This is a genomic window from Butyrivibrio sp. INlla16 (assembly GCF_900104155.1).
Lineage (GTDB): Bacteria > Bacillota > Clostridia > Lachnospirales > Lachnospiraceae > Butyrivibrio.
Window position 1 is genome coordinate 1 of the sequence record NZ_FMYB01000029.1, and the last position, 51,971, is coordinate 51,971.

At 41.0% G+C, this 51,971-nt stretch carries 47 protein-coding genes and 1 pseudogene; 9 read left to right on the forward strand and 39 right to left on the reverse strand.

Going from position 1 to position 51,971, the window contains the following annotated elements; translation table 11 throughout:
- Window positions 1-208: pseudogene (locus tag BLR42_RS23310) on the forward strand (transposase); the annotation flags it as partial.
- 128 nt (window positions 209-336) lie between these two features.
- Here the strand turns inward: BLR42_RS23310 and BLR42_RS13595 are convergent.
- From BLR42_RS13595 to BLR42_RS13690, 20 genes are all read right to left on the reverse strand, one after another.
- On the reverse strand, window positions 337-888 hold the full coding sequence (locus tag BLR42_RS13595) for a Fe-S-containing hydro-lyase (protein ID WP_091870187.1): 552 nt from the start codon (window positions 886-888) through the stop codon (window positions 337-339).
- 74 nt (window positions 889-962) lie between these two features.
- The gene (locus tag BLR42_RS13600) at window positions 963-1,805 is read right to left on the reverse strand and encodes a fumarate hydratase (protein WP_091822041.1); all 843 of its coding nucleotides are present in this window, start codon (window positions 1,803-1,805) and stop codon (window positions 963-965) included.
- A gap of 46 nt (window positions 1,806-1,851) precedes the next feature.
- Window positions 1,852-2,262 (reverse strand): HIT family protein, encoded by a 411-nt coding sequence (locus tag BLR42_RS13605; protein ID WP_026498370.1) that lies wholly within the window; start codon window positions 2,260-2,262, stop codon window positions 1,852-1,854.
- A 23-nt stretch (window positions 2,263-2,285) separates the two neighbouring features.
- Window positions 2,286-3,287, reverse strand: coding sequence for an SCP2 sterol-binding domain-containing protein (locus BLR42_RS13610; protein WP_026498371.1), 1,002 nt, complete (start codon window positions 3,285-3,287; stop codon window positions 2,286-2,288).
- Window positions 3,288-3,367: 80 nt separating this feature from the next.
- Window positions 3,368-4,792, reverse strand: a complete 1,425-nt coding sequence (locus BLR42_RS13615) for a DUF6382 domain-containing protein (protein ID WP_170832777.1) — start codon at window positions 4,790-4,792, stop codon at window positions 3,368-3,370.
- The gene (locus BLR42_RS22815) at window positions 4,792-5,286 is read right to left on the reverse strand and encodes a TadE family protein (RefSeq protein WP_170832778.1); all 495 of its coding nucleotides are present in this window, start codon (window positions 5,284-5,286) and stop codon (window positions 4,792-4,794) included. The genes BLR42_RS13615 and BLR42_RS22815 overlap by 1 nt, the downstream gene beginning before the upstream one ends.
- A complete protein-coding gene (locus BLR42_RS13620) occupies window positions 5,273-5,746 on the reverse strand; it encodes a prepilin peptidase (protein WP_091870195.1) in 474 nt (157 codons plus the stop codon). The genes BLR42_RS22815 and BLR42_RS13620 overlap by 14 nt, the downstream gene beginning before the upstream one ends.
- Before the next feature lie 12 nt (window positions 5,747-5,758).
- A complete protein-coding gene (locus BLR42_RS13625; protein ID WP_139165165.1) occupies window positions 5,759-6,646 on the reverse strand; it encodes a hypothetical protein in 888 nt (295 codons plus the stop codon).
- Window positions 6,647-6,721: 75 nt separating this feature from the next.
- Complete coding sequence (locus tag BLR42_RS13635; RefSeq protein WP_139165166.1) at window positions 6,722-8,167, reverse strand: DUF5702 domain-containing protein; 1,446 nt, start codon at window positions 8,165-8,167, stop codon at window positions 6,722-6,724.
- The gene (locus tag BLR42_RS24230; RefSeq protein WP_022763018.1) at window positions 8,145-8,387 is read right to left on the reverse strand and encodes a Flp1 family type IVb pilin; all 243 of its coding nucleotides are present in this window, start codon (window positions 8,385-8,387) and stop codon (window positions 8,145-8,147) included. Before BLR42_RS24230 ends, BLR42_RS13635 begins: the two co-directional genes overlap by 23 nt.
- Window positions 8,388-8,445: 58 nt before the next feature.
- The gene (locus BLR42_RS13645) at window positions 8,446-9,930 is read right to left on the reverse strand and encodes an immunoglobulin-like domain-containing protein (RefSeq protein WP_091870205.1); all 1,485 of its coding nucleotides are present in this window, start codon (window positions 9,928-9,930) and stop codon (window positions 8,446-8,448) included.
- Window positions 9,931-9,942: 12 nt separating this feature from the next.
- Window positions 9,943-10,668 (reverse strand): type II secretion system F family protein, encoded by a 726-nt coding sequence (locus BLR42_RS13650; protein WP_022763016.1) that lies wholly within the window; start codon window positions 10,666-10,668, stop codon window positions 9,943-9,945.
- Complete coding sequence (locus BLR42_RS13655) at window positions 10,643-11,860, reverse strand: CpaF family protein (protein WP_091870280.1); 1,218 nt, start codon at window positions 11,858-11,860, stop codon at window positions 10,643-10,645. The genes BLR42_RS13650 and BLR42_RS13655 overlap by 26 nt, the downstream gene beginning before the upstream one ends.
- 13 nt (window positions 11,861-11,873) lie before the next feature.
- Window positions 11,874-12,833 (reverse strand): P-loop NTPase family protein, encoded by a 960-nt coding sequence (locus tag BLR42_RS13660; RefSeq protein WP_091870208.1) that lies wholly within the window; start codon window positions 12,831-12,833, stop codon window positions 11,874-11,876.
- 20 nt (window positions 12,834-12,853) lie between these two features.
- Entirely contained in the window at window positions 12,854-13,285 is a 432-nt protein-coding gene (locus tag BLR42_RS13665; protein ID WP_091870211.1) for a prepilin peptidase, read from the reverse strand.
- A 383-nt stretch (window positions 13,286-13,668) separates the two neighbouring features.
- The gene (locus BLR42_RS13670) at window positions 13,669-14,145 is read right to left on the reverse strand and encodes a flagellar export chaperone FliS (RefSeq protein WP_091870213.1); all 477 of its coding nucleotides are present in this window, start codon (window positions 14,143-14,145) and stop codon (window positions 13,669-13,671) included.
- 29 nt (window positions 14,146-14,174) lie between these two features.
- A complete protein-coding gene (locus BLR42_RS13675) occupies window positions 14,175-15,803 on the reverse strand; it encodes a flagellin N-terminal helical domain-containing protein (RefSeq protein ID WP_091870216.1) in 1,629 nt (542 codons plus the stop codon).
- Between the two features lie 24 nt (window positions 15,804-15,827).
- The gene (locus tag BLR42_RS13680; protein WP_091870220.1) at window positions 15,828-18,947 is read right to left on the reverse strand and encodes a DUF6240 domain-containing protein; all 3,120 of its coding nucleotides are present in this window, start codon (window positions 18,945-18,947) and stop codon (window positions 15,828-15,830) included.
- A gap of 91 nt (window positions 18,948-19,038) precedes the next feature.
- A complete protein-coding gene (gene glgB, locus BLR42_RS13685; protein WP_091870222.1) occupies window positions 19,039-21,060 on the reverse strand; it encodes a 1,4-alpha-glucan branching protein GlgB in 2,022 nt (673 codons plus the stop codon).
- A 56-nt stretch (window positions 21,061-21,116) separates the two neighbouring features.
- Window positions 21,117-24,344, reverse strand: coding sequence for a hypothetical protein (locus BLR42_RS13690; protein ID WP_091870225.1), 3,228 nt, complete (start codon window positions 24,342-24,344; stop codon window positions 21,117-21,119).
- 234 nt (window positions 24,345-24,578) lie between these two features.
- On the opposite strand from BLR42_RS13690, the gene rsmA reads away from it, so the two are divergent.
- On the forward strand, window positions 24,579-25,451 hold the full coding sequence (gene rsmA, locus BLR42_RS13695) for a 16S rRNA (adenine(1518)-N(6)/adenine(1519)-N(6))-dimethyltransferase RsmA (RefSeq protein ID WP_091870227.1): 873 nt from the start codon (window positions 24,579-24,581) through the stop codon (window positions 25,449-25,451).
- Window positions 25,441-26,205, forward strand: coding sequence for a TatD family hydrolase (locus BLR42_RS13700; RefSeq protein WP_091870230.1), 765 nt, complete (start codon window positions 25,441-25,443; stop codon window positions 26,203-26,205). Before rsmA ends, BLR42_RS13700 begins: the two co-directional genes overlap by 11 nt.
- 43 nt (window positions 26,206-26,248) lie before the next feature.
- On the opposite strand, the gene nrdG is transcribed toward BLR42_RS13700, so the two are convergent.
- The 3 genes from nrdG to murI form a co-directional block, all read right to left on the reverse strand.
- Window positions 26,249-26,788 (reverse strand): anaerobic ribonucleoside-triphosphate reductase activating protein, encoded by a 540-nt coding sequence (gene nrdG, locus BLR42_RS13705; RefSeq protein WP_091870232.1) that lies wholly within the window; start codon window positions 26,786-26,788, stop codon window positions 26,249-26,251.
- A gap of 82 nt (window positions 26,789-26,870) precedes the next feature.
- Window positions 26,871-29,087: an anaerobic ribonucleoside-triphosphate reductase gene (gene nrdD / locus BLR42_RS13710; protein ID WP_022763004.1), complete on the reverse strand. Its 2,217-nt coding sequence runs from the start codon at window positions 29,085-29,087 to the stop codon at window positions 26,871-26,873.
- Between the two features lie 141 nt (window positions 29,088-29,228).
- Window positions 29,229-30,059 carry a glutamate racemase gene (gene murI / locus BLR42_RS13715; RefSeq protein ID WP_091870235.1) on the reverse strand — a complete coding sequence of 277 codons (831 nt, stop codon included), beginning with the start codon at window positions 30,057-30,059 and terminating at the stop codon, window positions 29,229-29,231.
- Window positions 30,060-30,090: 31 nt separating this feature from the next.
- On the opposite strand from murI, the gene BLR42_RS13720 reads away from it, so the two are divergent.
- Window positions 30,091-30,543 carry a hypothetical protein gene (locus BLR42_RS13720; RefSeq protein ID WP_091870238.1) on the forward strand — a complete coding sequence of 151 codons (453 nt, stop codon included), beginning with the start codon at window positions 30,091-30,093 and terminating at the stop codon, window positions 30,541-30,543.
- On the opposite strand, the gene BLR42_RS13725 is transcribed toward BLR42_RS13720, so the two are convergent.
- The 3 genes from BLR42_RS13725 to trmB form a co-directional block, all read right to left on the reverse strand.
- Window positions 30,534-31,313: an SH3 domain-containing protein gene (locus BLR42_RS13725; protein WP_091870240.1), complete on the reverse strand. Its 780-nt coding sequence runs from the start codon at window positions 31,311-31,313 to the stop codon at window positions 30,534-30,536. The two genes, BLR42_RS13720 and BLR42_RS13725, sit on opposite strands and share 10 nt — an antisense overlap.
- Before the next feature lie 119 nt (window positions 31,314-31,432).
- The gene (gene trxA / locus BLR42_RS13730) at window positions 31,433-31,756 is read right to left on the reverse strand and encodes a thioredoxin (protein WP_022763000.1); all 324 of its coding nucleotides are present in this window, start codon (window positions 31,754-31,756) and stop codon (window positions 31,433-31,435) included.
- Between the two features lie 57 nt (window positions 31,757-31,813).
- Window positions 31,814-32,452 carry a tRNA (guanosine(46)-N7)-methyltransferase TrmB gene (trmB, locus tag BLR42_RS13735; protein WP_091870282.1) on the reverse strand — a complete coding sequence of 213 codons (639 nt, stop codon included), beginning with the start codon at window positions 32,450-32,452 and terminating at the stop codon, window positions 31,814-31,816.
- Between the two features lie 135 nt (window positions 32,453-32,587).
- Here trmB and BLR42_RS13740 point away from each other — a divergent pair, with 135 nt between their 5' ends.
- Complete coding sequence (locus BLR42_RS13740) at window positions 32,588-34,009, forward strand: D-alanyl-D-alanine carboxypeptidase family protein (RefSeq protein ID WP_091870243.1); 1,422 nt, start codon at window positions 32,588-32,590, stop codon at window positions 34,007-34,009.
- Here the strand turns inward: BLR42_RS13740 and BLR42_RS13745 are convergent.
- The 13 genes from BLR42_RS13745 to BLR42_RS13805 all read right to left on the reverse strand — a co-directional run bounded on the left by BLR42_RS13745 (window position 34,004) and on the right by BLR42_RS13805 (window position 47,322).
- A complete protein-coding gene (locus BLR42_RS13745; RefSeq protein WP_091870245.1) occupies window positions 34,004-34,957 on the reverse strand; it encodes a 3'-5' exonuclease in 954 nt (317 codons plus the stop codon). The two genes, BLR42_RS13740 and BLR42_RS13745, sit on opposite strands and share 6 nt — an antisense overlap.
- A gap of 24 nt (window positions 34,958-34,981) precedes the next feature.
- Complete coding sequence (locus tag BLR42_RS13750) at window positions 34,982-37,501, reverse strand: clostripain-related cysteine peptidase (RefSeq protein WP_091870285.1); 2,520 nt, start codon at window positions 37,499-37,501, stop codon at window positions 34,982-34,984.
- A gap of 24 nt (window positions 37,502-37,525) precedes the next feature.
- Window positions 37,526-38,620, reverse strand: coding sequence for an NHL domain-containing protein (locus BLR42_RS13755; protein ID WP_091870248.1), 1,095 nt, complete (start codon window positions 38,618-38,620; stop codon window positions 37,526-37,528).
- A gap of 58 nt (window positions 38,621-38,678) precedes the next feature.
- Window positions 38,679-40,094 (reverse strand): CapA family protein, encoded by a 1,416-nt coding sequence (locus tag BLR42_RS13760; RefSeq protein WP_170832779.1) that lies wholly within the window; start codon window positions 40,092-40,094, stop codon window positions 38,679-38,681.
- A gap of 8 nt (window positions 40,095-40,102) precedes the next feature.
- Window positions 40,103-42,439 carry a DUF3160 domain-containing protein gene (locus BLR42_RS13765; protein ID WP_091870253.1) on the reverse strand — a complete coding sequence of 779 codons (2,337 nt, stop codon included), beginning with the start codon at window positions 42,437-42,439 and terminating at the stop codon, window positions 40,103-40,105.
- A gap of 270 nt (window positions 42,440-42,709) precedes the next feature.
- Window positions 42,710-43,360 carry a CD3324 family protein gene (locus tag BLR42_RS23315; RefSeq protein WP_207648548.1) on the reverse strand — a complete coding sequence of 217 codons (651 nt, stop codon included), beginning with the start codon at window positions 43,358-43,360 and terminating at the stop codon, window positions 42,710-42,712.
- Complete coding sequence (locus tag BLR42_RS13775; protein WP_091870256.1) at window positions 43,357-44,067, reverse strand: hypothetical protein; 711 nt, start codon at window positions 44,065-44,067, stop codon at window positions 43,357-43,359. The genes BLR42_RS23315 and BLR42_RS13775 overlap by 4 nt, the downstream gene beginning before the upstream one ends.
- A gap of 134 nt (window positions 44,068-44,201) precedes the next feature.
- On the reverse strand, window positions 44,202-44,990 hold the full coding sequence (locus BLR42_RS13780; RefSeq protein WP_242879334.1) for a class I SAM-dependent methyltransferase: 789 nt from the start codon (window positions 44,988-44,990) through the stop codon (window positions 44,202-44,204).
- Entirely contained in the window at window positions 44,966-45,292 is a 327-nt protein-coding gene (locus BLR42_RS13785; protein WP_139165167.1) for a hypothetical protein, read from the reverse strand. Before BLR42_RS13785 ends, BLR42_RS13780 begins: the two co-directional genes overlap by 25 nt.
- On the reverse strand, window positions 45,255-45,545 hold the full coding sequence (locus tag BLR42_RS13790; protein WP_091870261.1) for a hypothetical protein: 291 nt from the start codon (window positions 45,543-45,545) through the stop codon (window positions 45,255-45,257). Before BLR42_RS13790 ends, BLR42_RS13785 begins: the two co-directional genes overlap by 38 nt.
- Before the next feature lie 13 nt (window positions 45,546-45,558).
- Window positions 45,559-46,437 (reverse strand): SPL family radical SAM protein, encoded by an 879-nt coding sequence (locus BLR42_RS13795; RefSeq protein ID WP_091870264.1) that lies wholly within the window; start codon window positions 46,435-46,437, stop codon window positions 45,559-45,561.
- A 179-nt stretch (window positions 46,438-46,616) separates the two neighbouring features.
- The gene (locus BLR42_RS24235; protein ID WP_091870266.1) at window positions 46,617-46,805 is read right to left on the reverse strand and encodes an aminoglycoside 6-adenylyltransferase; all 189 of its coding nucleotides are present in this window, start codon (window positions 46,803-46,805) and stop codon (window positions 46,617-46,619) included.
- Window positions 46,789-47,322: an HAD domain-containing protein gene (locus tag BLR42_RS13805; RefSeq protein WP_091870290.1), complete on the reverse strand. Its 534-nt coding sequence runs from the start codon at window positions 47,320-47,322 to the stop codon at window positions 46,789-46,791. Before BLR42_RS13805 ends, BLR42_RS24235 begins: the two co-directional genes overlap by 17 nt.
- A 121-nt stretch (window positions 47,323-47,443) precedes the next feature.
- Here BLR42_RS13805 and BLR42_RS13810 point away from each other — a divergent pair, with 121 nt between their 5' ends.
- The 4 genes from BLR42_RS13810 (at window position 47,444) to BLR42_RS13825 (ending at window position 51,875) form a co-directional block, all read left to right on the forward strand.
- The gene (locus BLR42_RS13810; protein ID WP_091870269.1) at window positions 47,444-48,481 is read left to right on the forward strand and encodes an IS4 family transposase; all 1,038 of its coding nucleotides are present in this window, start codon (window positions 47,444-47,446) and stop codon (window positions 48,479-48,481) included.
- Between the two features lie 133 nt (window positions 48,482-48,614).
- The gene (locus BLR42_RS13815; RefSeq protein ID WP_170832780.1) at window positions 48,615-49,889 is read left to right on the forward strand and encodes a site-specific integrase; all 1,275 of its coding nucleotides are present in this window, start codon (window positions 48,615-48,617) and stop codon (window positions 49,887-49,889) included.
- Window positions 49,889-50,842 (forward strand): tyrosine-type recombinase/integrase, encoded by a 954-nt coding sequence (locus tag BLR42_RS13820; RefSeq protein WP_091870274.1) that lies wholly within the window; start codon window positions 49,889-49,891, stop codon window positions 50,840-50,842. The genes BLR42_RS13815 and BLR42_RS13820 overlap by 1 nt, the downstream gene beginning before the upstream one ends.
- Window positions 50,832-51,875 carry a tyrosine-type recombinase/integrase gene (locus BLR42_RS13825; protein WP_170832781.1) on the forward strand — a complete coding sequence of 348 codons (1,044 nt, stop codon included), beginning with the start codon at window positions 50,832-50,834 and terminating at the stop codon, window positions 51,873-51,875. Before BLR42_RS13820 ends, BLR42_RS13825 begins: the two co-directional genes overlap by 11 nt.
- The last annotated feature ends 96 nt before the right edge of the window (window positions 51,876-51,971 follow it).

A 51,971-nucleotide genomic window follows, 5' to 3' on the forward strand; every position in this document is an offset into this window, starting at 1 on the left:
TGAGAACTATACATGCGAACAGATACTTGATACATTGCGCTCAATGATGATGCATCGTCCAGGCGAAAAGATGGGATACACCCCGTCCTATACACGCACCGACATCACAGATCAATTACACCAGACCGCTGGCTTTCGCACGGATTATGAGATCACAACAGACATGGGAATGCGAAAAATCATACGTCAATCCAAAGGCAAAAAATAGTTATATATAGCTACACTTTTATGCATTTTAAAATGGCGAGAGATGCCTTAAAATAAGGCTTCTCTCGCCATTAGACTGTCAAAGATGGGATTATACAAATTCAGCAGAGCATTGTCAACAAGTGTTTTTTATTCTCTGCAAAACTCCTTTATAGCAGTCTCATACAGATTATTCCCCTCTGAATCTATAACTACTATGGCAGGAAAGTTTTCGACACGTAGTTTGCGTATTGCTTCTGTGCCAAGATCATCATATGCTACAACCTCTGATTCAACAATTGCTTTAGATAGAAGCGCACCCGCGCCACCGATAGCAGCAAGATATATTGCTTTGTTACGCACAATAGCATCCAGTACTTCCTTGCTGCGTTTTCCTTTTCCTATCATGCCGCTTAATCCCATATCAAGAAGCTCCGGGGCATACTTGTCCATACGGCTGGCTGTTGTGGGACCCGCTGATCCTATCGGTCTGCCTTCTCTGGCCGGTGAAGGTCCCATGTAATATATTACGTTTCCTTCTATATTCATAGGAAGAGCCTCTCCTCTATCCAGAGTTTCCTTCATTCTCTTGTGCGCAGCATCTCTCGCTGTATATATATCGCCGCTAATATATACCATATCTCCACTGCGGAGTTTAGAAATTGTGTTCTTATCAAATGGTGCAGTTATCTTATATTCCATATAACAGCCCTTTCAGAAATATAATTTGAATGAGTTTCTTCTATATATAGTGGTTTTTATTTAAAAAAGTATTTTTATACCACAACACTTCGATGTCTGTTGACATGGCAGCATATATTTACTGCCACAGGAAGTCCTGCGATGTGAGTCGGATATGTATTGATATTCACAGCAAGAGCAGTAACTGTTCCACCAAGTCCGCCGGGACCAATTCCGGTCTTGTTTATCCTGTCCAATATCTCTTTTTCCATATCTGCCACATAAGGAATCTCTGAATGTTCGCCTGTTTTTCTGGTTAATGCTTCCTTTGCCATGATCGCACACTTTTCAAAGGTGCCACCTACTCCTACGCCTACCACCATGGGCGGGCACGCATTAGGGCCCGCATCCTTTACAGCCTGAACAACAGCATCCTTGACACCTTCTTCGCCATCAGCGGGTTTTAGCATGAAAACCCTACTCATATTTTCACTTCCAAATCCCTTTGGCGCTATAGTTATTTCTACTTTATCTCCGGGCACAATATTATAATGAATAACCGCAGGGGTATTATCTCCCGTATTCTCTCTGATAAGAGGATCCTTTACCACTGATTTTCTAAGGTATCCCTCAGTATATCCCTGTCTGACTCCTTCGTTTATGGCATCAGTAAGATCCCCGCCCTCGAAGTGAACGTCCTGGCCGATATTTATAAAAAACACTGCCATTCCCGTATCCTGGCAAATGGGTATATTATCCTTTTCTGCGATTCTCAGATTCTCTTCAAGCTGAGAAAAAATCTTCTTTCCAAGGTCAGATTCCTCAGCCTGTCCTGCCTTGCAGATAGCCTCCTTCATGTCTGGAGACAGCGTATAATTGGCATCTATACAAAGCTCTTTTACAGCTTTGGTTATTTCTGATACATCTATAGTTCTCAATTCTTCCTCCGAATAGAACTTCTTAATATGAATAAGAAATTTGTCATCAAAACTTTATTGTTTCACAAAGCGCTTTTAATTCTTCTGCTGAAGGAGATGTGGGATTCCATAAAATATGCTGTCCATCATCCTTGTATCTGGGAATAACATGAAGATGAAAATGAGGTACTGTCTGGCCGGCTGCCTCTTTATTATTCTGTACGATATTTATTCCGTCAGCTCCCAGCTTTTCCATAAAATGTGCAGCCAGCTTTTTTGCAAGCTTCATTGCGTCTGCTGCTGTTTCTTCGGGAAGCTCAAAAATATCCGTATAATGATCCTTGGGCAAGATAAGACAATGCCCCTTTGTCGCAGGGCCATTATCCAGTATTACATTGAACTTATCATCCTCATAAATTGAATTTGTGGGAAACTCCCCGTTTGCAAGCTTACAAAAAATGCAATTTGAATCTTTCATAGTCATTTCTCCCTTATGATTAATTATTTAAACTCAAACAGCTGATCCATTGTTCGCAGCAGTTTGAAATCCCCTTTCATCTTCAGATTGCCTTCCATGAATGCTCTCTGGAAAGTTATTCTTCCTGATATAATCTGCTCAAAAACCGATGTATTCATTGACACATGTACATTACAGCCCGGTGCTTCTCCCGGTTTACATTCCATATCCTGATTATCTATTTTGATACAAATATCTTTGTCTTTTATCTGATCAAGAAGTGTAATCTGGTAAGCTGCGTGAATCCCAGGCATAGGCTTAAAATGACTTTTTAAGCTGCTGATAAAGTCTTCTGCGTGCTCCGCAGCATGGTCCTTATCCATTTTATCCCTGAAAATGCTGCTAAGTTCCTGAATGTCTTCCTTCTGTTTCTGGACATATTCTTCATTCGAAACATATCTTGAGAGCTGCTCAGTTTCCTGGGGAGTGAGATCCGTTATCTTAGTAATAGAGACTCTGTTCTTAACAGCCTGATTACTCGTTGGCAGCGTCTCCATCTTCTGATTCATATTCCTATATATATTTTCAGCCTTTTTCTCAATATAATTCTGGTAACTCTCAGTTCGCTCAAATGCAGAAGTATCGGCAATATATCCGCAGATACCATCAAGGGGAACTCCTCCGAGTATCTCCCAAGCCGACGCAAGTTCCATCATTCCCTCACGTTCACCATGAGTAGTTGACATCACAATGGGAGCCATAGGAAGGCCCGCAATTTTGTCCTTATCACCATACAGCCAGCATGCATCCAAAAACTGATGCATATATCCACCTACTCCAAACCATTCAACAGTTGAAGCAAGTATTATTCCATCTGCATTTTTAAGAGTTCCGGGAAGAGCAGTGATACCGTTTTTCTGCTCAAAAAGATTAAACTGTTCCACCTGAACATTAAGTTCCTTGAATACCCCGGTCATTCTGGACAGGACCAGGAGAGTGGGATCATCTATGATTCCTCTGCCACCATAATAAATATTGATTTTCATACCATTATCTCCATGTAAGCTGAATCAAACTAACCTATATTGTACCATAAATCAGCGCTTTGAGACACCTGACCTCACCATCATCGATAAGCATAGACACACTTGCCAAAAGAGACTTCATCATCCTCAAAAAGCTCAACTTTTTCATTCGGCATAAGTCTTCTGCCGTTAACAAAAGTACCATTTGTTGAGTTTAAATCCTGTATCCACAGAGAATTTGTCCTGCAATCCTCTCTGAACAGTCTTGCATGCATGCGGGAAACCGATTTGTCCTTTATTACCGCATCTGCACAGGATGATAGCTTTCCGACAACCATTGGAAGTTTTTGAAGTCCTATATTATCAAGACCGTTTCCCTCCTCTGCGTAGAGTTTGTGAAGCTTTTCCTCAAAATCAAAGGAAAGCAAGACTGTTTCCTCATTTTCTTCATCCTCGTCGGTCTGCGCCAAAACATTATGCTCATACGCTCTTTTTCTAATATAACCTGCTTTATTATCTGCACTGTATAGAGGCATTTCTACCAGATCCGAGGATGGAGCTTCTATGTTTTTATCCATATCAGTTGTACTCTCAGGCACTGGTGCTTTTACTTTGTTACCAAATACTTTTGCATTTTTTCTAAGCTGCAAAATAAAACAGGAAAGAGACATCATGACACTAATCATGAAAACGGCGATATCCAGTATGTTTTCCTCATACGTCAGAATATAAGCATATCTGAGGTACCACAAGGCTCCCGCTATAATAGCAAACAACATTGCCATCAGGAAATTCACTCCCAGCGGTAACATTATTTTTATCTTTTTCTCAGTTACTGATTTATCTTTTGCTTCCGCCTCATCTTCATCATCCTCGAAGTCCTCCTCATCATTCATTTCAAAGCTCTCTTTTTTCTCATTCGCGTTTATTCTTGTCTCATAGATATCCTTAGACGTGCGTATTGTGGACATTTCTTCCATAAAGGCTTCCTCCGGTTCTGCTCGAACCGCTCTTTCCAGTACGCTAAAATCAATTCCGCTGGCATCACAAATTGTATCCAGAAGTTCGAAAATCAGCTGTGAGCATCGTCCGTCCTCAAGATCAGCATATTCCATAAGTCCTTCAAAAAACGCATGATCTATGGTTTTTTCATGTACCGGATCATATATGAAATAGAATCTGCCTGTTGAAAAATCCTCAAAGACTGCCTCCGGAAGAAGTATAATATGGCTTGGATCAAGAAGATAATCTCCCAGGTTCTTTGCGGTTATAACCATATCCGACAAAAACCGCTTAAGCTTTTCATAAGACATCTTTTTGCGATCATATCTGTTTTTTATGCTCTGCCTCGAATCAATTTCATAATATAAGTAGTAGCATTCATCAGTATTCCTCAGACTAAAAGGCAATAGGCCATCTATTTTGTTGTTTTCAAGCATCTTGTATTGGAAAATATTATCTTCATTAACTTCTGCCTCCAATATAAGATAATTGTGTTTTGCATCCTTATAATATTGAATATCCATTACGGTTTTCCTTTCTTTTTGCTTTTCTCTGCCGTTTGAGTGATAATGTCCTTCGCTCTCTTCATTTTCCGCATGGTTTTTGCAGGTGTTATGATCTTTACTCTTGCAGCAGCTTCGGATTTCCATATGTCGGGTATTTTTGAAAAGTAACCAAACAGGGCTCTGTGATTTGTGGTTATACTTCCGTCAATTCTTATGTCTTTACCTGAGACTGACGATTTTATTTCCGGTTTGCTGCTTCCAAAGTATCTGCTTCCGGTCTTTTCATCCGAATGGTCTGTCACATAATCACACGGCGATGAATAACCCTGTTTTTCATAGAGCAGATACGCTCTGAAGCCCAAAATATACACGTCCTGTGATAGAACACATCGCCCATAGACCATAAATGCCATGTAAATGATCAAAACAATTCCAAAAATAGCTGCAGGAATTACAAGAGCTGCCTCTACTGTCATGTATGCCGGTAGTTCCAGCTTCTTATCTGAAGGCAAAGCTCATCACCCCCACTCCCACTGTTAGAAATGGCATAAAGGCCATCACACTTTTGCCGGATACTTTTTTCATAATAAGAAGAATTACTCCGATGACGGCCGAAAATGTAAATGATATAAGTACAATAAGCATGGTATCCATTATTCCAAACAATGGCCCAAGCGCCAATACCGTTAACCCATCTCCTAGCCCAATCCCCTGCCTGGTGAAATAGCTTACTGTCAATAAAACGATTCCGGGAATAAGCGAGTATAAGAAATCCGCCGGCTGTGTAATTCCCTTTGACCACAAATAGATAAAACATAGTCCGGAAAGTGTCATTTGTACGGTCGGAATTGATAATGGAATCTTTTTCTCCCTTATGTCCATGATTGTTGCGATCAGCAAAATTATCAATGCAAAAACCTTAAAGAAAAGGCTTACTATTACCGTATTTTCAATAATTTCATAAAAATCCATATTATCTCCTTATCATCCGGCACATTCTTTGCAAGGACTTTTCCCTATTGCCTCCGAAAGTCGCACCGTTCTTATTGTTCTTTTAATACCACTGCAGTTTCTGTTTGAGTGGTATCTGTTTCCATAATTGGTTATATACACCGAACTCCCTGCCTTTTTTCCACAGTATTCGCAAGGGTAATACTTTGCTCTGTCCGCATTTCTCTTTCCGCTGACTTCTGATTTTGAAATCTGTTTCACACTAAGCTTCAAATGCGAACAATCAAGGCTTTTGTGATAAACCGTTCCATGATCCGTTATATAAACAAGTTCATCCGTCTCATCATTCTTTTCATGACTTTCCCCCGGACTGTATCCGGTAAACGCATGTCCGTAAAACCTTCCCTCCACCGAAAAATCGGTAAACGCTGCTATTTTGAAAAGCGGATGCGCCTTATAGGTCGCAACAATATCAATTATGTCTCCGTTGGAATAAAAGGTTGTTTCGCCAAGCTTAAGACCGGAGGCTCCACCGTTTATAGGACTGTGGTCCAGATATTCTTCCCCGAGATAGTTTTTTACCATCTTACCTGCAACTGCCGCATTTAATGCTCCTGTCGCAGCTCCCAATGCAGAATCACCATCCTCTGATTTTGCAAAAGATCGTGTGGTGGCTTCGGTTATCATAAGTTGTCTGCCTGTTTGGTGGAGGGCTGCTTCCAAATCGCACTGGAATTTTAAAATGTCAAAGACGCTAAGCAGATTGACAAAGAAAAAGAGAAACAGGGGTAATACCAATGATGCTTCGATTGTGACAGAAGCAGCCAGCGACGGCCTTTTTCTATTTGCCCGAAGAAGCAAATCCTTTGTATTAAATTTTATTTTTGAGTTCTTCGAACGATTTTCATTTATTTTTTCCATATTTTATTTTTTCCATAATTTATTTTTTTATTTTCCTTATAAATGAAAAAGGCCATCGCCGGCCACTCCTGTTTCTCAGTCAAACATTTCGTAGCCGTATATACGCTCTATTTCTATCTTTTTGCTATAAGCCCCCAAAATCTCGAAATCGACGCTTATTATGTCTACACATCTATCCAGTGAAAAAGCCTCATTGCCACTGAGTTTTCTTATATTTATCTCAATGATATCCATAAGTCTCATGGTCTTTTTTTGTTTCTTTTCCAATATTAAAAGCATTTTCAGGTAATCTTCATAACTTAGTCCCGATCCTCCGCCATTTTTTAGGTGATCCCTAAACTCCAGCATATGTTCGAGGGAAAGATTCCAGCTATCCGCAGTCTTGATTAGTGGTACTTTGCCGCCACTTAAGAGAATTCGAAGATCTGATATTGTTTCTGCGAATGTCCAGGCAAATATTATTGCCATCTTTATCGCCTCTTGAAGTTCGGGAAGCGTAAGAAGTACTGAAGCCGTTAGTGCCAGTGCATCAGCTTCCGCAAGTTTTGCAGGATCGTTCATTATATACACGTAATTTGCAGCTTCTTTTATAAGGAACAGCCTCTCAACAACCTTCTCAAGATTAGCGTAATCGCTGTCCTTGCCCGCCAATATGTATTCCAGTTCATATTTCAGGTGAGAATCCTCCTTTTCAAGTCCGTAACATCCGCACTTTTCATGGAGATATCTCTCAAAAAGCATATCCGGTCCTGCTCCCATTGCCACAGTTTCGTCAAGGCCGGTTCCTTTCAGTAGTTTTCTGTGTGAGGCTAAGGTAGATGAATCAATAGCAGCTGTAGAAATTGCATTAATGTTAGGTGCTGCCAGCGAGAGAATTCCTACACTTTTTTGAGCCGTGACTCCTGCTGCCGGATTATCAACGTAATAGGTCTCATTTTCTCCGTTTCCGTCCAGATCAAGCTCCCTCGGGGTATTTATATCATTTGCATTACTCTGTGCCTCATTTTCCACATTCATTTCCTCGAACCCGGAATTTTTCAGCTGATCCGCATTATTCTGTATACTTTTTATCGCTGCCTCAACAGGTTCAGAACCCATGTAGGAGAGAATCTGTCTTTTTAACACAGCTCCGCCACCGTCCGTTGCAACCGAGTATCCGGTAATGTCAGCTGACGAAAGCCTGGCGGGCATCATTGTGCTTCTCCCGGTTACTAATCCCACCGGAGATAATTCAAAATTTTTAGAAAAATACTTCTCAATGTGATCCCTTGTATGAATTACAGAACCGTTTGTCCCTCCATAGGTTGTATCAATCAGAAGAAGTCCGTATTTTTCAAACAGCTCTCTGTTGTACTCTCCGAGAGCTGAGTTCATAGCAATATCTACCACCAGTTCAGATTTCATTCTCACTGCTCCGGTCCTTGCACCCTGCAAGAGTGCAAGAATAAGAGCAAGGATTATTGTCAGTGACAACGAAAGATAAACCGTTATATAGGCATCAGCCTGTAACCTTTGCCGCATCCGAATTGATTGTTTTAAAGATCTCGGTAACAAGTCCGTCTATCTCCTTTTTGAAAATAATTACAAGCCCGATGAGAACAACGATAATCAGTATTACTTCCACAGTTCCCATCCCCGCTTCATCCAAAAGCAGTTCCTTAAGCTTGTCTTTTGCGCCGGAAACCACATATCTTAGTTTTGCCTCCAGCATGTCTTTCTTGTTTAAAATCAGTTCTTTCATTTTTCCTCCTTCATTTAATGAACTATATTTCAGTAACACCTTGTGGTGATTACCTTCGCTAAAATGACAGATATGCCGGTATCATAATTACCACCATAACTATCAGAAGCATGAGAATCATCGGAACAAGAAGTTTTGTTCCCGCCTCCTCTCCAAGCTTTCTTGCATAGGACATTCTCTCAATTGTTGCCTTATCTGACTCTTCTCTAAGAAGAGCCATCATCTCAGAATTTCCTTTCTTTAAATTTTGTGACAAAAGCGTCACAAGTCTTGCATATTGCTGCGAGCCGCATCTTACGCCGAGTCTCTCATATACATTTAATTCAGGAACTCCGCTCTCAAGCTCGTTGCAGCTTTTTAGTATTTCCTCATATAAAAAACTTCGTTTTCCGCCTTCTTTAATATGGGCTTTATACTCGTTAGCAAACTTTTTCAATATTGCTCTTACAGACATGCCGCTTCCCATATACAGCACCAGTCTTGATACAAAAGCCGGATATTCCAGAATCATTTGCCTTCTTCTGTACTCCACTTTCTTTGTAAGATCTCTGTCTCCGGCTATAAAAATCGTAGCCGCTGCTATAAATGAAAGCACAAGGATCATTATGCTGTTTTCGTCGGTAGCCTCTTGCCAGAAAAGGTTTATTCCTTCGACATTTGCAGGAAGCATGAATCTGTCTTTTGTCCGAGTCTCTTCCTCGATTTTTGTTATGTTTCCTTCTATCTCCTGCTTAATGATTTCTTCATCGGTAAAGTCCCTTGGAACAACCGTGATCTCAAAGTCGTTTTCCCATTCATAGTCTCGATAAGTGATATTGGCAGTCAGTACAACCCTGGATGTCTCAAAGAAAATGTCTTCATTCATAACCTTTCCGTCAGAGTGAATCACATCGATATTGTCGGATTTCCATGAAATCTCAAACGGATATCCTTTGAGCTGAGAAGGTAGCTTCAGGTCGCTTTTCACATGTCTTAAATCTTTATTTTCCAAGAGTATTTCTTGGGACAACGCCTTTAGCATTTCTTTATACAGTTCTTCCGATTCTTTTTCTGAATACTCTTTTTCTGCGATAGAGACGTTAAAATCTCCGAGTTTATCTCCATCCTCATCCATGGCCACCAGCTGCGTTTTTTTATCACCCTTCCCATAGTCGCTTCTTAATACCTCTCCCTCGCTATTAAGAGAAGTATTTCTCCTTGAGGAAAAGCAGGACAATAGCGATAGAAGCGATCCGAGAAATACTATTATCAGAACGACACTTATTTTCTTTATGTAGTAATCACTCAGTCTTTTTTGTACATCTGCCTCTGAATCAAGCTTTTGCAGATTTTCTCTCACCCGGCGCCTTCCATGGGATTTAAGAAAAAGCCGGTTTCTTTCGACAAATCTCCTGAATATATAAGAGGCCGTCTTTAAAAAGATTTTTTCTATTCCCCCCTGTTTTCCGCCTTCGGTATCCGGTATTTTTTCATCGAAGGATAATATCAGTAATAGTCCTATAAAAACCGGAATTACCATATATATCACCATTAGTATTCTCATTAGTTTCTCCTGTCAGATCTCAATATCCACAATTTTCTGGGTCAGCAAATACGCAGCAATATATATGACAAGACAAACTGTCATAATGACTATTCCGAGCGGATTGCCATATAAAGCATCAAAAAAACCCGGATTGGTCAGCCCCACATAGGTCATTATTCCAAAAGGAACAACCTCCATTATCTGAGCCTCCATTCTTTTTGCGGCAATAAGGATATCAATTTCATTTTCTACATCCATTCGTTTTCCTATCAGATCTATGCATCTTTCTATGGTTTCAGTCATATTTCCGCCGCTTCTTTTGGCAACCGCAAACACAGCCGCAAATTCTTCAATGTCCTTATTATTACTGCGTCTCCCCAGTTCTCTAAGCATGACTTCTATGGTTACGCTGTTTTTTATTCCCTGTTCTATGCGCTGCAGTTCTCTGAAGATAGGTGCACTTTTCCCGTACAGAATTCTCATATCGTGTATTGCTTCCTTAAAAGAATTCTCTATGGAATATCCTGCCTTTTGAGCAGCCAAAACCGCCATCATGGCATCCTTAAACTGAATTCCGAGATCATGGTTTTCCTTTTTTATCTTTTGCTCTTTTTGAATAACAAACCATGGGATAGATAAAGGAAATATCAGAATTGATGCGATAAAACTGCCATAAAATAGTTTTCCTATCATTAGAAGAACCAGAATATTTCTACCTATAAGCGGTATATCAAAGGCTGTCACTTTTAAGTCCAAGACCCGCCGCTTCCAGCTTTGATACATTTTCAAGTTCATTTTCACACCTCCATTCTCCTAATATCTTTCCTGTTTCATCCGTACCTGTTTCATAAAACTTGTACAATGTTCTTATTTCTATCTCCCCGGTCATTGGCACGGTCCTTCCTGTTAGCTCACAAACTTCAAGAACTTTCCTAGATTTATCGCGAAGTCTTCCCAGCTGCACAATGATGTCTATCCCCGATGCTATCTGCCCTCTTACAGCCGCAAGAGGAAGATCCATTCCCATAAGAAACATTGTCTCCAGACGTGAGAGCATGTCCCTTGCTGTATTTGCATGCCCCGTTGACATAGATATGTGTCCGGTATTCATCGCCTGAAGCATGTCAACACACTCATCTCCGCGGACCTCTCCTACCACTATTCTGTCAGGACGCATTCGGAGAGAGGATTTTATAAGGTCTCTGATAGTAATTGGCTTACACCCTTCTACATTTGAGTTTCTGGTCTCCATCCGGACTATGTTCGGGACATGATTTATCTGTAATTCAGCATTGTCCTCAATCGTTATCACTCTCTCGTCTTCAGGTATGCTGTCCGAAAGTGCATTTAAAAATGTTGTTTTACCGGATCCTGTCCCACCCGAAATAAAGATGTTATAGCCGGCCTTAACCAGAGTTTGCAGATATTCTGCAAGCTCTTTTTTAATTGAACCTATACTTATCAACTTATTAATTGTTATGGGATTGTCCGGGAACCTTCTGATTGTAAGGATTGGACCGTTAAGCGCCACAGGCGAAAGAACAACATTGACACGTGAACCGTTTTCAAGTCTGGCATCAACTATCGGCGATGCCTCATTTACTACTCTGTTGCATTTACTGACTATCTGTTGTATTACATCTTCAAGTTTTTGAAGAGATTCAAATTTCATTTCATGTCTGTATAATCTCCCGTTTTTCTCAATAAAAATATGATCGACACCGTTAACCATAATCTCGGTTATCCCAGGGTCATCTACCAGTAGCTGCAGAACATCAAGTTTTCTGATTGAATAAAAAAGTTCTTTTCGCAGCTGTATTTTTTCATCAAGCGAAAGCTGCTCTTTTCTGCATCCGTATATTATTCCTTTATCTATTCTCTCAAGCATTTCTTCGTCATCAACATCTCGTGAAAAATCCATTCCTTCAAGTATCTGATCTCGAATCATTGTTTTAAGAGCCTCACGTTCCAAGGTTCTCACCTCCGATTCTGCTTATTCTATGTAAATTTCTCATGTCAAATTCCTCATCGGAGTGCAGCTCATTTAAAAATAATTCAATTCTCATATGTGCATTATAATCATCATTTGACAACATATAGACCTCATCACAAAGGCGAAGCATCTCAAACAGTTCTCTTACGCCCTCCGCGATATCCACTACGAGGCTGGTATATTTTCCTGTATCCTCTATCTGCTCAAAGAGCTTTTCATACTCTCTTCCGGTTATAAGTCGGCTCTGACATGCACTGGAAGAAGCCGGAACAAAATCAAGTTCTTTATCATGTCTTACTATTCTCTCCAGATAAATACCAAACTTATCGCCACCACACTCAGCAAAGTACATAAGATCCAGCAAAGTCTCGGAATATGTGTCACTCCTTATGATTTTATTAGTACAAAAGCTGTCTGTATTAATGTATAAAGCCTTTTCTTTTTCGCATAACCGCCTTGCAAAACCAATAGCCTCGCTGGTCTGATCAGTATTAGGTACCGGTGTATAAAAGCCTATTATTTTCATCTTCTTTCCGGTATCACCCTTTTTACTCTTTACAACTATTCCGGGGATGTCCAGACACATGCTGAGGATACTATCTGTGATATGCTCACTCTTTTGGTATTTATCCATGTATCTTATATCCACATCTTTTAGTCCATAGGACTTATCGCATTCCGCAAGATCCCGTTCGTTTTCCTTTAATACGATTATGTGTTGAAAACCGCTTACACTTTCTATATTGAACAGAGCCTCCGATATTAGGAGTAAAACATTCTTTGTCTCATCCCTAAAGCCTGATAAATGCTTTATATCCGTTATCTCGAAGATATCAAATGGGATGCTGAGATTATCTCTTATAAAGCTGTCCAGTTTTTTACAATAATTCTTGTCCTTATCACATATTATTAAAATATTCTTATTCATAATTATTCATTTCCTCTTCATTAAGTGCATATAAGACCACCACCGCCTGTCACAAGAAAGACACTGATCATAATAGGGACGGCAAAGTGAATGGTGCAGTTATGATCCTTTTGGATAAAAATCTTCAGCACTCCGATCACAGCAGCTATGATAAATGCAATTATTATCGAACTCACAGTTTCTCCCGTGGTAAGAAACATTGAAAGAACCGCAAAAAGTTTCAGATCTCCCCCTCCTATGCCATGAACTATATATACCGGAAGAAGAAACATAAGAGTCAGTAGCGCTTTTGCTATGGGTATAAATATAAGTTCCTGCATACCGCTGCCTGTTAAACAAAAAGCAAATTTTGCCAAACATCCCAGAAGGAGCCAGCTGTTAAATATTTTATTTTTCAATATATCTGTAATTGCCGATCCGGAGACCAGGCAATACAAAATCGGAATTGTCATAATTTCGTTTCAATCCTTTCTGAAAGAGTAATAAACATGCCGGTGTAAATGCGATTGCATTAAGAATGTACGTATAATTGATTTTGGAGAAAGCGATGAACGCCCGCACCGGCATATTTATGTTTATAAAATTCTGGACAGCGTTAAATTCCTATCCATTCCGTCGCTGTCGGTGACGATATTATCACCGAAAAATCAGCGGCGCAATACCGCTTCCGGCCTGAATTTTTCCTTCGATTTTTTTCTTAAGAAAGTTTTAATTTCGCTCGTGTGACATATAAAAAGCCGAACTGACATCCCTTATTTTTGTCAGTTCGGCTTTTTGATTAATATATAGTAGAAAAAAATCGCCAAAATTGAATTATTAAATTTTCTTTAATTTCTCAGGCCATATATCCCCGTGATGCCAGATCTCCGCTTATACTCTCTTGTAAACGCCCTTTTCCGTATGTAAGTCCCGCATAGACTTTTGGTACATTTGTCATTAGTGAGTCTTCTCTGTCCTCTTTTTCCAGCGAAAGATATGCTTCATGAAGTTGTTCAAAGGTTCCTGTTACATGGGAAAGCCCGTCTTTACTCAGCTTTCCTATAGATCTGATAATCTGTTTCTTCTCAAACAGGTACAGAGCAAGAAGATTATTTCCCAGTTCATAGTTCACATTCAGTGAATGAATCAATTCATCAATGCAGTTCATGGCTCTGCGGAGCCCTTCAATAAAGCCTGTTTTATCATCATATTCCAGACATTCTTCCGCTTCGCTGATATAGTCGAGTACCATTTCATACAGAATTGTTATCATCTGGGTTTTATTGGCTAACGTTATTCTTCTTGTATATGCATGTTTCTTTTCTTTTGTCATAGATATTCCCTCAAAAATACACCATAAAATTACTGGAGAAGCTGCAAAACCTGTTGAGGTCTTTCATTAGCCTGTGCAAGCATGCTGGTTCCCGCCTGAGAAAGCACCTGCTGTGTGGAATATACGGTCATTTCCTCTGCCATATCCACATCCATTATTCTGGAATAAGCTGCTGTCATATTCTCGCTGGTTACATTGATATTGCTGATTGTATGATCCAGTCTGTTCTGATACGCACCCAGCCTGCTTCGAATATCAGAAACCTTCTGAATGGCATTGCCAATATCCTCAATTAACTGATCCGCACCAGTATGTGGAGCATTTCTTCCTCTTTCATCTCCGGCTTTCATGATGTCCTCTATCTTTGTTTCGTAATCATTTTGGGCTCTTGTTCGAAGGTCATCATAATTGGCCTGTGTAATTGCAATATCCAGATCTCTTTGTGCCTCAATCGCCGCCTGATTTGCAGGATTTGCTGCTATATCAGCTGCTGCCTTATCCTGAATCTTCTGAATCTGTTCAGCCTCAGCATCGTAATAATCCTTGATTGCATCCTGCGTTTTTCTGTATTCCTCAGATATCTTTCGTGCATCATCTCTATTTATGAAATAATATGATGAGCCATCTTCTATACCTTTGGTTTCATCTATAGCTTGTTTCGTACTGTCATAATATGTCATATCGATGATTCTTTGTTTTTCAGAATATGACATATAATCATCAGCATCTAAAAAGTCTGCAGCATCTATAAGATCATCTTTAAAGGTCCTGCTAACATCTGCATATGCAATTCCCAAATTGCTCAGGGTTATCTTTGGAATTCTGATGTCAAGCGTCTGACCTTCGTTAGCACCAATCTGCATAGTCATGGCACCCTTTCTTGTGAGTTCCATGTCAATGCGTTCTCCCTCCAGTTTCTTATTTGCTTTTATTTCAATCTCTCTGCCATCCCTGGTGGCAATCTTAATAAGATCGCCATCTACAGTAACGTTGGCTTCCGACATATAGGTTATTTCTTTATCTCTGCCCTGGGAAAGGGTAATCCTTGTAACATCAATCTTAACCGATTCTGCTTTGTACCCGTCTTCATCAAGAAGTGTTACCTTACCCGTCTTTTCATCATAGTCGCAGTAAAGCCCTTCGATATAATAGTTTCCGCCGTCAATCAAATCACTATAACTGTTTATTGTTATGTCAGGATCGGTATCATCGTCAACAGTAGTATAGCCTCTGAAATCAAAGGTGCCATCAAGAAGAGTCTGCCCGTTAAACTGGGTAACCTCTGATATTCTTGTTATTTCATCCTTCAACTGTACGATTTCATCCTGGATAATATCTAGATCTGTCTGACTGTTAGTTCCGTTTGCTGCCTGAACGGCAAGCACACTCATTCTTTGAAGAATGTCGTGAACTTCATGAAGAGTACCGTCAGCGGTCTGAATCACGGATACGCCGTCTCCTGAATTGCCGCCTGCTACACCAAGGCTCTTAATCTGTGCATTCATGCGCCTTGATATTGCAAGGCCGGACGGATTGTCCTTGGCGTTTGCAATTTTTAATCCACTTGAAAGTCTCTCAATGGATTCCGCCAGCTTGTTATCATTTGCAACAAGGGCATTGTTCGCAATCATTGCTGAAATATTGTAGTTAACCTGCATGATGACCTCCGATTCTGTATATTCCTATACTGCGTGTATAAAAATCTCTGCCATCCTTAGCAATGTGCGATTTTCGAAAACTCCGTTTTCCGATCCGGCTATCGCGCTTCCGGCTTCCTGTCTGCGATAGAATATTCCGATATTTGTACTATCTGTTAAAAGTTCGGGCTCTGCTTCTTTTAGCCCATCTATAAATCTTTGTCTAAGCTCTGTCATATATTCGGCCATTTCACCTGTATGCGGATATGCTGCAGCAAATGCGCCTTTTATCACGTTATCCTCAATTGTCATGGCCATTGAAATGTGTCCGTAATCTATAGTTTCAACTTCCGCTTCTACTTTTCTTCCATCAAGAGCAGTCTCTCTTAAAGTTACGTGCATGGATACGGTTCTTCCTTCCAGCTCAACCGGAATCTCAAAACTCTTCTGTCTTGCCATGTTTGTTGCTACCGTGAGTTGTTTTTGCATAAGATGAATGGTTCTGACATCTATGTATGTATCGGTTTCATTCATCAAAATATTATCCAGACTTTCCGATAGCTCAAGCATTTTCTCAACGTAAGCCTCTTCATAGTTGTCTTCATTAATGAGATCATCCAGCATTTTCTGCCTGGTTTCCTTAAATGCCAGCTTTGCAATTTTTTCTGCATGATCCCATACAGAGGTTTCCCTCCCCTTTCGTCCGGATTTAAGATTGAGATATGCCTGAACATTTTCTACATTTGCTTCAATACTATATCTTGCAAGTTCCTTAGACATTTCTTCCGATATTTGTCCGGATGCTATTTTTCTTAAGTCTGAGGCTTTTTCGCTGTAGTATTTTTCTTCTGCTTCCGTTCCTTCCGGGGGTTCTTCTGCTTCTGTCAGTTTATCTGCAAGCTCGTCCAGAAGCATTTCTTCTTTTGCCTTCGCTGCATGAAGTTTCTCAGGTTCGAGGTTGTCATAAACCACATCCGCTTTTTCACTGTAATATATAAATGCTGTTTCTATCTGTGCTGATATGGATTTTGCCAGAGTTTTCTTTCCTTCCACTCCGCCGAATTTGTCATCAACCTTGAAATCCATTCCCTTCTTTTCAGTTCTGGATGAGCGGACCGCCGATAACAAATTTTCAAGAGTCATCTCGGCTCCGGTCTCCAATACCGCGCCTATAGCGGCATTATCTGTAACTTTGAGCGTATTAAAAAGTCTGTAAATGCCAATGAAAGATTCTCTCTCCTCAGGTGTTATTTCGGCATTTTTTTCAAGTTTATAAAGAAATCTGGCGTACTTTTCTTCCTGTTTTCCCGAATTCTTATCCTGATCTGACAGCTCGCTTGATAGTTGATCGAGCGTCATTTTCAGCGGATTATGTCCATCACGTATCATGTTGAGAACCGCTCCGGGTTTTAGCTTATTTATGGTACTCATAAGCTTTTCATCCATTGCTCTGACCCGCTCAATATTCTCTTCCGACACTTCCATCCGGTTATATCCGAGTATTCTGACTACTCTTCTGTTTTCCTCATTAATTTCCTGTCCGATGTCTTTAAGCAGGTCATCAACATTCCTGAAAGCCTTTTTGATATTATCCCCGAGATCTGCTCTTACTTCGGTTCCGACAGCTTCATATGTAGCACCTGCTTTTTCATAGCGATGCTGGATTGCCTTAGCATCATCATAGATTTCACCAAGACTCTCTTTAATTGAGAGATCATGTCTTCCAATGAATGCTAAGGGCAATTCTTTAAATTCGGAGATTTTTGCGGTTGTCTCTTCAAACAGATTATATTTGGAAGGATCAGTCTCTCCGAAAAGCTCCCTGCTAAGAGAATCTATTTCTTTATCCAAAGCCTCTATAACCTTTGTTATCGGCTCTGTTTCCAGATTAAATCCTTTATCAAGAAGTCTTACATTTGCTGTAACTGTCATTTTTAGCCTGACTTCCTCAAGCTGTTTTCTGGCCTCAAGTACTTGGATTTTTTTCTCCGGCAGAAGATTATCTTCGACATTAATTCTTTTTTCTTCTGTTTTCTTCGTGCCTAGACCGCTATCTTCTTCAACTGTTCTCTCAGCTTCGGATAGATTTTTTAAATTTATTTCTTTATCGTCCAGGATGGCTCTTTCAATTGCCTTAGTGCTTATCCTGTCCACTGCTTTTTCAATTCGTACAGCTTTATCAATGGTGCTTTCCTGCTCATTTATATTACCCTTGGCTGCACCGTTCTTATTTGCTATGGATATTGCTGCAGACTTTACTATTTCTTCCTGCGTCATTGGCAAAGTCAGACTTTTAAGCTCATCTACCTTTTGAAGATTTTCTTTTGTCAGCGGAATCGACTCCTCTATCATCCACTTAGCTTCTTCAAGAACGCTTTTCTTCAATGGGTCAAAACCGGCCTCTTCAATTACCTTTTTTGCCTGCTGTTCCAAGGATTGCCATTCAATTTTCTCAGCTTTTTGGCCATAATAACCCTCTGCCTCAAGTGCTATGAACATTCCGGACTTTCTGTTTTGTCCGTTTGTCGCATGCTCAGCAAGATAGATATTTTCCATGGTGGGTTCAAGTTCATTTAATGTCATAAATTTAACCGCACCATCACTAAGAGCAGTTATTTCCTTCATATTGTCATAAACTGCCATTGTATCCGAAACATTATTCTCAGTAATGGGAATGTCATTCTCCTGAAAAGAAGAGATTATATCATTGGCAAAGGATCTGCTTCCTGTTATCTTCGTAAGCTCCTCGGCAGATATAGTATCCGTATAGCCAATAACTTCTGTCCCTGACATAGCAAGTGTAGCCTTGATTTTATCGAGTATAGTCACTGTTTCTTCCGGTTTCATATCACTAAAATCAAAGCCTTCAGCAGCTGCTTTTGCAAAATCCTCTGAAGACATATTATTGGCCATTACCGACATATAATTATGGCGAATAGCCGCATCTGTATTCTGCGCCTCCGTCATTATATCATTTTGCGTTTTTCCGGCTTTAACAAGCCCTTGCTCATTGCTAAGGCTTCCTGCCAGATCAACTGCTACCACGCCCCTTGGCTGCGTGCTTTTTACATTTGAAAGAGTAAAATTTACTCCTGCATCCATGCTCTTTCTTGTACTATCAATATCGGATTCCATTCCATTAATTGCATTTAAATTCACGTTCATATATTTCTCCGATTTCAAGAAAAAGGTGATAAACACTCTTTGTGCTTATCACCTTTTATTTCGGATTATTTTCGAATTTCTTTAAGATTCGTTATTTTGTCTTTTTTGAAGAAGTAGTCTTCTTTGTAGTTTTTACAGCTCTTTTGGCAGTAACTGCCTTATTTGCCATCTTCTTCTCAGCTGTCTTTTTAACCGTTTCTTTTACTTCCGGATTCTGGAAAACAAATACCTCTGCTCCATACGGAGGTAATGTCATCGTTATACTGTAATCCTTGTAATCACATAGTCCGGGTTCCGCCTTTATGGATGTCGGAACAGAGCTTCCGCAACCTGCATATTTCTTATCCGCACTATCAAGGATGTGCTTATAATTTCCGGCAAAAGGTACTCCAACCTTATAGTCTTTTATCTCCATAGGAGTAAAGTTCAAAACAAACAGAATGTTATCTTTTCCGTTTGAAGCTCTTCTATAAAAGCTATAGATACTGTGATCTGCATCATCAGCATTAATCCACTCAAATCCGCCCCAATCGTTATCCACTTCATAAAGAGCAGGATATTTTCTGTAGATCTCCAACAGGTCTCTCACATAGTCCTTCATACCTCTGTTGAGATCTTCCTGAAGAAGAAACCAGTCAAGCTCTCTCTTTTCACTCCACTCACGCTCTTGTCCAAAATCCTGTCCCATAAAGAGAAGCTTTTTACCACTATGACCGAACATGAAAGTGTATCCTACACGAAGATTCGCGTATTTATCAACCTTATATCCGGGCATCTTCTCAACCATTGAGCATTTAAGATGAACAACCTCATCATGAGAAAGCGGAAGAATATAATTCTCGGCATTGTTATAGCTCATCGCAAAAGTCATCATGTGATGAGCACCTTTTCTGAAATAGGGATCAAGCTTCATGTACTCGCAGAAGTCATGCATCCATCCCATATTCCATTTAAAGCTGAAGTTAAGACCATCATCCTCAACAGGCGCAGTAATCTTAGGCCATGCCGTTGACTCCTCAGCTATCATCATAACATCAGGATATGTTCCTCTGATAACACTGTTAAGATGTTTAAAGAACTCAATAGCCTCATAGTTCTTATTTCCGCCATCCTTATTTGGAACCCACTGACCATCGCGTTTACCATAGTCAAGGTAAAGCATGGATGCCACAGCATCTACTCTGAGTCCATCTACATGGAACTCTTTTATCCAGAACAGCGCATTAGCTATAAGGAAATTCTTGACCTCATTTTTACCAAGATTAAAAATCTTGGTTCCCCAATCGGGATGTTCTCCCTTTCTCGGATCGGGATCTTCATAGATGCAGGTGCCATCAAAGCATCCAAGTCCGAATTCATCCGGGCAGAAATGCGCAGGAACCCAATCGAGAATAACTCCGATGTTATTCTTATGAAGTAAATTAATGAGATACATGAAATCAGTAGGCTCACCGTAACGCGAAGTCGGTGCATAATAGCCTGTTACCTGATACCCCCATGAACCATCAAAGGGATGCTCGGCAATTCCTATGAGCTCAATATGGGTATACTTCATCTCTTTGAGATATTCTACGATACGATCGGCAAATTCCCTGTAACTGTAAAAGCCATCCTCTGTACCGTCGGGATGCTTCATCCAGGAACCGATATGGCACTCATAAATAGCAATTGGCTGTTTGTTTATGTCCTTGCCTTTTTTGCCTTCATACCACTTATCATCGCTCCATTTGAATTTTGACAGATCTGTCGTTCTTGAAGCATTGCCGGGACGAAGCTCGGCATAATTAGCATATGGATCTGCCTTGTACAGCTTTCTTCCATCCGGAGTGTGAATCAAATATTTATACAGCTCACCGGTTCCTACACCGGGAATAAAAAGCTGATAAATACCCATATTTCCTATTTTTTCCATGGGATACATGCTCTCATCCCATCCGTTGAACGACCCAATAACATGCACTGCTGCCGCATTCGGTGCCCACACAGCAAAAAACATGCCCTTTACACCATTTTCCTCAGAGACGTGTGCCCCCAGCTTTTTGTAAATGTCGTAATGCGTTCCCTGTCCGAACAGGTACTCATCCGCATCTGAAATGAAAACAGTCTGACCCATATGTTATCCCCTTTTAGAAAAAATTTACGTAAAAATATTATAGCATAATAAAATCTTTAATGAAGAAAATCCTTCTCTCTTAAGATGATCATATCTTCACTGTCAAAGCGCTTTCTGAGCATTACGTCAAAGTAATGACCAATTGAATGCTTATCAGCATAGTAGATAGCATCATCAACCATTTCTTTAACTTCTGCAACTGTCACCTCATGGTCCAGTGTCTGTCGCTCTGAAATCTTTTGATGAAGGGCAAGTATTCCCAGATTATCGATAACATGCTCTTTTTCAAGTGCGTACTGCTCTGCATAAGCAACCAGAGAATCATCATCAAGTGCTTCTATGTCAACCCGGACATTGAAACATTTTTTGAGGTCCGGATATTTATCAAGCAGCCTGTCAATATCGTCTCTTGTGTCTTCAATGACTAAAATATATCCCTTATTCTCACTCTGCAACTGCTTAAGAAGAGTAACTACCGTATCCTCCTTAAGATCAGCTGCTCTTCTGATAATAAGAGCACCATTGACTATCTTATCCAGAATTGAGCTGACAGAACTCTTATTCAGCTTAATCGCCGTAATCATAGCAACTTTTCCTGAGAAGTTTGAATCTGTCTGCTGTACTGCCTTTATCAGACCCTTTGCCAGATTCACGGTACCGGCGCCTTCCTCACCTGTAACTATCGCATTGTTTGTATATGCAGCCATGCTCAGGTTGTCGATTGCGCGTACTATCTGCCTTCTGGATCTCTTGTAATGAATATAAGGGCCAAAGAGTCCTTTCTCCTCAGGAGTCATTACACGTACTCTTTCTTCTATTCCTCTGTCTTCTTTTTCATCATCCTCAGCAGATTCAGGTTCATCTTGAATTTCTTTGGAAATGTTTTCTTTAGGAGTCTCTGCCTTTACGGGTACTTCTTCTTTTGTAGGCTCTTCCTCGGTTGTAGGCATTTCTTCCGACTCTTCAATGTCTTCAGAAGCTTCCGGCATTTCTTTTTCAACAGGTTCTTCTTTTTTCTCGTATGTCAGTTCTTTGAGTCCTGCCTCGGCTCTCACGATCTCAGCAGATTCTATCTCTATGGTTTCTCCAAGATCGATTTCTGCTGCCTCTTTTTCCTCGTCCTCGGACTCTTCCACCAGTTTCTCTGCTGCTTCAGGCTCTGAGGCCTCTTCCTCGAGATCCTCTCCTGTAATCTGTACCATCGAAGTTGTATTCTGAAGATCATCTATGGGCGCAATCTCCTCTGAAGACGCCTCTGCAAAGGTATCCTCTTCTGAAGATGAAGCCTCTTTTTCTTCAGCAATTTCAACCTGCTCGGTTTCTTCCTGTGCAGGCTCTGATATTACCTCTTCAATAGGCTCTGTACCCTCATCTGTCACCGGCTCTTCTGTTTGGATTTCTTCAGAAATTTCTTCCTTTACAGTCTTCACAACAGGAGTAATTTCCTCATCCCCGGGTTTCAAAATTCCGGAAATTGCGGGTTCTTCCTTAGGTTTTTCCTCACCAAGTGCCGAGTTCAGAAGGTCCTTATCGAAATCTTTAAACAACTCACCTGTCTCGGACGCTGCAAGCTTCTTGACACTCTGATACTGCTTTTTCTGCTGCTCCTTCTTATATCTCTCCCAGTCACTCATGAACTCATTAATGCTGATCTGACCGGTGATCTGTTTCTCAACCTGCTTGGCATCATCAATAGCCATGCTGATCTGACCGTCATATTCCTGTGACAGCATGTTATCAAAGTGATTATTGATCTGATATCTGATATTCGGTTTTATTACCGCACCCGGAACCTCATCCTGAAGTGGCTCATCCATGAAAACAACACCTTTATACATAGTGTGATCATTCATGGTGGTCTGCGCGATATTTGCGGCAATTTCCTTATCTTTTAATTCCTCTGCTATAGGAGTCTTAGTCTGTACTGGTTCAGGAATCTGTTTCCTTACCTGCTCCATAGATTCCGTATTCCATACCTTTGTATCTGTGCCGGGTACAGGCTCAGTATTAATTTCCTCTTTTTGTTCCTCTACAGGCTCATCATTTTGTTCCACTGCAGATTCCTGCATCTGCGGAGCCTCTGTAACAGGTTCTACTGCAGCTCTCTCCTCCTGCACAGCCTCTGTGCCATATGTCTTGTCCTCATAGAAAAGCTCTGACATTGAAGGCTTCTCAATATCACCTGTAGTTTCAAACATATCTCCGGTATCAAGATTACCGGTTTCTTCCTCTTCTCTTATAACCTGCGGGCCATGCGCATCTGCAAAAAGCGCGGCATCAGGATTCTCCGTAAGTACTTCCTTCAGATTCTCAGCTATTTCCTTCTGAAGATCTACTGTGTTGTAAGTATCAACATTTACTGTCGGAACAGAAAATGGTTCATTTATCGGAGCCTCATAGATAGGCTCTTCTGCTACAGGCTCCTGAACGGGCTGCTCATATATAAGCGCTTGCTGAACAGGTGCCTCCACCGGCTGGCTCTCATAAACCGGCTGGTTGTAAAGCTGCTCTTCCTGTGTGGGCGCAGCTACATAGTTTTGCTGTGCCTGCGCCTGCAATTCCTCCTCAGATATATGCGGAAGCTCTCTCGTAGGTGCTTTTTTTCCATCAACAGCATCCATCCCCGGAACAGCCTCTTTGAACTCCGGTGCATGAATGTTTCCGCTTGTCTCTGCCTTATATTTTGCGTATACTGCTTTCTGTTCAGGAGAAAGAGGTTCATGAAGGGCTTTTAATTCAAGTGCTTTAATAACATAGCGCCCCTCTCTCATGTATAAGAAAAGCTCATCGCATTCCTCTATACATTCTGTTGTGAGGCCTACTCTATGATATAAATAAGCAAGCTCATATGCCCACTTTTCGTTATAATCATGCTTCTTATATTCTTCAAGCACAGCAATACGCTCTTCAAGACTAACTTCCTGAGCCTCGTAGAGCTTGTACTGGAGAATATATCTGGCGGTGTTCCTGGGTGCAAGTCTTACAAACTCCTTGTAATACTCAACTGCCTGAACAAATTCACCCATGGCAATAGCCAGTTCACACAGAGAATAAACTATCTCTCTCCTTGTAGGACTTCTGTCATATGCAAGGAGCAGGATATCTCTACTCTCCTCCAATCTTCTGTTTACCTTGTAAAGGTCACTGATTGCACAAAGCATACCGACACTCTTAACTCTCTTCCAGTCAATTGTGTCGGCAATCTTAACTGCATCTGCAAAACGCTGTGCTCTTATCAGCGATTTAATTTCTTCTGCCCGAATTTTATATTCTGTTTTATCCAAAATATTGTCCTCTAAAACTTTTTCATACTACATCTAGTAGAATTTTAGCATAGAGGTCTTTTGATGTCAAAAAATCACAGCTAAAAATCCGCGTATTTTCGCGGTTTTCCTCGCAATTTGATTTTAAAATATGGCAAAATCTTTACTGAATTGATACAATTAATTAACAAAACCATTTGTTTCAGAGTTTTTCACTACTGAAATCCCAATATTTATGAATTCGGAGAATAAAAAATGCCTACACTTGGATGTGCATCCGGAACAAAAGCAGTTTTAGAAAAATACAACTTAAGTATTCAAAAAAAATTCGGACAGAATTTCCTTATAGATGACTCTGTTCTGACAGGAACCGTAGAGGCTGCAGGTGTCACAAAAGAAGATACTGTACTTGAAATCGGACCCGGCATCGGAACAATGACTCAGTATATTGCAGAGAGCGCAGGTAAAGTCATAGCCGTGGAAATAGACAAAATGCTTATTCCCATATTGGCGGATACACTTTCTGCTTATGATAATGTCAAAGTTATCAATCAGGATATACTAAAAGTTGATATAGAAAAAATTGTTCGTGAGGAAAACAGCGGAAAGCCCATTAAGGTCGTTGCTAACCTTCCTTACTACATCACAACTCCAATTTTAATGAGACTTCTTGAGAGTGAGCTACCAATAGACAGCATTACCGTCATGGTGCAGAAAGAAGTTGCGGACAGAATGGCAGAAAAGCCCGGGTCCAAAGATTACGGAGCATTATCCCTTGCCGTGCAATATTACACTGAGCCTTCCATGGTTCAGGTAGTTCCGCCAGGCTGTTTTATCCCTCAGCCCGGCGTTGATTCCGCAGTAATTCATTTAAAATGTCACAAAAATCCTCCCGTAGAGGTCACAGACTCAAAGTTTATGTTTTCAATAATCCGCGCCGCATTTGCCCAGAGAAGAAAAACCCTCTCCAACGGTGTTGCGAACGGGAATCTTGGACTCACAAGGGAGCAGGTAATAGTTGCTCTCGAAAAAATGGGATTAAATCCTTCGGTTCGGGGCGAAAAGCTGTCTCTTTCCGAGTTTGCCGAGCTTTCGAACCTTTTGATCGGAGAAAGAAATGATTTTTGAAACACATGCACATTACGATGACGAAGCTTTCGACAGTGACAGAGATTCTCTTCTCTCATCCATGACTGAGAACGGAATCGGAACAATTGTAAATGCAACCGCATCAAAAAGAACTGTCGAGAAGTCCATTGAACTTACTAAGAAATATCCTTTTATCTACACCACAATCGGTGTTCACCCCAGTGACTGCGATGAAATGGATGAAGAAGAGCTCTCCTGGCTTGAAAGCCTGTGCTCCTATGAAAAAGCTGTCGCTGTAGGAGAAATCGGTCTTGATTATCACTATGATGAGCCTTCAAGAGATATCCAGAAAAAATGGTTTGAAGCGCAGCTTGATATGGCCAGAAGTGTTAAACTCCCGGTAATAATTCACTCACGTGACGCGGCAAAAGACACCCTCGATATTATGAAAAGCATGAAAGCCGAGGAAATCGGCGGTGATATACATTGCTTCTCATATCCTGTTGAAATTGCAAAGGAATATCTGGGTATGGGATTTTATATAGGTGTCGGTGGTGTCATCACCTTTAAGAATGGAAAGAAGCTGCGTGAAGTTGTTGAATACGCCCCCATAGAGCAGATTGTCATAGAAACCGATTCGCCCTATCTTGCACCCGAACCCTATAGAGGAAAGCGCAATTCTTCCTTAAACCTCCCATTCGTTGCCGATAAGATTGCCGAAATTAAAGGCTTGCCTGTGGATAAGGTTATTGAAATTACTGAATTAAATGCAAAGAAACTATATAACTTATAATTTAAAAAAAGCTGCCAAAGTGACAGCTTTTTTTCTTTATTTCTTAATTATCATTTTCTCCGAATTCACTGAGTACTACGCTGCCACTTTCTCTGGTAGCAGGAACATTAATGACTCTTTGATTTGAAGACCCTCTGAACCTCAGAGAAATATTTTTCAGCTCAAGTTTAAACTCACCATCCACAAGCACATCTATTAGCGACAAAATCGGCTCCGTGTCTTCGCTGTGACAGCGTTTATTTTCCTCATCGGTTAACTCTTCCCATAAATAACCGGAATATACCCATATCGATTTATTGGGAAACTCCCTTCTAACCCTTTCAATAAATGGTCTAAGCACTTTCTGATTTTGAATTTCCATTGGCTCACCGCCAAGAATTGTAAGACCATTAACATAAGCCGGACTTAGTGATTCGATTATCTCATCCTCCACCTCTTTCGTGAAAGGCTTACCGAAATTAAAATCCCAGGTTTCTTCATTAAAGCACCCCTTGCAATGATGAGTGCATCCCGAAACAAACAGTGAGGTGCGGACACCTGTCCCGTTTGCAATATCTATTGTTTTTATCTCTCCGTAATTCATATATCCTTTATCCTTTTGAAAATAAGAAGGGAAGTAAAGGGGCTACCAACCGATAGCCCCTTCTCCGTTATTTTTAAATATATTATAAATGTAATACTCTCTCTTTGATTTCCTGTGTTCTTCCCTGATTCCAGTACTGAGTTCCGATATAGCCGCAGGTACGTCTTGCAACGTTCATCTTGGACTGATCGGTATTACCACAGTTGGGACATTTCCAGATCAGCTTGCCATCGGTATCGTTCTCAATCTGAATCTCTCCGTTGTATCCACAGCACTGGCAGTAATCACTCTTTGTATTGAGCTCTGCATACATGATGTTCTCATAAATATACTGCATCACTGCAAGGACAGCCTCGAGATTATTGTTCATATTGGGAACCTCAACATAACTGATAGCTCCTCCGGGTGAAAGTGCCTGGAACTCTGATTCAAACTTGAGTTTTGTGAAGGCATCTATCTTCTCAGTTACATGAACATGATAGCTGTTTGTTATATAGTTCTTGTCTGTAACACCATCAATAATTCCAAAGCGCTTCTGAAGTGCTCTTGCAAACTTATAGGTTGTGGACTCAAGGGGTGTTCCGTATAAACTGAACGAAATATTTGTTTCCTTTCTCCACTTTGCGCACTTATCATTCATAAACTGCATTACTCTGAGTGCAAAGTCTTTTCCTGCAGCGTCGGTATGAGTTACGCCCTTCATGAACTTTGTGCATTCGCAAAGTCCTGCATATCCAAGAGAAATTGTTGAATAATTGCCATATAAGAGCTTATCGATTGTCTCACCCTTCTTAAGTCTTGCAAGTGCTCCAAACTGCCAAAGGATCGGAGCAACATCGGAAGGTGTTCCAAGAAGACGGTTGTGTCTGCACATAAGAGCCTTCTTACAGAGCTCTGTACGCTCCTCCATTATCTCCCAGAACTTCTCCTCATCTCCGCCTGATGAGCAGGCTGCATCAACAAGGTTTATGGTTACTACGCCCTGATTAAAGCGTCCGTAATACTTATGATCGCCCTCGGTATAGTTCTGCGCATTGGCAATATTGCCCTTGTTGCACAGACCTTCGGCAAGGTCTTCACTGTCAACTGTGAGGAAGCTTCTGCATCCCATGCAGGGATAAACGTCACCGTTTTTATATTCCTTCATCTTCTTAGCAGAGATATAATCCGGAACCATTCTCTTTGCTGTACACTTGGCAGCAAGCTGTGTGAGGTACCAGTATGGTGTGCCCTCGTGAATATTATCTTCATCAAGAACATAGATAAGCTTCGGGAATGCAGGAGTTATATAAACGCCCTTCTCATTCTTTACACCGACTATACGCTGCTTCAGCATCTCCTCGATAACAAGAGCAAGATCGTTTCTGAGCTGACCCTCAGGTACCTCATCAAGATACATAAATACTGTAATGAACGGTGCCTGTCCGTTGGTGGTCATTAATGTGATTACCTGATACTGAATAACCTGAACACCGCGCTCTATCTCCTTGCGTACGCGCATCTCGGCGATATCGTTTATCTGTTCATCAGTTGCATCCATTCCAGCATCGATAAACTCCTGACGAACTTCTCTTCTGAATTTCTGTCTGCTGACATCAACAAACGGTACAAGGTGGGACAATGTAATACTCTGTCCGCCGTACTGTGAACTTGCAATCTGTGCTATTGCCTGAGTTGCAATATTACATGCTGTGGAGAAGCTCTTGGGACGTTCGATCATTGTCTCGGAAATAACCGTTCCGTTCTGAAGCATATCCTCAAGGTTTACAAGGCAGCAGTTGTGCATGTGCTGAGCAAAATAATCGGAATCGTGGAAATGAATGATTCCGTCCTTGTGCGCCTTAACCACGTCATCAGGAAGAAGGAATCTGCGTGTAATATCACGGCTGACCTCTCCTGCCATATAATCTCTCTGAACACTGTTAACTGTGGGGTTCTTGTTGGAATTCTCCTGCTTAACCTCTTCGTTATTACACTCGATAAGAGACATAATCTGCTCATCCGTTGTGTTTGACTTACGGACAAGTGCATGGCGATAACGATAAGTGATATATTTGCGTGCAACCTCAAACTTCCCGGACTCCATGAGGCCATCCTCAACCATGTCCTGGATTTCTTCTACGTTTGCAGCCCTGGTAAGCCTGTTACACTTATCCTCTACCTGCGCCTCTATGCTCTTAATCTGATCTTCAGACAAGCTCTGATCGGGAGTTACTTCCTTATTTGCTTTCTCAATGGCAGCCAAAATCTTGGCACCATCAAAAGTAACCTCTTTACCGCTTCTCTTAATAATCTTCACTGGCGAACCCCCTATTTAAGTACATTTATATGGAAATACCTATATTTTTAGATAAATAGTAGCCACCCGAAACTATATCTTGTGGCTACAATTAAACTATAATACATTATATAGTATAAATCAAGTAACAATTTTCCGTTATCAAAACTTCCTTACAAATTCAAGCCTGTTCAGCATTCTAAGGTATTTTGACAATCTATCGTTATCCGTAATTTCGTCTCCTGACTCATAGTATGTGGTGTTGAATCCAACCACAATATCTTGTGGTTCATTAAAAATAATCTCTTTATCTTCATCATTTTTAACTTCTAGACCCATAACATCACCCAAATGACTAATTGTCCCGTGGTTTCCGTCTATCAGATGAATGCTGTCACCCAGCAGTTCTCTGTAAAGAGGTTTAAAATAATTAAAATGTGTGCATCCAAGAACCAGCGCACTGTACTTTTCATAGGAAGCATTAACTGACAAAAAGCGGTTACTGATATAATCCCTTACCTCTTCCGTGTCGAATTCTTCTCTCTCCGCATATTTCACAAGCCCCGGCATCTCAAGTAAATCAGCCTTGTGCTGCAAATCCACTCTTGAAAGAAGTCTCTCAAGCTTTTTCTCTCTTATGGTAACGGGAGTAGCCATCACAAGAATTCTTTTACTGTCGTCACGACACTCCTCAACAGCCGGCTTCACTGCAGGCTCCATTCCAAGAATTGGAAGCTTGTACTTTTCCCTTACCATGGATGCACCCACACTGGTAGCTGTGTTGCAGGCAATCACTATGGCATCGACATCTTTGCTGATGAGAAATCTTACAATCTCATCAACATAGCCTTTTATCTCTTCCTCAGACTTTGTTCCATATGGTACATGCCTTGTGTCGGCATAAAATATGTATTCCTGATCCGGAAATCTATGATAAGCCTCATTCAATACAGAAAGGCCTCCGACACCGGAATCAAAAATTCCTATTCGCATATCATTCCTCGTTGTTGTATCATTATTAATTATGAATGAATCCTACACATTTGAACTTCAAAAATTATATGATGATCCGCATGTAAGCCCTTTTATCCAGGAGGTTTGCGAGTATTACGCATCAAAAGCCGATTACGGCGATGGCTCCGACAGAGAAGAGATTGAACCTTCAGAAATAGTGGAACCCGTATATACTCTGTTTCTTCTTCAGCGAAGGGAAACCTTGCTGGATGAGCTCTCTTATATTCATAAAAAATATCCTCATCTGTTCGCCAGTGTTGAACAGCTTTATGAGGATATCCTTATTCACATGGACATAAGACCTCTTGAATCCGAAACAGCTGCCCGCCTGTCACTTGCTCTTGATGAAAAAGTCTCGGCCGGGGCTATCACGGAGAAAATCGAAAACCTCTGTGACAGTTACGAGGATATCGGTGAAGCACTGGATCCGTTCTACGGTTGGCTTCACGCCTTCTATTCCTGAACTGTCGCATATTTCATGACACAAAAAAGAAGCTGATTATCATAGCTTACCTGCGCCCATTCTCCGTCATCACTAACGGCGACTCTGTCTAGCGTAGTTCCTTCCGGCACCTGAACAACGATAAAATCATCGCTTGCTGTGCTGGGAGTGTTGCGCAGATTAAGGTCCGCAGTCGTAACTATCTTATCTCCTGTCTTTGTGTATCCTGCAAGCTCACCTACCTGAACTTCAGTCTGCTCCTCATCCGGATCAGGTCTTAGATATTTATCATAAACCTTAGCCTTAAATATCATTCCAATAAGAGCAAGTATAATCAGTCCCGTAACTATCGAAGATATTCTTACTATAATAAGCGGATCAACTCCGCCCTCATTATCATTACCCTCTCGACGCTCTTTATGTACTTTCTCTTTTGGCACCTTTTCTTTTTTGACTTTTTCTTTTTTTACTCTCTCTTCTCGTACCTGCTCTTCCCGTTCGAGCTCTCTTGCCCTTTTTCTTATATATCGGGGCTTTTCTCTTGGACTCTCGGGTTCAACACTTACAGGCTCATGGTCTTCATCATCAAGATAAAATTCAGGCGAGTCCTCATCAAGGCTCTCCCTTTCCCTATCCATTTCCGCCTGTCTTGATCTGTAGTACTCCTCCCTCTCATCAGCTGAAAGGAAATCAAGCGGATCCTGGATCTCTATATTTATCTCCTCTGTAAAGTATTCATCGTTTCTGTTTTTTCTTCTGTAATCGTTAAAATTTCTGATATTGTCCGCCATGACTTCTCCTTGGGAAATCCCTTGGTCAACATCTCCCCCTATAAACGAAAATATAAATCGGGTAGGCATCGCCTACCCGAAACTATAATAGCACATATTTGTTATAAGCAAAAATTTGATTATGATACAACCTTATCAATCATACTCTGAAGCTTAGCTTTGCTCTGAGCTCCAACCGCCTGATCTACAAGTTCTCCGTCCTTAATAAATGCAAACATCGGGATAGACATAACGCCATATTTCTGAGCAATCTCAGGCTGCTCATCCACGTTTATCTTTCCAACCTTGAGCTCTCCGTCATATTCTTTAGCAAACTCATCGATCATGGGTGCCATCATCTTACAAGGGCCACACCAGTCAGCCATAAAATCGATAAGAACCGGAAGCTTACTGTTGAGAACTTCTTCCTCAAAGTTGTCTGTTGTAAATGTGTACTCAGCCATCGTCCACCTCTTTCCGCGATATTGTGGTATCGCTTTGCGTAAATTAATGTAACAACCCTAGCGCTTAATAATATATTTGAAGATCGGATTCCCTTTAGCGGAAAACTTCTCCTCATATTCTGTCATTATGTTGCCATCGTTCATTGCGGCATCATTATGAAGATCATAGGTCACAGCTTCGGCATGCCAGCCGGCCGTGTTCAGTTCCATCAAAGAAAAATCAAAAAGGTCTCTGTTGTCTGTCTTGAATTCCAACTGTCCGTCTTTTTTAAGAATGCGGTCATACCGCCGCAGAAAAGTGCTTGAAGTCAATCGCCTCTGAGCATGTCTCTCCTTGGGCCAGGGATCAGAGAAATTGAGATAAATTCTGTCTACCTCACCTTCCTCAAATACCTCATTAATGATCTCAGCTTCCATTCTTATGAATCTAACATTGGTAAGCTCAAGTTCAGTCTGCTTTTGTACCGCTCTTAAAAGTACACTGGAATATTTTTCTATTCCTACATAATTTATATCGGGATTGGCTGCTGCCATATCCATTATGAAGCGTCCCTTACCCGTTCCGACTTCTATCCTCACGGGATTATCGTTTCCGAACACTTCCTTCCATTTTCCCTTATGCTCCTCCGGATTATCTATTGTGAAGGGGCTCTCTGCAATCCTTTCTCTGGATCCTGCTACATTTCTAAGCCGCATAAATTGAATTCTACCTTTCAATATAATAATTATAATACCAAATGCTACATATTGAAAAGTTTTTGCAGCTTCATCTTTGGTTTTATCCACTTTTAGTGTATCATAGATTAGCAGACTGTCGCTACAAGGAGTTTTATGAATTACAAAGGTTTTATAAATAAACTTAATATGATCATTTCCATGGTTCTAATATCTGTTCTGCTTACTCAGAACGGGTCTTTTTGCCATGCGGAAACTGATCTTGAGGCAGCGCAGAATGCTCGAAAAGAGTTGCCCATTCAAAGCAATGACACTCCGGGATGGCCCGCCGGTCCTCAAATTGGTGCAGAGGCCGCAATTCTGATGGATGCCAATACCGGGACAATTCTTTATGCAAAGAACATTCATGAAGAGCTCTACCCTGCAAGCACCACAAAGATAATGACTTGTCTTCTTGCGGTTGAAAACGCAGGACTTAATGACAGAGTTGATTTTTCCTATGAAGCTATACACTCCGTCCCCTCCGACGGTTCAAAAATCGGCATGGATGCAGGTGAATATCTGTCACTTGAAGAATGCCTTTACGGAATCATGGTTGGTAGTGCAAACGAAGTTGCAAATGCCGTTGCGGAGCATGTAAGCGGATCCATTGACGGCTTCATCGATCTTATGAATGAAAAAGCCGCTTCATTGGGATGCACAAATACTCACTTCTCAAATACTAACGGTCTTCAGGCTTCCGATCACTACACAAGTGCTTATGATCTTGCCCTGATTTCTTCAGAGTTTTTCTCAAATGAGCTCCTCTGCAGAGTCGGTAATACGCCAAGATATCACTTTGAGCCAAGTGCCGGGCAGCCCGATGATTTTTATCTTAATAACAAGCATAAACTGATATCCGGTGAAATGTCTTATCCTGGTATCATCGGCGGCAAAACCGGTTATACCGATCTGGCCAGAGAAACCCTCGTCACCTGTGCAGAACGCGGTGGTATGAAACTTGTGTGTGTCGTTTTTATGGAGGAATCTCCCTCTCAGTTTACGGATACGGTAACTTTATTTGACTATGGTTTCAACAATTTTAAAACAGTAAATATTAAAAGTGAAGAAAGCGGATATATCCCGAGGGATAACGCCTTTTTCTCTTCCGGAAACGATATTTTCAAAGCACCCTCTTCTGTTCTTGAGTTTGGAAAATCGGATTATGTGATTCTTCCAGTTAATTCCTCACTCTCGGATGCCACATCCACAGTATCCTATGATAATGCAGATGGTTCTTCAAACGTAGTTGCAACAATTAATTACTCATTTAACGATGTACCTATAGGTTCCGGACATGTCCTCGTCTCTCAGGCATCATCCTCTCAGGCAGCTTCTGAAGACAGAGACATTAAAACCATATATTTAAACATGAAACAGATCATTACATATTTTGCCTTTGCCGGCTTTTCATTAATTCTTCTTATCTATATATCTTCACTAATCAGCACTTATAGCTTTGGTGGAAGCAGAGAAGATCGTAAAAGACTTAACAGAAGAAAACGTGAAGCAAGGAAAAGAAGCGGTCCGAAATTATGAGTTTTTCTTATGGTCCGAAAGCCTGTTAAAGCTTTTCTTTTCGGATTTTGCCTTCATTTCCAGCATTTCTTTATCTGTAATAAATTTGAGAGTCTTAACCGCATAATACTTCTGGCTTTCCGCCTTTTTAACACGGACTTTAGCTCTCATATATCCATGCTCTTTGCAAAGCGATACGCTGTAAAAGTGTTTCCCGTTATTAGAGAACCATTTCACCTTACGCTTTATGGGCTTATTACAGATATAGCACTTTGTCCCCATTACTTCGGGATCTGATAACAGTTCTTCTCTCGTCTTAAATTCTCTTGAAATATATTTTGCATAATGCTCAAAGATTATATGAACTTCCTGGTCTTTGGTCTTGGGAGTCACATAATTATCAAATGAGTAGTTATAAAAGACCTTGCGACTCAGCTCACAGAATATTCTGGCTGTATAATCCGCATCCGACAAAGCTCTGTGGAAGGCCCCGTCCTTTTCCATTCCGAGGCTGTCTGTAGCATGCTCCAACGACCTTCGCATTTTTCCGTCTTCATACTGGATGCTGAAAAGCTTCTGAACATCATAGAACGGAAGCGGTCTGTCTGAAAGTAGCGGGAGATCGTAAAAATCCATATTGCGCTGAAGCTCAGTAAGATCAAGAGGTCCCCAGGTACAAAATGTCGGTTTCTCACCGCACCACTCCAGGAATTCGGTAATAACAGTAACGAAATCATCACCCTTCTGAAGATCCTCCATTGAAATATGGATAAGATCTTCAGTTATCTTATGCATCTTTTTATAAACCTGCGGTCTTATGAGTCTGCTGAATTCACCTGTCCTGTTCATATTTTCATCGATACGAACCGCACCGATCTCAATAATCTCAAAGGGCAGGGATTTGCCGTTTCGCTCTTTTACTGTTTTCCCCTGATTCCACTCAAGGTCGAAGACAATGTAATTACCCATTCTTTACCTAAATCCTCATCAGCATTAATACTCTTTGGCAGGTGTCCAGTGTTCCTGACCATACATATCAGTGAATTTGAAGGTTACGAGAACTTTCCCATCTCCCACGGAAGTGTTTGCAATGTGCAAATCCTTCATATCACCTTCAATAGTCAGGGTCTCTCCAAGATGATATTTATCCTGGAATACCTGATCATAATCATAAAAGTCACAAAGGAAATCTATTGTATCGCCTTTTACAAGTTCAGTGAGGTTCTTTGCTACAGTCTCAGTCTCTCCTTCGACATAATCATAATTTACACCTGCAACATAGCCATCCTCGTTTTCAGAATCAAATACAAGAATAAGATTTGCCCTTACTCCGTTTACCTCACAGGGAACCCTTCCTGTTATAGCGTAGTTGTCTGAATCCCCCTGGGTATCCAGACGATAGTATGCAACCGGATGACCATCTATGGAAATCCAGGTTCTGTCTGAAGGAGCTACGGGATTTCCGTCTGCATCAATGTCGTAGGAATTATCAAGTCCGAGATCAATATATCCTGTGCCATCGTCATAGAACATATTTACATCAAGGTCTGAAACAAGCTCCCACTGCTCCGCGGACATCTGGATTACCGATTCCCCATCTGCATTTTCAGTCCACATGAGATTGTCTAAGTCAAAGTGATTCTCTGCGACATACTCAGCCATAGTCTCAACGTCAAGTCCTCTTCCAAAGAATGAGGAGTTGGATGCATCAAGCCCCGATACACCTGAAACACCATCTGACATCATGGCTCCGAATAATTGGATAAGCACATCTGCGCTGGAAACACTCTGTCCTTGCCCACTTACATCTCCGAAAAGGCTTCCTGCAGGAGAAGTTGTTCCGCCTGCTGCAACCTGACCGGCAACCTCCATGGATGCTGCCTTCTGAATACAATCAGCATAGCTGCTGTCCATTCCGATGGCTTCGTAGGTGTTGACCATGTTGTCCACCTTCGAAGTCTTTTTATAAGGAAAATAAATCGACAGTCCATAAGCATTTGTCATGCTCTGACTGGTTCTGTTGTACTTTACGCACCCTTTAAGTGCCTCGGCAAGCTCTTTTGACTCTTCCGTACCCATGTTTGTTGCAAGATGAATGAGATCCACCTGATCTATTCTTGAGGAAGCAGCAAATTCTCTGGCCTCGGATCTCGCATTTGAAACAAGCTTATATTCCTTATTGGATATTTTTTCCGACGTTTCTGTCGCAAAATCCTTTAACTCTCCGGGCACAGTATTCTGAAGCTCGGCGAGGTCAATCAGCGAAAGTGTCGTCTTCTGGCCTCTGCAGGTTTTTGCACATTCATCAGTGTAAGAATCAATTATAAGTTTAGCCAGATCAGGAGTTTCCATTGAAGGATTTTTGGAGTATTCATTTAACCAGGGTGTGTAAAACCAGCCAACACCGGGTTCTGTCTCCTCTGAGGCAATCATGTAATCCGCATAATTGGATGCAACAAGAGCTGTCTCAACTGTTGCCATAAGGCAGGCATCAAATCCGATAAAGTCATAGGTTATTCCGCTGTCCTTAAGGGCCTCGTTAATCTGAGACAAATCCATTGAGCCGTTTCGTGCGAATTTTTCATCATAACCGTAACCGCTGACCGAGCCGCCGCCGTGATCCCAGAAAATAAGATCATATCTGTCAGCTTTAAAGTTTTCGCTCGCCCATTTTACAAAATAAGTCAGATTAGCAGGATCTGTCATAGGCTTCTCGCCAAGGCCATCCTGCAAAAGAGCAAGTCCGCCCTTTTTAACCTGATATATCTGATTGGTTCTGCTGGAAATAAGGTTGTTCTGCCAGTTCTTACAACCACCCGTATAAACAATAATATTAATGTTATCGGAAAGATCCGCGCCCATCATTTCCTGAAGATCCTTCGTCGCCATAGCGCTTCTGGACTCAAGATCTGTTCCGCACATATACACCATAATTGTGGTGGTGTCTGTTCCGTCGCCTTTTAAAACAGTTCTCTTATCTCTGGAACCATCAGCGACATCCTTGTTCAGATTACCTGTATTGGGAGTTTCACTCCACTGGCTGCTTGCCTGACCGTAATATCCCGTGCCTCCGCCAAGAAGTGTTCCCAAAAGAGAACCCATCTGTGAGCTACCTGCACTGTTACTGCCACTTTGTGCAGATGCAGTGTCATTTTGCTGCGTTGTACTCTGTGTTTCCAAGGTAGTAGTTGCTGTCTGCGGGGTAGAATTAGTCTGTGACTGCGTATTCGTATAAGCAGTCTCGTTTCCTCCGGAAAATCCTCCCATGAGACTTCCGATACCGCCACCGCCTCCAAGAAGTAATATCGCCAGAATAATTATTATGGAAAGAGGACTTCTGCCACCTCCGCTTCTCTGAGGTCCGCCTCCTCCTGTTGTTCCGGATCCGCCACCTTTTCCCGAATAACCGTCAGATGATCCTACGGGTCCTCCTCCGAGTCCGTCACCTCTCTTATAGACTCCGGTTCCCCCTTCTTCAATGTTTTTCTTTCTCCTGATCGGTTGATCCGCCATAACTTTTTCCACCTTTCCTCTTGCTTACTCTATTACATAGATTTTTTTGCCAAAACTGTCGGCAATATATAATCTTCCCCCTTGCATGCACATTCCCACCGGAGATACCAGTTCTGCATCAGGTATTTTTTCATCCTTTACTTCCACTGTTGTCACCTGACCATCACTGATTCTTCTTACTGCGCCGTTTACCGTATCAGCAACGAAAACAGTACCGTCATTTGCAACCGCAACAGCCTTGGGTGAAGAAAAAGTCGCTGCAGATGCATCCCCGTCCGTAAATCCCTCGGTTCCACTTCCGGCTACAACCTCTATATCCCCGGAGGATTTTTTTGAAGAAGCATCCGATACGTTAACTCTTAAAATTCTGTTATTCCCGGTCTCAGCAATATAGAGAAATCCGGAATTATATCCAAGTCCCATGGGACAGTTAAGATCATCAAGAAGAGTTATGATGTCTCCTCCTGATGTTATCACCTTGATACTATTGGCATGTGTATCTGAAACAAAAAGGTTTCCGTTCTCATCTGATGCCATGCCTGTCGGGAACTCAAAACTCTCCGAATCACCGGATGAATTCAGCACAGTTTCGACTTTATCTGCGCTTACTATACGAATAACTCCGTTGTCTGTATCCGATACAGCTATTCCGGCTCCATAAGCACTCACATCCCAGGGCAGTTTAAAAAGAGCCTGCGCAGGATCTGCATCATTATAGCCTCCCTGCGGTTTGTCATACGCATCTTTCTCACTGTCGGCACCGGCAAATATTTCTGCTCCGCTCTCAGTAACCTTCCATACACACTTTGAGTAGGAGTCCGTTACATAGAGGGCGTCTTCAAACACGCACATTCCGCCGGGTTCAACGGTATCCGGAAGAGCATCAAGATTAAAATCTATGCTATTTTCATTTTGAATCCCAACTACTTTTTCCGGGGAATCAGATGAAGTTTCTTCAATATAAGCTTCCTCTGTCTCCTCAGCACTCTCTTCCTGTGCGGCTTTTTCCTGTTTTTCCTTAAAAAGGCCGCAGGCCACCATGGACACGGTAAATGCTGTTACCAAAAGTACAAGAAAAACGATTACCCACTTAAATCCTTTTTTCTTTTTTTTGTTCATAAGACTCCCCCACAAGAATCTATAATCACTACTATTATGAGTATATCACAAATAATGCCTATTTCCGCTGTACTACGGCATCTATTTCTTTAAGCTCATAATCCTTTATCCTTATTCCGTCAAAGGTGTGCTCTATAGTAAAATATGCCTCTCCTCCAAGTCTGGTAGCTTCATCCTGCTTCTGATCTGCACGGAAATTTCCAAGAGAATAGTACACAAGCGTCTCACCGCCATCCTCTCTTTCAAGTGTCTGAACGTATTGAAGTACGTGAGGATGTGTTCCTATTACCACATCTACTCCCGCATCACACAGGAGATAGGCAAATTCTCTCTGGTCATCACTTATACTTTTTGTGTATTCATCTCCCCAGTGAGCATAGACAACGATAAAATCCGCTTCTTTTTTCGCATCTTGTATATCGTTTACACACTGTTCCTTTTCCTTTTCTGTCTTCGGAATGTAATGGACAGCGTAGGGATACTTTTCGGACATATCCATCCCGTTTGTTCCGTAGGTATAACTGAAAAGAGCAATCCGTATACCGTTTTTACTTATTATTTCGTACGGTCTGTATGCCTTGTCGCTGCTTCCCTGTATTCCGATACAGGTTATATCATTCTTCTTATAAAAAGAGGTAGTAACATCTATACCATAAATTCCCTTATCAAGAGCATGATTATTCCCGCATACTGCTACATCAAATCCCGCATTTTTTATGGCTTCTCCAACCTCTATCGGAGATCCAAACTGCGGATATCCGGAAACAGCGGAGGGCTTATCCACCAGTATGGTCTCCGCTTGAATTGAAGCTATGTCGGCAGATTCTATCTCCTTTATAAAAGGCTCATAGAGAAAGCTGAAGTCGCCGTGCTTATTGGTATACGCGTACTCATAAATACTCTTATGGATAATGTTGTCTCCGAAAGCCGCGAATTTCACCTCATTATCGATGTTCTTAAGGCCAAACGAGCTCCATATCCATAGAGTATTATCATTATTTCTGTCTTCTGTGAGGATTATCGCTTCATCTCTCTCAAGCAATTTCATTCTGGTCACAAGTCTGCCTATATCCGATGCAAACCACTTGGAATCTATCTCTCCGTTTTCTGAGATGTCATATATGAAAATATGCTGAGAATAGCTGATTTCATCCCCTGTAACCCAGAAGGGCTTTTCATTTCCGTAGCGTCCTCTCTTCCATAAAAGAAGAATCAGTTCCTCGTCACCGTTTCTGTCTATGTCAGTAATAAAGGCATCCTGTATCTTTAATTCCTTATTGTTTGTCCACAAAAGATTTCCGTCTCTGTCAGTCAGCGTAACCTTTTTTCTTTTCAGGTGACATTCGATTCCGGCATCTGACGTAAATTCCTTTTCCTGCCAGGAAACCCACGAGGGTAAGAGCAGCGCCCAATATATGCAGCAAATGGCTGCCGCTATTACAAGCAGCAGCCACACTGATTTTTTTGAACTCAAAATTTTTTTCATCTCTTCACGCGATAACTCATAGTCCACTGCGGTTTGTCAGGTGTGGATTCCGCTTCAACCCAGTTCCAATCATCATCCAGATATCCGCCGTTAAGTCTTCCTCTCCACTCTGAGTCTGTCATTCTATCCGAAATCGGTACCTCAAATTGATAGAAGCTGTAAACACTGCCTCGTCCGACATGAAGTTTTCCGTCAATAGGAAATACTACATATACACGGTCAGCTCCGCCTGTACCTACTTCGAGAACCGATCCGTTGGGATCTGTTGCGATGTCCGCAACTATTGGGCACGGTGCCTGATAGCTGTATGAAAGTCCCTCCACCGTATCTTTATTTACTTCAACCCAGAAATGCTCGAGGTTACCACCGTAGCATCTGATAAATTCGTAGTCCTCATCACTAAGGGATTCATTTTTCAGCTCTTTTTCGGAAATATCAAGAAGCTTTTTAGCCATATCGGAAAGCAGATCAAGGTCTTTTTCTGCGGAAGACTCAAGCATTCCCATATCTTTCAGTCCCTCTTTTGTCTTGTTTGAGAGGAATAAAAATCTACTGTATACTACCGGCTCCGGATCTACATATCCCCTGTCATCCGGAATGTCCTCATCATCGTCTCCGCCGCCCATTTCTGCCATTATCTGCTTTGCATATAAAATGGTATCGTGCTTGAGCTCGGCATAAGAACCCGCAAAGGTCTCCAGATCCTTCTTTTGCCATTCATCGGACAGCATGTATGAAGGATATCCTTCAGGCTTTTTCTCGAACAACGGTCTCAGCGTATTGAGCCATCCGGAATAAAGGCTTGCGTTCCAGAGTTCATTGTTGTCACCGCTAAAGAAGCCTTTGAGAACAGTGAGATTGTCGGTATAATTCTTATAATCCGTTGCCCCGTTCTCATCAAGAATCGAATATGCAGTATCAGAACCAAGGACTGCTGCCGTATCAAGGGTATCAGGAAGATATCTGTTATCTCCGTTACTGTTTTCCTGGACATTTCGATATACAAGGCGCTGCATTATTGAAGCATCTATGGTAAATCTCTGTCCCATAAATCTGAAGGAAGGTATAACAACCTCTTCATCTTCGTAAACGGGAACCGAATTAATCTGCGGAGGATCCAGTTTTTCTGCTGCCTTTATGACTTTATCCAGTGATGAACTATCGGAAGATAAATCTGCTGCTGCCGGCATTTTTCCATAGCATGTCTTTACAAGATCAGCAAAAACATTATATCCCGGGTCATCGGACGCTCCTGCAAAGAAGCTTGTTATACTATAGATATCAGCCCAGTCCTCAGGCTTTTCATCTATCGCCATAGTCATCAGTACTGCGCTCTTAACTCTCTCTTCGGATTCAAGCTCAAACGGAATACGTCCATACCACATCATGGCTCTGAAGTACTTCTCCAGAGTCTCATCTCCTTCGTAGTAGCCCCTTACCTTGTACTGAGAATAATCCTCGTTAAGTTCAGTGAGTCCGCATACACTGATGCCGTCAGCCGACATGATTTTGTCATACTCAGCGCTTACAAGGTCTTCAAAATTCTTATCATTTATCGGAGCTTTATTATTTCCATCCTGAAGGAGTGACCCTATATAGAAAAAGGCAAGATTATTAAATGCTGCTTTTTCCCAGTCTGTTCCCTTTAATTCTTCATATTGTTTTTGTGAAATCTCAAGCATATTGTCCGTAAGACTCATAAGCTTATCCGACAAAAACTTCTTTTCCGTATTTTTCATAAGGAATGCAAAATACAAATGATAAGTATGCATCAGTGAATCCACTGTTACAAAGCTTGGGAAATAGTCGTAACGATTATCTTCATAAACATCAAAGAATTCATCTTCATTGCTTTCTGTCACAACAAAAGAATTCTTTATAAGCATGTTTCTGAAATCAGTTACATTATTGTATTCGTCCTCATACTCAGTCTCAAAGAGTCCAGCAAAGCGTTTATGATATTCTACATTTGAAAAATCTTCCGCCACGGAATATGCAGGGATGGACGGAACAAGGTTCTCGTCGTAATAGATTTCTTCCATGTCTCCAAGCAGAGACAAATTGATGACATCATAATCAGATCCGCCTTCATCTTCCTGCGAATCTGTGGTTTCATCAGTCGTTTCTTCCGGCTCCTCATTTTTCACAGAAGCATCATCGTCGCTGCTCTCGGTTTTTTCATCAACAGCAGCCTCTGTTGTATCTTCTGAGTCCTTTGCTTTATCACCAAGATCAGTCTGGTCACTCACACTATTACCTGGAGTGGTACTACCGGCACATCCTGATATGGCCATAGATAACGTCAATAATATAGTAACAACCTTTTTCTTCATACTAAAACCCTCATTAAAAAACTGTATTGCGTTTTTGTTGCAACTATAAAAAGTATATCACATATTAAACAAATAGAAAAAACTGCTCAATTCATGCAATGTATCTCTCGATTATTTTTGCCGTCTCATCAATTTCAAGTTCTGTGTTATCAATAAACATCGAAAACTTACCTTTATTCTTTCTAAACCAGCGGTTAAAACCAACGTGTGGTTCAATCACTTCATCAGAAGTGAAGCCTCTCTCTGCCGGTCTGGCCTTAAGCCTTTTTACTATCTTCGGAAATTCTTCCCAAAGTTATTCCAGAAAAAACTGTATTCTTCATTTCTTGCAAAAACGAAGGCGTAATAAGAATTTCTTCTTGCCTGCTTCAGGAACTGTATATATTCCTGCTGATAAGGAACAGAAAAAGTATGATTTTCATAGATGACTATCAGCGGTAGATCAGTAAAATCCGCTGCTCTTGAATCTATCTGCTTATCATCTTCTGTGCCAATGAGCCTTAGAGGAATTCTGACAAGCTCAGACATAAAATACTCTGAGTAATCGGGAGCATCTTTATCCATTGAGCTCAGATACATACGCACCCATTCTTCTCCAAGTCCCTGTGATGCGTAATTCTCTGCTGAGGTGATGGAGGGCGAAAACATTGGAAGATTCACTTTCTTTCCATATACCAGCTTTTTGATGGTTTCAGGTGAAAGATAGAATTCTTCTGCTATTTCCATGATAGAGTGTCCCGCAGAGTAGCGATTGCAGATCATGGCATTTCGCTTATTGAGTCTTTCTCTATAGCCGGATGCTTCGCCCCATCCCTTAGCGGATTCTTTCTTAGGAATATATATCACTTTCCCGCCCGCATACTTTTGAACTTCCTCTAATAGTTTTTCAGGCAAAATGTTTTTGGCATTTTCGTATTTCATACAAGCTTATTCATTCTTTCTTCAAGAGCATTTATGGATTTTACGATTGAATTGCAGGATTCAAGGTCATCTATTGAAGCATGCCATCTGAGTGTAACAATTCCTTTGTAATAAGCCATGCACAAGAAACGCTCTTTGAAATTCTCAATTTTAATATTCTTTTTCTTTGCATATTCATAGAGCTTTTCCGGAACCAGAAGATATGGCTTATTGAGATCAAGGATTACAAAATCCATCAGATAATCCATTATTCCGGCTCTTCCCCAGTCAGCGCAGTAGGTCTTTCCGTCTTCTCCAACGATCATATTACAGAAGAATGTGTTGTTGTTGGCAAGAAATCTCTGACCTTCGCAAAACGGCGCATACTTAAGAGCTTTTGATGCGATCTCGTTGTAATAATCTTCCTCAAGGAAGGTGGTTCCGAACATTTCCTTCCAGTTCTTCCAATAGCCATCCTCAGGATCACCGAGCATATCATCACGGATGAAAGCTTCAAGACTCTCAAATGGAGCTCTGTTGTTCTCATCAAACTCTCCGTAGCCTTCTACAGAAGATACATCGGTAGCTGCAATCTCAAAGATCATGTCAAAAAAGTTTTCATAACTCTTCTCAAATTCTTCAGGAGAAAGTTCACTTGCGCTTCTGCCCTTAGGGCTCATCTCTATTTTTTCCTTAGTAAGGTTTCTTATAAAAATATCTCTGTTCATGTTTTTGTCCTCATCTATTTGTCTTATGTAATGTTTACTTTGTCTTTTGTATCAGCGCTTTTACAATTATGATGATATCAGCGTCTGTCCTGTAATCAAATAGAGAGAACCGTTATAACAGAACTATACCTAATTTACTCATTTTTTATTGCGATAGCTGTGAACTCGCCGGGAAGCATATCATTCTCCCAGGACGGGTGTTCATCAAATCTTTCCAAAGTAAAGCCATTTCCTATTATGGAGTTGATGATTTCGCTGATTGTGTACTTCCGATACTGGCACTTTGGAATCTGCCTGCGAATTTCTTCATCATAGAATCTGGCATGTGCCATTTCTCCCTCAAAAATATCAGTAGAAAAATAGCTCATAGTAGGCTGCTGCAGACCAAGCGCATCTGAAATCTTTGTAAATGGGTGGAAATCACTGCAAATCATTTTCCCATTTGGTTTTAAAAGCTTGTTCATCACTTTCATAAAGGCATCTATATCATGGAAGTAGTGCAAAATTCCGCCTTCCATGAATATCACATCAAAGAAGCCTTCATATTTGCTCATGTCAATTTCCATGATATCGCAGACTTCATATCCAATTGTGGTGCCTGCTGCCTTGGCAGTCTCGACTGCATATTTCTTATTGGCTTCAGAGATATCGAATACTGTCACCTCCGCTCCCAAAAGTGCAAGTGGAACTGCTTTTTTTCCGCATGATCCACATATATTGGCAACCTTTATACCTTCATATGTATCAAAATAGTTTGCATATTGTTTGAGCATCTTTCCGGGATTTTCCTTATCCTTTGCCGCTCTTTCCTCCGGTGTCCCCGCATTTCTTACCCAGAAATCATATGCATCAAACTCCCAGGCTTTCTTGTGTTGTAAGCTATACTCTTCCAAATCATTCACCCCTTTTTTATCTTTTCCCATAATTTATTTTTCTGTTCTATACCGAACTTCAAAATCTTCCATAATGAATCGACCGCATAAGGCACATAAACCTGCATATATGAAATATGCATCTGCTCAGCACCTTTAAATATCAAATCAAACTCTTCTCTTGATATTTCTTCCGTGCCGAAATACCCTCTCAAAAAACTCCTCGCCAAATCAAATCTGTAAGTCATCTCTTCTGTATCGTGGTTGAAATCCACAAACTGCATTATAAATGGCCAACCCAAATCTAAGTACCTGCTACCAATACCCATGATCTTTAATATAATAATTTCCATCCTTTGCGGCAAAAATTCCTGGCGCCATACCATTTTCATTGCCCAGATATAGGTGTGATGAAGTATTGCTCTTTATTGTAGTCTCAGGTACTGAGTCAGGTAAGCCTTTCAGTAGATAATCCTGCGTTTCTGTTTTGATTTTAAACATCAGCCTTGCAGATTCTTCATTGAACCTCTCTCCTATTTCAGGATTATCCAAATCCCAATGACACTGAACTATTTCAAGGATAGTCTCATCACTAATATTTATCATTATTTTTCTCCGGTTACAAATCAAACAGGCTCATCTGCTTATACTTATCCGGCATCTCCTGTATAAATTCAAAACACTCTTTTGGTGTTGAAAGGATATTATTTTCCTTACAAATATTCCGAAACAGCGCTTTCAACTCTTTTGAATTAGGACTTGGAAGTTCATATGCATTACCATATCGCTTTATGTATTTCTCTTTCATCCCGGGAAAATTCTTATCAAGCGCAGCATAATAGTACTCCCTGTCGCCTTCCCTGAGAGTAAGACCCATTCCAAAATCGATGATGCCCTTTACTCCTGTCCTAACACATTCATTCAGAATAGCTTCTATGTTTTCTTTTGTATCATTGATAAACGGAAGTATAGGTGTCAGCCATACAACTGTAGGGATGTCTCGTTCCTGCATAATTTCCAAAACCTCGATACGGCGTTTTGTGTTGCAGACATTTGGCTCAAGAATTTTACACAACTCATCATCATAGGTTGTAAGTGTAATTTGGACTACACATTTTGCACTGCGATTTATTTCTGAAAGAAGGTCAATATCCCGAAGTATTAAATCTGATTTTGTCTGAACTGCTGCCCCAAAACCATTCTCCAAAATAATTTCAAGGCATCGCCTCGTTAGCAGAAGTTCCTTCTCACAATGCATATAAGGATCCGACATCGCCCCTGTCCCAATCATGCACTTTTTTCTTTTTGACCTTAGTGCCTGTTCAAGGAGCTCGGGTGCATTCTGCTTTACCTCAATATCCTCAAAAGGATGTGTGAACTGATAGCATTTACTCCTGCTGTCACAATAAATACAACCGTGGGTACATCCACGGTATATATTCATCCCAAAGTATCCATTTTTTCCGGATAAAATGCCTTTCGCATCAGTAAAATGCATCTCTTCACCTTCCAAAAATTCATTAGCTTTTGTAATTTATTCTCCATCCAAATAATTTACTTCAGAATCCATTTTGAATGACTTTTGCATGCCACCAGCCATAATCCGCACATTGCCTGAGTCGGGATACAATATGACATCCGGATTAGCTTTGGTATCAATATCAAGATATCCAGATCTTACAACTGATTTTTTAGAGTCAATATAAACTCCAGCATTTCCTTTTCTGTTTTTTCAGGGTATTGGTATCCACAACTATCTGAAATCATAATGCCAACTCTGTTCCAAAGCACTGCCACAGCATCAAACGCATCCCATATTTGATCATAATCAGCATTCGGATAAGTTCTTTTATATATCTGAAACATCTATTAGTTTTTGTCGCCCGGCAAGTATAGTTACTGCTCTTTCTACATCCATTACAGTAAGTCCTACCTCTGCATCCGTCTTAACCTGATGTTTTCCTATTTCAATATTATTTAACTCGAGGTCATCCAGTACTACCCAATTATCGTATGAGTTCTCTTCTAGCCACAGCAGTATTTCATCAGCCTTAACAAGACTGAATTTCTTAGTCTTTCTTATCTCTTCTGTAGTTAAGTCCGGTGTAACTCCTGCAAACTGAATACCTTCGCTCTTCATTGCATCAGCAAAAAACGCGGCTTCCGGCCTAAGTGGTTTCATTGATTTGTCAAACCAAAATCTCCAACCTGAGTGGAGAATTATCTTAGCGCCAGTCCTTTTTACAAGACTTCCCAACAAGCTTACTTTCTCAATATCTACGTATTTGCCTTCACTAATTTCTCGCTGATGCTCGTTGTCCCAGAACTTTGAATTCAGAACTCCATCAACATCAAGAAATATAATATTACTTAAACTTCGCACATAAAAAAGTGCTTTAGAACCTTGATAATTCAATAAGAACTGGCATTTTTAAAGGCGTGAAGCCTCTGCATTTGGTATAATTTAAGTACCACCAAAAACCATCCCAAAGGAGACTCACGCCTTGGCTAAAATTATATCACAGAACGACTACGATTCTAAGCAGATTACTGATTCTATCAGATACTTTTTTGAACGTTTTCACTTATCAGCTGTTCTCAAAGCATCCAATGCAAAGAAGTCGAAAGGCGTCGCACCGCTCCAGATCGTGAGTTATGCCTTTGCTTTGGTTTTTAGAAACAAATCTATGTACATGGACATGGTTCTCGGAAATAGCGAATTATCTTTTGCCAAAGATACATACTATCGTTTTATGAATAGCATCAGCATAAACTGGATTCGTTTCACAACACTACTTGCCGCCAACATCTGTAAGGAATCTATTGCACCTGCTACGTCTGAAGACAGAGTTAATGCACTTATCATTGATGACTCCACTTATTCAAGGAGCTGTTCCAAAAAGGTAGAGATGCTTGCAAAGATATATGATCATGCTAAAAATATGTACCTTTATGGATTCAGAATGCTCACTCTTGGGTGGACTGATGGAAATACATTTCTTCCGGTTAACCACATCTTACTTTCATCTTCAAGCAAATGTCAGGTCAATGGTTGTAATCCTATTGATTACAGAAGCAATGGTTACAAACGCAGAAAGCTCGCTATCATGAAGGGAACAGATGCAATGATCGAGCTTATCAAAGAAGCAAAAAAAGCAATGATCCCAGCTGATTACGTACTTTTTGACAGCTGGTTTGCTTCACCCAAAACACTTATTGCCGTACAGAAACTTGGCTATGAAGTTATTGCCATGATAAAGCGGTCTGAAAAAATGACTTTCAATTATGAAGGTCAGAAGCGCTCTCTCAAAGAAATATACAAAACTAATCGCAAGCGTCGTGGCAGATCAAAGTATCTGCTTTCTGTTGTTGTAGATGTTGAGAAGGATGGTGCTGTTATTCCTGCAAAAGTTGTATATGTCAGGAATCGTTCCAATCGGAAAGACTATCTTTGCCTGATTTCCACAAACGTAAACATAGATGAGGAAGAAATCATCCGTATTTACTCAAAGCGCTGGCAGATTATGCCGATATCAGCATAATATTCCATATGCCGATATTTTAGAAATGCCGATTTTTTCTTTCTAAAATATCATGAGCATAGCACTATGTAAATTTATCGGCATTTCTTACTATAGTGGTGTAACTATCATTGCTATAGATAGGAGGCCGCTTATGGTTAAATCAGACCACTTACTGAAACCATTGACCAATCAACTCATGAAGGAGGTGAGAGCCTACGGGATACTTGAGGTGTCCCTGGAGCAATACCAGGTAGTTTGCAACTTAATAATTCACTTCGCCCAAATGCTGCAGATAGATTCTTATAGTCAAGAACTGATGCAATTGTATACGGACAACATCAATGAAAGATGTTCTGCCGGAGAGATATGCAAGGAGTATCTTAGATTTCAGCGGAGGGTTATACGTATGCTTTCTTCGTTGGCAGAAACTGGTACTGTGGATTTTTCAAGCACAAAGTCACGACCAATTAAGTATATAGTTGATGATGAAACAACTCAGCTTGTCGAAAAGATACTTGAAAGCTATCCAATCAGTGAAGATACTAAAAAGGATCTCCGTGCACCTCTTAGACATTTCTTTTGGTATTCTGAAGAGCTTGGCCTTAAACCAGAACTGATCGATGATACTACTGTTATGAAGTTTTTAATCAATGAAGTTCCAGTATCAAACGGTGGCAGCACAGGACGCACGCTTAGATGTGTAAAGTATGCTACTGAATACCTTAAGAATCACGGTAATCGCAGGCTGCATCGTGACTATTCTCTCCTGAAACTGAAGAATGATCATAGGCGCATCATTCCTGCTTATTCTGAAAATGAGATAGAACGAATTGCTAACGCAGCAGACTTTGATAAGGCCATTGGCAAAAGGGATTTTGCTATTATTCTCTTGGCATACTGTACCGGCCTACGTGGAGTTGATATCATCGGTATCAAGTTATCCGACATAGATTGGCATAATAATAAAATCTCTGTAATACAATCAAAGACGCATATGCCAATAATGTCTGAACTGAATGGTTCTACTATGAATGCGTTGGCAGACTACATTCTTGATTGGCGTCCTGTTTGTGATGTGCAAGAGGTTTTTGTGACAGTAAAAGCTCCATATCGTGGATTGTCAAAAGGCTTTGGCAACATGATAGATAAGTACTGCAAGATTGCAGGCGTGACTAAAATTACTTTTAGAGGTTTTCACAGTCTAAGGCGTTCTTTTGAGACAATCATGGTTTCCAGAGGAGTGCCCATTGAAACTGCATCTCAGATGATGGGACATAAATCCATTGTTGAAGATAAGCCTTATATAACTTACGACAAAAAGCAGATATCATTTGTGGCAATGGACTTTTCGGATGTTCCTATCTCGGCTGGTTTTTACTACGTCCCTGATAAAGCCAGAGACTCCATGAATGGAGGTGGTGGCTGATGACGTTGGATACCAGACTCAACAATGCATTTGAAGAAATGATGGAATACCGGCAATCTGTAGGGTATGCGACAGCGACATATAGGTCGTCTGTTCCGCCGTTTATAAAGTTCTGTATCAAGAAATATCCCGAATCAAAACGCTTGACATCTGAAATGGTTGATGAATGGCTATCGTTTTACCCATACACGAACAACAGCAAAGCGGCTTTTATCTCTCTTCTGAGGGAGTACACAAAATACCTTAACTTTCTTGGATATGATGACTATATACCCGATGATGATTATATCGTAAAACGCACAGCGTATAGCCCATACCTTTTCACAGATGAAGAGTTATCAGGATTATTTAATACAATCGACTCCTATACTGGGAGAACTTGTGGCAAAAGATACTTGCCCGAGGTGGTACTGCCTGTGTATAGTCGCCTTCTTTATTGTTGCGGACTCCGCCCACAAGAACCGCCGGCAATACGTACCGAGGATATTGACCTGAATACAGGGGATGTATATATAAGACAGTCCAAGCGACATAAGGATCGCCACATCATCATGTCCGAGGATATGCGCATTCTTTGTAATCGGTATGACACCATAGTTGGAAAGAGACAATGGTTTTTCCAAAAATGGGATGGAACCCCTTATGAAACATCCTGGTTCAACTGCATATGGCGGAATCTGACAGATAAAAGTGGTATATCATGGAGAGGTGTTCCGAGGCCGTATGATCTGCGGCATGCATTCGCTTCAAGGAATATAATTCGATGGATGAATGCTGGCAAGGATGTGATGGAGCTGCTTCCATACCTCTCGGCATACATGGGACATTCAGAACTTACGTCCACACTATACTATATTCACCTTCTTCCGGAGAATTTGCGCAGATCTAAATCCATCAACTGGTCCCTTCTTTCACGTGTTTATGGAAAGGAGGTTCAGGAGTTTGAGGATTAAAGCAAAAGATCCAAAACTTGTATCCATTATGAGTGAGTTCATGAGAACTTACCTTCCAGGTGTTAAGAATCGTGATGCAGATACAATAGCTTCCTACAGATACAGCATAAACCTGTTTGTGGAATACCTTGAAGCTGAGAACAAAGCGACTATCATAACCATGCAGTCTTCTGATTTCAGCCAGACAAACATAGTCGGGTTCATGACATGGCTGAAGTCTGCTAGAAATAACGTGGCACCAACTATTAATCACAGACTGTCAGACATTCGAGGATTCTGTAGATTCTTATACAAGAAAAACATGCTTTCGTTTGAGGAATACGAAAGCATCAGGGAAATCAGTGATGTCGATGATGACCGGGTGATTGAGTTTACTTGGCTTTCAACAGATGATATGCGTCAAGTAATCAACAGTGTAAAAAACAACCGCGATGCCATCAGAGATCACTTTCTGTTGTCTTTGCTGTACGAAAGCGGGGCAAGGATAAATGAAGTGCTGTCACTTAAACTGCTTGATATTAAGAAAACCACCAATGGCGAAGCAGATGTACATTTCTACGGCAAAGGTAAAAAGCACAGAGTAACTCCGTTATCCAGTGAAATATGGAATCAGTTTGAAGTTTACTGCGAAAAATATCATCCCGACAAAAACTCGGATTCCCTGTTGTTTTATTCATTCCGAAATGGCAGACGTAACAAAATGTCTAGTGATAACGTGAGCCGTATGCTGACAATGTGTGAGATTGAGGTTCGTAAAATCAATCCCGGCTTGATTCATCTGCACTCACATCTTTTCAGGAGGACAAGAGCCATGCATTTGTATCAGGCTGGAGTTCCACTAGCTACTGTATCAGAATGGCTCGGTCACTCAAATATAGAGACTACTCGTTTTTACGCCAAGGTTACCGAAGATATGAAACGGGATGCGCTGCATAAGCTTAGCGATAGCGACAGCTCCGTCTTCAAAAATGATGTGGCATTTAAATATGCTAACGATGAAGATATCATCAAACGGTTGTGCGGGTTAAAATAAATGCCGATACTCTATTCTCTGTGCCTGGCATTAAGTCAGGCACAGGATTACATCAACGACATATCGGCATTTCTAAAATATCGGCATATGGCAGAT

Coding starts and splice junctions, on each gene's coding strand:
- BLR42_RS13595 (WP_091870187.1), bottom strand. CDS start 888: ATGGAATATAAGATAACTGCACCATTTGATAAGAACACAATTTCTAAA.
- BLR42_RS13605 (WP_026498370.1), bottom strand. CDS start 2,262: ATGAAAGATTCAAATTGCATTTTTTGTAAGCTTGCAAACGGGGAGTTT.
- BLR42_RS13610 (WP_026498371.1), bottom strand. CDS start 3,287: ATGAAAATCAATATTTATTATGGTGGCAGAGGAATCATAGATGATCCC.
- BLR42_RS13615 (WP_170832777.1), bottom strand. CDS start 4,792: ATGGATATTCAATATTATAAGGATGCAAAACACAATTATCTTATATTG.
- BLR42_RS13620 (WP_091870195.1), bottom strand. CDS start 5,746: ATGGATTTTTATGAAATTATTGAAAATACGGTAATAGTAAGCCTTTTC.
- BLR42_RS13625 (WP_139165165.1), bottom strand. CDS start 6,646: ATGGAAAAAATAAATGAAAATCGTTCGAAGAACTCAAAAATAAAATTT.
- BLR42_RS13635 (WP_139165166.1), bottom strand. CDS start 8,167: ATGCGGCAAAGGTTACAGGCTGATGCCTATATAACGGTTTATCTTTCG.
- BLR42_RS24230 (WP_022763018.1), bottom strand. CDS start 8,387: ATGAAAGAACTGATTTTAAACAAGAAAGACATGCTGGAGGCAAAACTA.
- BLR42_RS13645 (WP_091870205.1), bottom strand. CDS start 9,930: ATGAGAATACTAATGGTGATATATATGGTAATTCCGGTTTTTATAGGA.
- BLR42_RS13655 (WP_091870280.1), bottom strand. CDS start 11,860: ATGATTCGAGATCAGATACTTGAAGGAATGGATTTTTCACGAGATGTT.
- BLR42_RS13660 (WP_091870208.1), bottom strand. CDS start 12,833: ATGAATAAGAATATTTTAATAATATGTGATAAGGACAAGAATTATTGT.
- BLR42_RS13665 (WP_091870211.1), bottom strand. CDS start 13,285: ATGACAATTCCGATTTTGTATTGCCTGGTCTCCGGATCGGCAATTACA.
- BLR42_RS13670 (WP_091870213.1), bottom strand. CDS start 14,145: ATGACAAAAGAAAAGAAACATGCATATACAAGAAGAATAACGTTAGCC.
- BLR42_RS13675 (WP_091870216.1), bottom strand. CDS start 15,803: ATGCAGGTTAACTACAATATTTCAGCAATGATTGCGAACAATGCCCTT.
- BLR42_RS13680 (WP_091870220.1), bottom strand. CDS start 18,947: ATGAACGTGAATTTAAATGCAATTAATGGAATGGAATCCGATATTGAT.
- glgB (WP_091870222.1), bottom strand. CDS start 21,060: ATGGGTCAGACTGTTTTCATTTCAGATGCGGATGAGTACCTGTTCGGA.
- rsmA (WP_091870227.1), top strand. CDS start 24,579: ATGCCTACACTTGGATGTGCATCCGGAACAAAAGCAGTTTTAGAAAAA.
- BLR42_RS13700 (WP_091870230.1), top strand. CDS start 25,441: ATGATTTTTGAAACACATGCACATTACGATGACGAAGCTTTCGACAGT.
- nrdG (WP_091870232.1), bottom strand. CDS start 26,788: ATGAATTACGGAGAGATAAAAACAATAGATATTGCAAACGGGACAGGT.
- murI (WP_091870235.1), bottom strand. CDS start 30,059: ATGCGAATAGGAATTTTTGATTCCGGTGTCGGAGGCCTTTCTGTATTG.
- BLR42_RS13720 (WP_091870238.1), top strand. CDS start 30,091: ATGAATGAATCCTACACATTTGAACTTCAAAAATTATATGATGATCCG.
- BLR42_RS13725 (WP_091870240.1), bottom strand. CDS start 31,313: ATGGCGGACAATATCAGAAATTTTAACGATTACAGAAGAAAAAACAGA.
- trxA (WP_022763000.1), bottom strand. CDS start 31,756: ATGGCTGAGTACACATTTACAACAGACAACTTTGAGGAAGAAGTTCTC.
- trmB (WP_091870282.1), bottom strand. CDS start 32,452: ATGCGGCTTAGAAATGTAGCAGGATCCAGAGAAAGGATTGCAGAGAGC.
- BLR42_RS13740 (WP_091870243.1), top strand. CDS start 32,588: ATGAATTACAAAGGTTTTATAAATAAACTTAATATGATCATTTCCATG.
- BLR42_RS13745 (WP_091870245.1), bottom strand. CDS start 34,957: ATGGGTAATTACATTGTCTTCGACCTTGAGTGGAATCAGGGGAAAACA.
- BLR42_RS13750 (WP_091870285.1), bottom strand. CDS start 37,501: ATGGCGGATCAACCGATCAGGAGAAAGAAAAACATTGAAGAAGGGGGA.
- BLR42_RS13755 (WP_091870248.1), bottom strand. CDS start 38,620: ATGAACAAAAAAAAGAAAAAAGGATTTAAGTGGGTAATCGTTTTTCTT.
- BLR42_RS13765 (WP_091870253.1), bottom strand. CDS start 42,439: ATGAAGAAAAAGGTTGTTACTATATTATTGACGTTATCTATGGCCATA.
- BLR42_RS23315 (WP_207648548.1), bottom strand. CDS start 43,360: ATGAAATACGAAAATGCCAAAAACATTTTGCCTGAAAAACTATTAGAG.
- BLR42_RS13775 (WP_091870256.1), bottom strand. CDS start 44,067: ATGAACAGAGATATTTTTATAAGAAACCTTACTAAGGAAAAAATAGAG.
- BLR42_RS13780 (WP_242879334.1), bottom strand. CDS start 44,990: ATGGGAAAAGATAAAAAAGGGGTGAATGATTTGGAAGAGTATAGCTTA.
- BLR42_RS13785 (WP_139165167.1), bottom strand. CDS start 45,292: ATGGAAATTATTATATTAAAGATCATGGGTATTGGTAGCAGGTACTTA.
- BLR42_RS13790 (WP_091870261.1), bottom strand. CDS start 45,545: ATGATAAATATTAGTGATGAGACTATCCTTGAAATAGTTCAGTGTCAT.
- BLR42_RS13795 (WP_091870264.1), bottom strand. CDS start 46,437: ATGCATTTTACTGATGCGAAAGGCATTTTATCCGGAAAAAATGGATAC.
- BLR42_RS24235 (WP_091870266.1), bottom strand. CDS start 46,805: ATGTTTCAGATATATAAAAGAACTTATCCGAATGCTGATTATGATCAA.
- BLR42_RS13815 (WP_170832780.1), top strand. CDS start 48,615: ATGGTTAAATCAGACCACTTACTGAAACCATTGACCAATCAACTCATG.
- BLR42_RS13820 (WP_091870274.1), top strand. CDS start 49,889: ATGACGTTGGATACCAGACTCAACAATGCATTTGAAGAAATGATGGAA.